We start from the raw sequence: 57,671 nt of genomic DNA, 5'->3' as shown, positions 1-57,671 counted from the left end.
ACAATCGCACCAGGATCCTCAGTGCGAGGGTTATCATCGGTCACTACCAGATGATCCGCCCATTGCTCAGCAATGCCACCCATCAGGGCGCGTTTGCCTTTGTCTCGATCACCACCACAGCCAAACACACACCATAATTGACCTTTGCAATGTAAACGCGCGGCGGCTAATGCTTTTTCTAACGCATCGGGAGTATGTGCATAATCCACTATCACTGTTGGTCTATCTAACGCATTAAATACTTCCATTCGCCCACAAACGGCCTGCAACTGTGATACCGTCGCCACGAGTTTTTTTAATGGGTAATCCAATGCTAATAGCGTCGCTAAAGCCATTAATAAATTACTAACATTAAATGCCCCTAACAAACGGCTCACCAAACGCCCCTCACCCCAGCTTGAATCAAACCTGAGTGTGACACCCTGGGCGTGATAATTGATATTTTTGGTTTCCAGCCAACGACCTTTCCAATCGGCAGGGATCTTCCCTTCCATGCTCACTGCTACTGCATGAGGTAATTGGTGTAGCCAACGACGACCGACCTGATCATCGGCATTAATAATTTTTTCTTTGGCATGATGAGTAGAAAATAACTGCCATTTTGCCGCCTCATAGCGAGCCATATCGCCATGATAATCGAGATGATCGCGACTTAAATTGGTAAACACCGCAGCAGTAAAGGGTAATGCCGTGACCCGATGTTGTACTAAACCGTGAGAAGACACCTCCATCGCCGCAAAATTCGCGCCTTGCATGACAAAATGGTTAAGTGTTTTTTGAACATCAATGGCTGAGCCTGTGGTGTTTTCTGTTGCTATCAGCGATTGTTGTAATAAACCATTACCGAGGGTTCCCATGACTGCACTAATATTGCCTAACGCTTGACTCCATTGTGCCAATAATTGTGTGAGCGTGGTTTTGCCGTTGGTACCCGTGACGCCAACCAGTTTTAATCGCGCCCCGGGCTGATGATAAAATTGTCCAGCGAGTTTAGACAGATGTTGATTTAAATGATTGAGGTAGACTATCGGCACCCCCTGTATTGTCGTGATATACCCTTCGCCTTTGAAGCCGCCGCGTTGTTGTGTGGGTATAGAAGGGGCTGATTGGCCTTGCGCCTCGGCAATAACCGCGGTAGCGCCTTGCGCGATAGCTTGTGAAATATAATGACGTCCATCCGTTTGGTGACCGACAAGCGCGATAAATACATCCCCCTTAGCGACAAGGCGGCTATCTAAAACCATTTCACTCAATGGGAGTGACGGAACATCTTGCTTGTAAGGATCCAATAAATAAGGAGCCAATAAATCGCGTAAGTTACGATCTGCCACCTAATACCTCTTTTCTATTCACGACCAATTGGCTTTCATTCACCGTGGGCAGGGCATCAGGCTCAATGTTCATGGTACGTAATACCCCTCGCATGATGGCGCCAAATACCGGAGCAGAAACCGCCCCGCCGTAATATTTTCCTGCCTGTGGATCATCAATCACCACCAACAACGCGAAACGAGGATTGCTAGCTGGAGCAACGCCAGCGGTAAAAGCAATGTACTTTTTCATATATTTTCCGTCAGGACCCACTTTTTTTGCCGTCCCGGTTTTAATCGCTAGCCGATAACCATTAATCGCGGCTTTTACGCCACCCCCACCAGGTAAAGCGACGCTTTCCATCATATGTACCACGCTGCGAACTAATTTTTCAGGGAAAATACGTTTACCTATCACCGGGGCATTGACCTTAATAATCGACAGTGGACGATAAATCCCCATGCTGCCGATGGTGGCGTAGATTCTGGCTAATTGTAGTGGTGTTACCATCAGTCCATAGCCGTAAGAAAAAGTAGCCTTTTCTAAATCTGACCAACGTTTTCTTTTACTAGGATATAGACCACTACTCTCGCCCACCAATCCTAATTCGGTGGCTTTACCAAAACCAAAAAGAGAGTAAGTATCGACTAATGATGCCGCAGGCATCGCTAATGCCATGCGAGAAACCCCCACATTGCTCGATTTTTGTAAGATCCCTGTTATCGATAGCTTGGTATAACGCCCCACATCTTTAATTTCATGGCCATTAATGTAATACGGCAGGGTATTTAATAAGCTGTCTTCTTCCACCACCCCATTCTGTAAGGCGGCCATTACTACCATTGGTTTCACGGTTGAACCGGGCTCAAAATTATCCGTTATTGCCCGGTTACGCATCGCGGCTTGAGTGGTATGAGTTAAATTATTCGGATTGTAAGAAGGGCTATTGGCCATGGCTAAAACTTCACCTGTATTTACATCAACCAAAACGGCAGAGCCCGAGTCTGCTTTGTTAAAGGCCACTGCATTATTGAGTTCACGATAGACTAACCCTTGTAAACGTTCATCCACACTCAAGGTCAAATTATGGGCTGCCTGGCTTTCAATCGAAGAGATGTCTTCTATCACCCGCCCATAGCGATCTTTACGTACCGTACGCTCGCCAGGACGGCCGGTAAGCCAATCGTTAAAACTTTTTTCTATTCCTTCAATGCCTTGGCCATCAATATTCGTCACGCCAATAATATGTGCCATCACTTGACCGGCAGGGTAATAGCGGCGTGATTCTTCTCGCAAATGGATACCGGGTAATTTTAATTTTTGAATATAATCACTGGTAGTCGGATTGACCTGACGCGCTAAATAAATAAAACGTCCTTTAGGATTAGCATTAATACGTTTAACTAAGTGATCAAAAGGGATGTCTAATGCGTCAGAGAGTGCTTTCCAACGTGGATCTGAAGTGAATCCCCCTGCGTCAAGTAATGCTTTAGGATCGATCCAAATGGCATTAACAGGTACACTCACCGCCAATGGACGTCCTGATCTGTCGCTGATCATGCCGCGGGCAGTGGGGACGGACTGCACGCGCAGCGAACGCATGTCGCCTTCACGTACCAGCTGTTCCGGATTGATCACTTGTAGGTATGCTGTACGGATCATTAATCCGATCATCACCAATAAAATACAGCTACAAAGTAAAGCGAAACGCCAGCTAATAAAGCTGGTTTGTGGCTTTCGATGTTTCAACTTGTTGATTGTTTTAGCTGTTTTCATTAGGTTCCTTGACCTGGGTCAGTTAGGGGCGATAATTTCCAACCCTTCGCCTTTCAAGTTACGGCGGCGTTGGCAGCGATTACTCGTTTCAGTCATGTACCACACTCCTGGGATTCACTTGATTGCCGCCTTACCGTAATTCGAAATTCATTGGGTATATTTATTTCCATATCGATGGAGCAGTGATTGATCAATAACAATTTTTTCTTCTTCTGGAGCAACATATTGCATTTTTAATTTTTTACGGGCGATAGTGGCAATTCGGTGATGAGCACTCAGTGCTTTTTCTTCTAAAATCAAATTACGCCATTCGATGTCTAACGCATTTCTCTCCAAGATGAGCAGTTCACGCTTTGCCGTCAATAAACGAGTCTGGTAAGTCGTCGTTACCACTAAGATTGCAGATAGCAATACCGTAAATAGTAATATCAATGGTATTTTTGCATTACGGACTAAATCTGTTCCTATTAGCTGGATTAAACTGTATTTTTGATAGCTAATCATAGTGCTATCCTTTCCGCAAAACGCAGTACCGCGCTACGCGCTCTAGGATTTTCTGCTACTTCTTCTGCCGATGGCATCATTTTTCCCATCGTTTTTAGATTAGCGCCGCCCATCAGGCGTAATTGTGTTTCAGTCAGTGGCATACCGACTGGAATTTGTGGCCCACGACTCTGTTGACGGATAAAATTTTTGACAATGCGATCTTCGAGCGAATGGAAACTAATGACTGAAATTCTCCCTTTTGGCGCTAAGACACTCAGTGATGCTTCCAATGCTCGCGTAATTTCTTCCAGTTCGCTGTTAATATAGATACGAATAGCTTGAAAACTACGGGTTGCGGGATGTTTATGTTTTTCCCGCATCGGCAGGATATTCACAATCAAATCCGCTAATTCTTGAGTGCGATGCATGGGCTGTTGCTGATTGCGTTCAACGATGGCGCGAGCGAGGCGTTTGGCAAAGCGCTCCTCACCAAAGGTTTTCAACACCCAAGCAATTTCATCCGCGGAGGCTTTCATTAACCATTGTGCTGCTGACAAACCGCGCGAAGGATCCATACGCATATCAAGCGGACCATCGCGCATAAAAGAAAATCCGCGTTGTGGATTATCTAATTGCGGTGATGAGACGCCTAAATCGAACAACACACCATCGATCCGCCCGATAAGATCACTTTCCTGGGCATAACGCGCTAATTCAGAAAAGGGTCCATGGATAATAGAAAAACGTGGATCGGTAATGGATTTCGCCACTTCAACTGCTTGTGGATCACGATCAATAGCAATCAAACGCCCTTGTTGTCCGAGTCGAGAAAGAATCAGACGAGAATGCCCCCCAAGACCAAAAGTACCGTCGACATAAATGCCGTCATCACGGAGGTTGAGGCAGTGCACCGCTTGCTCTAGCAATACGCTTTCATGCTTACATTTTATTAACATGCTTTATTACCACACTATAAAGATAAGTCTTGTAACCGCTCAGATAGCGGGGCTCCTGTGCGGATTGTTCTGCTGCAATATCGTTTTTAACTTGCTGATACCAAAGTTGTTCATTCCAAAGTTCAAATTTATTGAACTGACCGACTAAGATGATCTCTTTTGTCAGTTTGCTATGTTGACGCAATGTGCTGGCGATTAATAATCGGCCGGCGCCATCCATTTGGCATTCACTGGCGTGCCCCAATAATAGACGCTGAATACGGCGCTCAAATGGGTTGATACTTGATAAACGGGACAATTTATGCTCAATAATTTCCCATTCAGTGAGTGGATAAAGCAGTAAACAGGCTTGATGTAAGTCGATAGTACAGACCATCTGGCCTTGCGATTCCTCATTAAGTAAATCCCGATACCGGGTTGGTACGGCAAGCCGTCCTTTACTGTCGAGATTAATCAAGGTTGCCCCACGGAACATAGTCGCACCACCCTTTATACCCTTCGCCTTTGAAGCTGCCGCGTTGTTGGCTGCGGATCCTCGCCCGAATCACGTAGTTTATCTACGCTCATCGGGTCTCACGCCCTGGCCGCCTAGCGGAACTGCAAAGGCGAAGGGTATATGTGATCTTATTTACCACTTTATCCCACAAATCCCCACTAAAGAGTTTACGGAGGGTTTTAAAACCTTGTCAAGGTATCGCCAGTCAGCTTTCAGTTTATTTGTGGGGTTATTTTGTGAAATATCGCGAAAAGTCGGGAGGCTGTGCTAGAAAAAAGCAGGTCAATATCATGATAAAAAAGCTATTTTTTTATTATTTTTTTTTATTATTTTTTTTTATATAGAGATTAATAAATCAGCAATTAATTGTCTTATTAATTCTTACTATTATTTTTATTCGGCATAGGCTCTGGGAGCCTATGCTAAATCTCTTATGCTTGGCTCTAGCCTATCAGTTATAACCAATTTTTACGTTTAAAATAAAGGTAAGGCGCTAGACCTGCGACAATCATTAAAGTAATGGCACCAGGATAGCCAAACGACCAGTTCAGTTCCGGCATAAACTGAAAGTTCATACCGTAGCTTGATGCCACTAATGTAGGGGGGAGGAAGATCACTGAAACTACCGAAAATATTTTGATAATACGGTTTTGTTCAATATTGATAAAACCCATCGCGGCTTGCATTAAGAAATTGACTTTCTGGAAGAGCGATTCGTTATGTGGCAACAAAGACTCAATATCACGCTGTATTTCGCGCGCTTGCTCAAGCTGGCTTGCAGGCAGACGTGCTTTACGTAGTAAAAAATTTAACGCGCGTTGGGTATCCATTAAGCAAAGCCGTACTTTCCAACCGATATCTTCCTGTTCAGCTAAAATGGATAGCGCCGCGTCATATTTATCTCCTTGTTGACCTTCCATGATCACCCTGCTTAACTTTTCTAAATCAGTGTAAATATTTTCTATTTCATCGGCCAGCTGTTCAATTTTAGTCTCAAATAAATCTAACAGCAGCTCATAGGCGTTACCATCGACTAATATTTGCGTACGAGCTCGCATGCGGTAAAGGCGAAAAGCCGGTAATTCACGTTCACGTAACGTATAGAGACGACCATTGCGGATGGTGAATGCTACTGTTGCATTACCAGCATGGTCTTCTGCATCTTTATAGTAAAAAAATGAATGAATGTGCAAACCGTCTTCATCTTCAAAGAAACGAGCAGAAGCCTCTATATCACCCAATTCGAGTCGAGTAACTAAATTTTGGTCTAATTCAACTTGCACACGTTCACGTTCTGTCTTTTCTGGTGCTACCAAATCGACCCACAATGCGCCAGTCAAATTATCCGATGCTTCCAATTCCAAACGGGATAATCGATTGTTGTCCAATTTAAATGCACTTAACATGTACTACCAACTCCCTGACAATTAGAGCGTTTCTAGCCTTCGCCTTTCAAGTTACGGCGGCGTTGGCTGCGGTGTTCGCCCCAATCACGTAGTATGTCTACGCTCATCGGGTCTCACACCCTGGTCGCCTTGCCGTAACTAGAAATTCATTGGTTTTCTAGCCTTGCATAAGCGGCAATCAGCCACTTAGTTCCCTCGTTTGAAAATGCAACCTGTACTCGGCTATGTTCTCCACTGCCTTCTAAATTAACCACCTTACCGTTTCCAAATTTAGGATGGCGTACCGCTTGACCCACAGTAAAACCACTGTCATTTTTATACAGTGGCGTACCAATAAAACGATGGTTAACCGGACGAGACACACTCGCGCGTGACCTTACCTCTTCGATACATTCCAGCGGCAGCTCGCCAATAAAACGAGAGGGGGGATGGTTAACCTCTTTACCGTACAGACGACGACTTTCAGCATAGCTTAATGTCAGTTTTTGCATCGCACGTGTTACACCGACATAAGCCAGCCGTCGCTCTTCTTCCAAACGCCCGTTTTCATTCAACGCCATTTGGCTAGGGAACATGCCTTCTTCCATACCAACAATAAACACTTGCAAAAATTCTAATCCTTTAGCGGAATGAAGCGTCATCAATTGTACGGCGTCTTGATCACCATCCGGCTGTCTTTCTCCTGCCTCTAATGCGGCATAAGAGAGAAATGCGGATAAAGGTAACATAGTTTTATCTTCATGATGGTATTGCTGCGTTGCCGTGATCAGCTCTTCAAGATTTTCGATTCTTGCCTGACCTTTTTCACCTTTTTCTTCTTGATACATTGTCCATAAACCAGAAGCACGTATCACTCGCTCAGTTTGACTTTGTAACGACATCTCCGCTGTTTCGTTGGCTAATGCCTCCACTAGTTCAATAAAACGCTGCAATGAGGCAGCAGCACGATTCGACAGTATTTGATTTTGTAATACAATGAGGGTGGTTTGCCACAATGTTAATTGCTGATCACGCGCGTACTGGCGTATTGTTTCTAAAGTACGATCACCAATCCCGCGTGGGGGGGTGTTGACGACCCGTTCGAATGCAACATCATCATGACGGTTGGCAATTAAACGCAGATATGCCAGCGCGTCTTTTATTTCTTGGCGCTCAAAAAACCGTTGCCCGCCATAAATACGATAGAGCACCCTGGCTTGCAATAGCGCATCTTCCAGTACTCTTGATTGCGCATTGCTTCGATACAAAACGGCACAATCTTTTAACAAGCCTCCTTGGCTCTGCCAGGTTTTGATTTTACTCACGACAAAGCGCGCTTCATCTAATTCATTAATGGCTGAATAGAGGCTAATCGCTTCGCCTGTTGCCCTTTTTGTCCATAGGTTTTTTCCCATCCGCTTAGTATTATGGGCAATTAAGCTATTAGCAGCGGTAAGAATGTGGTGTGTTGAACGATAATTTTGTTCCAAACGAAGGGTTTCTGCGCCGGTGAAATCATTTAAAAACAGTTGAATATTTTCTACCTGGGCGCCACGCCAACCATAAATGGATTGATCATCATCCCCGACTATCATCACAGTAGCCTGATCTCCTGCTAATAGGTGGATCCAGGCGTATTGAATTTTATTAGTATCTTGGAATTCATCCACCAAAATATGGCTAAAACGTTGACGATAATGCTGCAAAATACAGGGATTATTTAGCCATAACTCGTGAGCACGCAATAATAATTCGGCAAAATCGACCGAGCCAGTTCGATGGCAAGCGTCATGGTAGGCTTGATAAATACGTAGCCAAATGTTTTCCACCGGGTTACCGTAATTTTCAATATTTTCTGGACGTAACATCATATCTTTTTTGCCATTGATATAGCTTATGGCTTGACGTGGTGACCATTTTTTTTCATCTAAATCAAGTGATTTTATAATACGTTTGACGAAACGCAGTTGATCATCGCTGTCGAGTACTTGGAAATCCTGTGGCAGATTAGCCGCTAAATGGTGAATGCGTAATAAACGGTGGGCTAGACCATGAAAAGTACCGACCCACATTCCGTTATGCGCTCTCCCTAGGTTTTCAATGCGGTGCCGCATCTCTGCCGCCGATTTATTAGTGAAAGTGACGGCAATAATAGAAAAAGGGGAGATATCTTCCTGTGATAATAACCAAGCGATGCGATGCACCAATACACGGCTTTTACCGCTGCCCGCTCCCGCGAGTACTAACAAATGTTTATAGCGCGTCGCAACCGCTTCTCGCTGTTTTTCGTTCAACCCGTCGAGCAAATTAGACATATTTATAAGTACTCTTTTTTAAGAACCTGTTCGAAATATCCCCTTTGCCTTTGAAGCCGCCGCGTTGTTGGCTGCGGGTGTTCGGCGAATCACGTAGTATGTCTACGCTCATCGGTCTCCCCCCTGGCCGCCTAGCGGCAACTCGAAATTCATTGGGTATATATCTTGTGCTCGCTTTATGTTTTGTCTCTTTTGGCGCGAGGATGCGAAGCATCGTATACAGTGGCTAAATGTTGAAAATCAAGATGCGTGTAAATTTGAGTGGTAGATAGGTTGGCATGGCCAAGTAGTTCTTGCACAGCACGCAAATCGCCGCAAGATTCTAACATATGAGTAGCAAAAGAATGACGTAATTTATGTGGATTAATGTGATTATTGACACCCTGTTTGATTCCCCACTCGGCAAAACGTTTTTGCACATTACGGGGTGAAATACGTTTACCGCTATTGGATAAAAAAACGGCATCATCCTGCGGCATAAAAACATCACGCAAAGCCAACCAGTTTTGTAACCAAGTGACCGCTGTCTTTCCCATTGGGAGTTTACGTTCTTTATTGCCCTTGCCTAATACCCTAACCTCACCGGAGGTCAAATCAATATGTCGGCAATCCATACCAATTAATTCAGCCAGTCGCAGACCTGCCCCGGTACATAACTTCAAGCATTGCCCTATCACGAATAGCTAAAGGATCATCCAGATCAATGTTGAGTAATTGATTAACTTCATCAACATCGATATTTTTTGGCAGATGACGACCTGTAACGGAGGTGGTAACACCTTTGGCAGGATCGGCCTGTATTACGTCTTGTTTTATTAGGTAATCAAGAAAACTACGTAAAGCGGAAAAACGCACGGCTAAACTAGTGCTTTTTAAGCCACCACGTTTACTGCGTACTAATAATGCCCGAACCTGAGCAGCATCTAAGTTTTTCCAGTCACATATCCCCATCGATTTAGCAATATCGATTAACATCATCAGTTGACGGTGATAGCTGGTTACCGTGAGTGAACTCAGTTGACGTTCTACTTTTAAATAACGTAAAAAGGCATCAACTTGATGCTGTAGGGGAGATAAATCCGCTGTCATTTGCGTTTAATCCAGCGTGCTAACAACCCTGGTAAAAATGTGGCGACTTGATGGAGTATCATGCTACCCATTCCTTGCTGATAATGCAGACCATCTGAACTGCTAAATATGATCACACCAAGGTCTACTTTTTTACCTAGCAAAGAGAGGGCGACGGAACCTACCCTGTCAAATTTTGGCAATAACAAACGTAACTCGCTTTCACTTAAGCTACCAAGAAAATGTTGTTTTTCCGCCAAATGTTGTCGGCGTAGAGGCTCAAAATCTGAACGCAACATCGCCAAATGAGGTAAGCCAGGAAATTTCTCAATCTGCCAACGATCACTAAATAGCCGCACCTGGGTGCCTAGCAAGCCGAATGTTTTCGCCCAACATTGTAAACGTTTTAGCATCTCAGGCAGCGTACTCGCGAGCGCCAAATTTGCTTGTAGTTGGAAGAAGCGCTTGCACAGTATTTCATTCAAACCGGCGTACTCCATTAGTAAGGTGATCTCTTCCTGCAACTAGCTAATTTGGCGGCGCTGGCGGTGTAATTGCCATTCGACTAAAGAAATGCTCCCTTGCATGGCTTGAGGGAGGCGCATTTGTTTAATCAAATCAGCATTACGCATAAAAAAATCAGGATTTTTTAGTAAATATTGCCTCACCTCATCATCATTTAATTCGGTGTCACTGATTACCTGTTCCTTATAATTGTTCATAGATTCAGACTCGTTATAAATGAATATATCCGTCGTAAATATGGACTGCTGATCCTGTCATATATAATGGATGACCCTTGCCTTTCCACTGAATGGACAACTTTCCCCCTGGTAGCTTCACATCAACATTTTTATCCAGTAACTGTTGCTCGATACCAATGGCTACCGCCGCGCAAGCGCCACTGCCACAAGCTTGGGTCTCACCGACGCCACGTTCATGCACCCGTAAATTGATATTTTTACGATCAATGATTTGCATAAAACCAACATTAGTGCGTTGTGGAAAACGTTCATGGTACTCCAGCATCGGCCCCAGTAATGCGACATTAGCCGTCGCTACGTCTTCTACTTGTAATACACAGTGCGGATTACCTATCGACACGACACCACATAATGTCGTATGTCCAGCAGTGCGTAAAATATAGGTTTTTTCAGTGGTTGTTGCGCAAAAAGGAATCTGTCTGGGGGTAAACACAGGCTCGCCCATATTAACACAAACCTTTTCATCACCCGTTATCTCTAGGCTCATACGCCCGGTTTGCGTACTAATATGAATGATTTTTTTGCTGGTCAACCCTTTAAGATGTAGAAATCGAGCGAAGCAACGTGCGCCATTGCCACATTGAAAGACTTCGCTGCCATCAGCGTTGAAAATACGGTAGTGAAAATCTAATTTAGGATCATAGGGAGGTTCTACCACCAACATTTGATCAAAACCAACACCCGTATGTCTATTGGCCAATCGACGAATCAGTTCAGGCGAAAAATAAACATTCTGAGTAACATTATCAACAACCATAAAATCGTTGCCAAGGCCATGCATTTTGGAGAACTGCATCTCATGCTCCACCTTGCCTATCTATTGGAGAAATATATATAGTTTATACCCTTCGTTTTTGAAGTCGCCGCGTTGTTGGCTGTGTGGGTACTCGCCGAATCAGGTAATCTATCTACGCTCATCGGTCTCATCTCTGGCCGTCTAACGGCAACTTGGAGGATTCTGGGTATATATCCATATTCACTGTTGTTATTTTTACTTTTTTCTCCGGTGATGCCGGATAGAGTGCTCCTTTGAAACCACAACCGACCAGTCCCAGTGATATTATCGTCACCATTAGCCATTGTATTTTTTTTTTCATTATATTAATGCCTGTTATTTATGCACCTAAGTGGTCTTATACCGTTCGCCTTTGAAGCCGCCGCGTTGTTGGCTGCGTGCCCGCGCCCGAATCAAGTAGCCTGTCTAGGCTCATCGGGTCTCACGCCCTGGCCGCCAGCGGCAACTTCAAAGACAAAGGGTATAGTCTCCTGTATCAACAGGAGACATGAAAATACTTAATCAGACGGACAAACGGATCTAAATTTTAATTCTGCTTTACGGAAGCGATCGGTAATAACTTGACTAGGCGCGGAATCCATTAGGCTGACGACAAAAATCGAAATACTGGCAAATAAAAACCCAGGGATAATCTCATACAAACCTAACCAAGCAAATTGCTTCCAAATTATTACGGTTACCGCCCCCACGATCATACCAACGAGCGCGGCATTACGTGTCATTTTTGACCAAACAACTGAGATCAATATTACCGGCCCGAATGCGGCTCCAAAACCTGCCCACGCATAGCTAACAAGGCTGAGCACTCGGTTATTGGGATCGGCGGCCAAAGCGATAGCAACCAATGATATTATCAATACCATGGAACGGCCAACCCATACCAATTCTTTTTGGCTCGCTTTTTTACGTAAAAAAGCTTTATACAGATCTTCAGTTATCGCACTGGAGCAAACAAGCAACTGACAGCTCAGCGAACTCATCACGGCGGCAAGAATCGCTGACAAGACAACGCCCGCAATCCAGGGATTAAAAATTAATTTGGCTAATTCAATAAAGACTTGTTCCCCATTTTTTGACACTGAACCTGCCAGCTCAGGATTTTCTTCAAAATACGCGATGCCGAAAAAGCCAATCGCGATCGTTCCTGTCAGACAAAGAATCATCCAGGTCATACTAATACGTCGTGCGTTACGGATGGTGTGATGCGAGTCTGCGGCCATAAATCGAGCTAAAATATGCGGTTGACCGAAATAGCCTAAGCCCCATCCTAATAAAGAAATAACGGCGATGAAATCTAATCGGCTAAACATATCAACATTGGCTATATTTTTAGCTTCAATCACCATGATTGAACTATCAATCCCACCGACAGATAAAATGACCATGACGGGTGTTAAAAGCAACGCAAAAATAATTAGCGTAGCCTGTACTGTGTCTGTCCAACTTGCCGCTAAGAACCCCCCGATTAGGGTGTAAATAATGGTGGCAGCTGCCCCTATCCAGAGTGCATTTTGATAACTGATGTCAAATAAACTGTTGAATAATGTTGCACCAGCAACAATGCCGGAAGAAGAATAAATAGTAAAAAAAACTAAGATCACTAACGCTGATATGATGCGCAATAATTTGCTTTTATCTGCAAATCGATGGGTAAAATAATCAGGCAAAGTTAACGCATTGTTGTTTGCCTCGGTATGAACACGTAAACGCCCAGCAACTAATTTCCAATTGAGATAAGCGCCTATTACTAACCCGATAGCGATCCAACTTTCTGAAATGCCGTAGATAAAAACGGCGCCGGGTAATCCCATTAATAACCAACCGCTCATGTCTGAAGCGCCCGCAGATAATGCCGTGACCACACTCCCCAGACTACGGCCACCTAAAATATAATCATCAAAATTATTTGTTGCCCTGTAAGCGATTAACCCAATGAAAATCATTACAAAAATATAAATTGCAAACGTCACCAGCATCGGCGTATTTGTTGTCATTACAACGTCTCCATAAATGCGTCTTTACCCTTCGCCTTTCAAGTTACGGCGGCGTTGGCTGTAGGTGCTGGCCGAATCACGTAGTATGTCTAAGCTCATCGGTCTCACCCCCTGGCCGCCTTGCCGTAACTCGAAATTCATTGGGTATTGTCTATTTTTACATCCCGCGTATTGTCGGCGTTATGCTGATTTTTTGTGCTTGGCCGGAAAAGGGTATTTGACCTCACATAAATTATTAAAATTAATATATATCATTTATTTTGTTTGTTTTAATAATTAAATAGTTAATAAATAATTATTAATTAATCTGTTTTAATTATATGTATCTCCCATGATAGTGTTAATATTTCACCATAGAGTGAGTTTCACTATAGATAAATCGACCATAAACCTTATAGTTTAAAATTATGGTAGGCATGACTATAGTACTAAAATACTATAAATACTGGTTTAATATGTGAAAAATCTGACTTATTTCACAGTTCTCCATTTGTTTTGTGTAAGAGTCTATAGCCAGGGGGTGAGACCGATGAGCTTAGACATACTACGTGATTCGGCCAGCACCCGCAGCCAACAGCTTCAAAGGCGAAGGGTATATAAGTGGTCGTGCGAAATAGCAACAAGCTGGATATTAAAGCCATAAAAAACTATCATTTCCCGATTTCCAGAATAATATAGAGGAGCTGAATGGTATGGGTAGTACAAAAATGGAGGTGAGATTTGATGAAGTCACTCGCGATAAAATTGAAAAGGCAGCACAGAATATTAATCGGACACCACATTGGTTAATTAAACAAGCGATTTCTAATTACCTGACTCGTTTAGAAAATAATACAACAATAATGATGCCTGATGAAGGACTCAATGATTGCCATCCTGACGACGTGCAGGATAGTATGCCTACCGAATTGATCTCTGCCTATCAACCATTTTTGGATTTCTCCGAACAGGTTTTAATACAATCAGATAAACGTGTTGACATTACTGCAGCTTATCGTCGTCCGGAGAGTGAAATCATTCCAATGCTGCTAGAGCAAGCACGCCTACCTGCTGATCTAGCGCAAGCAACCCATAAATTGGCTTATCGTATTGCTGAAAAGTTACGTAACAAAAAAAGCACTAACGGTCGAGCCGGTATTGTACAAAGTTTATTACAAGAGTTTTCACTTTCTTCTGAAGAAGGCGTCGCCTTGATGTGTTTGGCTGAAGCGCTATTACGTATTCCAGATAAACAGACTCGTGATGCATTGATTCGTGACAAAATAGGCAAAGGAAATTGGCAATCCCATCTTGGGCACAGTCCTTCTTTATTTGTTAATGCCGCCACTTGGGGTTTACTGCTCACCGGTCGTGTTGTTTCTATAGATGAAAAAAATCAGCTTTCCAATTTCTTAAATCTTGTCATCAATAAAGGAGGGAAACCACTAATTCGTAAAGCGGTAGACAGGGCTATGCGTTTCATGGGACAGCAATTTGTTACCGGAGAGACAATGGCTGAAGCCTTAGCCAATGCTCGAAAATTAGAAGATAAAGGGTTCCGTTATTCCTATGATATGTTAGGAGAAGCCGCATTAACTGAAGCAGATGCCTCAGCCTATTTTGATTCTTATCAAAAAGCCATTCATGCCATTGGTAAAGCGTCTGATGGCCGTGGTATTTACGAAGGCCCAGGGATTTCGATCAAACTTTCGGCTTTGCATCCACGTTATAGCCGTGCTCAATATGAACGTGTGATGAATGAACTTTATCCACGCTTACTGTCATTAACATTGCAAGCTAAGCAGTATGATATTGGGATTAATATTGATGCCGAAGAAGCCGATCGTTTAGAAATCTCCCTCGATTTGTTGGAAAGACTGTGTTTTGAACCACAATTGGCGTGCTGGAATGGCATTGGTTTCGTCATCCAAGCCTATCAAAAACGCTGTCCGTTTGTTATTGATACCGTGATTGATATGGCGCGCCGTAGCCATCGTCGTTTGATGATCCGTCTGGTTAAAGGTGCTTATTGGGACAGTGAAATTAAACGCGCCCAGATAGACGGTTTAGAAGGTTATCCGGTTTATACCCGTAAGGTTTATACCGATGTTGCTTATCTAGCCTGTGCCCGCAAATTACTGGCTGAACCGAGTTTGATCTATCCTCAATTTGCTACCCATAATGCGCATACGCTGGCGGCTGTTTATCATCTAGCAGGGCAAAATTACTATTCTGGTCAGTATGAATTTCAGTGTTTGCACGGTATGGGCGAACCGCTGTATGAACAAGTGGTTGGGCAAATTGCTGAAGGTAAACTTAATCGCCCTTGTCGGGTGTATGCGCCAGTGGGAACCCATGAAACCTTATTGGCTTATTTGGTGAGACGTTTGTTAGAAAATGGCGCCAATACCTCCTTTGTGAATCGGATTGCTGATACCACACTGCCACTTGACGATCTGATTGCTGATCCGGTTAAAGAGGTAGAAATCATGGCTGCATCAGAAGGTCGATTAGGTTTACCTCATCCTAAAATTCCTTTGCCAAGAAATTTATATGGTCAGGAGCGGCTCAATTCTCGGGGGTTAGATCTGTCAAATGAACAGCGACTGGCTTCGCTTTCCGCTGCCTTATTAATCAGTGGCAGCAAACTATGGCATGTACAACCCATTATTGCCGCTGAACTTGATCAAAACCTCGATCAACGCCTTGAAAAACCGATTATCAATCCTGCAGAGCTGAGCGATGTGATTGGCTATGAACGTCAAGCGAGCGAAGAAGAAGTTAGCCGTGCCTTAGATGCTGCCGCCGGTTCGGGCTCAATTTGGTTCAATACCCCTGCGAGTGAACGTGCCATCATTCTGACCAAAGCGGCTGAATTGATGGAAAATCAAATGCAAAATTTGATAGGCATTTTGGTGCGTGAAGCCGGTAAAACCTTCAATAATGCCATTGCTGAAGTGCGTGAAGCTGTCGATTTTCTGCGTTATTACGCCGACCTGATACGATATGATTTTGATAGCAAAGATGAACAGGGTAATCCAACCTATTGTCCGCTTGGCTCTGTAGTCTGTATCAGCCCGTGGAATTTTCCGCTTGCCATTTTCACCGGACAAATTGCCGCTGCCCTGGCGGCCGGTAATTCGGTACTAGCAAAGCCTGCGGAACCGACACCGCTAATAGCAGCGCAAGCCATCAATATTTTGTTAGAAGCCGGTATTCCACAAAATGCATTGCAGCTATTACCCGGTAAAGGTGAAAAAGTAGGAACATGGCTAATCAATGATCCACGTGTACGGGGTGTGATGTTCACCGGTTCAACCAAAGTGGCCAGCTTGCTTCAACGTAATATCGCCGGTCGTTTAGATTCACAAGGTAGAACAACACCATTAATTGCTGAAACCGGCGGTCTAAATGCGATGATCGTTGACTCTTCGGCATTAACAGAGCAAGTGGTTACTGATGTAATCGAATCTGCATTCGACAGTGCCGGCCAGCGTTGTTCTGCTCTACGCATTTTGTGTATTCAGGAAGAGGTTGCTGAACATACGTTACGGATGTTGCGGGGCGCAATGGCTGAATGTCGAATGGGTAATCCTGAGCGTTTATCAACCGATATTGGTCCTGTCATCACTCGCGAAGCACAAGCGGGGATTGAAGGCTATATCCAGGCTATGCGTGCCAAAGGGCGTAAGGTATATCAGGCAGCACGATCTAATATTTTAGATGAAAAAGAATGGCAGCGAGGGACTTTTATTCAGCCAACACTAATAGAATTGGCGAGTTTTGATGAGCTGCAACAAGAAATTTTTGGCCCCGTATTGCATGTGGTTCGTTTTCAACTGCAAGATCTTGATACATTGGTCGATAAAATTAATGCGACAGGTTATGGGTTAACTTTAGGCGTCCACACTCGAGTTGATGAAACGGTTTCACGAATAACGGAACGTGCTAAAGTCGGTAATATATATGTTAATCGAAATATGGTGGGTGCAGTCGTTGGGGTACAACCATTTGGCGGCGAAGGTTTATCCGGTACTGGGCCGAAAGCCGGCGGGCCACTTTATTTATATCGCTTATTATCTCAACGTCCGGAAAATGCTCTGTTAACAGCCTTAACTCGTCAAAATAACCAGCAAGCACCAGAAGTGAATGGACGCGAATCTTTATTGGCGGCACATAGTGCCTTAATGCAATTTTTGACAACAGAACATGAAGCTTTGCTTAAGCCTGCTCAAGGTTACGCTGAATTAGCGCAGGGGGGCACTGTACATCAGTTAGTAGGGCCAACCGGTGAGCGTAATACCTATACTTTATTGCCTCGTGAGAGAGTGCTTTGCATAGCAGACAACCAAGAAGATATTTTGATTCAACTGTCGGCGGTATTGGCCGTGGGCAGTCAAGTACTATGGCTAGACGGTAGTTTACAAAAAGATCTTTTTCGTAAACTCCCTGCGCTGGTGCAATCTTGTATTCGTTTCAGTGCTGATTGGCAAAGCAGTAACATTCTTTTTGATGCTGTTATTTTTCATGGTGATATTGAAAAATTACGGGCACTCTGTCAGCAAATTTCACAACGCGATGGCCCCATTATTTCTGTACAAGGCTTTGCTCCAGGTGAAACCGCTATCTTTCTGGAACGCTTGTTGATTGAACATACGGTAAGTATTAATACTGCGGCGGCAGGAGGCAATGCAAATTTAATGACCATTGATTAATGGTATTAAATAATAAAGACCCTGATGGGTCTTTATTATTTTTAGTGACATAATATTCAATATACTTAGCAGACTTCCTACCTCAAGCGCGTAAATTTTCAAAAGGCCTATGAGTGATAAAATTTAATCATTGCTATTTAAGTTTTGTTGATCTTAAAATAAATCCTTGTTGGTCATTAATAGACAAAGATAACGTTTTACTTTGAGATGTAACTTATTTGACGATATTTAAAAATAATATCATAGTCTTTTTGAGTGGGAGACGTTATGATAGATGCCGGTTATTTTTTGCGCATTCTAGCGCGGCAGAATGTAAATTTTTATAGTTGTGTTTCTGATCCATTGTTAAATGAATTTTTTTTTACTGCTGCCGATTATTCTAATGAAATAATCTATCAAACTGCTTGTAATGATAAAGCAGCGATAGGAATAGCCATTGGTAGTTATTTAGCAACGGGTTATATACCTGCTGTTTACCTAAAAAATTCAGGACTTTATACTGTTGTCAATCCTTTTTATTCTACGGCTAAACCCGAAGTCTATGGTATACCCCTATTACTGATTGTCGGTTGGCAAAATGAAACTGATATTGAAAAAAGTACGTCTCGTAATAAATATTATCAACATGATGAGCTAAGAATAGGGCCTATTCCGTTGTTACAACAATTACGCATCCCCTATAAAATATTAGGTGAATGCACTGAAGATTGGGAAAAAACCATCGAATCATTATTGACTATTGCTCATAATGAATTTAGACCCGTTGCTTTGGTGGTTAAAAAAATTTCTTTTTCAACCACCAAAGCGACGAGTACGAATCGGAAGGTTATATTTAATGAGTCAGTAGAAAAAATTAAATAAGCAGATAACGAGATTTATTCTAAGAGTCTATTCGCAATCTCTTGTGCTCGCTGATACTTTGCCAAAAAAAGGCTCAATATGCTCACTTGTTTTCTTGTTTTTGTAAAAAAAGTCACTGTGCTTTTTCGCTCATTTTTTTATTAATTGAGCGCAGCTCAAAGAAGATTTCGAGCAGGCTCTCAGGGATCTCGTTGGAGCATTTTTTCAACGTCCGTAAACAACAGCGGTGTTCGCCATTCACTTTTTGCTCATTTCACGAGTCTACTTTTACCACGGCTTTAAGCCCTGCCATTCTATCTTTTACTTCAAGCCAATCCTGTCCTTTTTCTACCGTAAGAACATCATATACAGAGATAAAATAAATCATGATAGAGGCAGGATGGGTATCTGATGATCAGCCATTTTCTGGTAACATCTACTCGGATATGTTTGAGCATATTACTGAGATGGATAGAATCATTAGTGTAAGATAGCGCACATGTCATATTGTGGTTGAATTATTTGATGTCAACCGATCATATTATGAGTCGCTAGCTGTAGCGTTTGGATCCGATGGTGTAATCACATCGTTAACACAATAATTTTCAGTCGATTATCCGTCTGCTATATAGTAACTACCGATGATGGATGGATGCACCGAATCGAGTAGCGTAGCATACAATTATAGGATCATTTTTTAAGGAAGGATTCAGTGTTTTTTGATAATGAAGCGATTAATAATCTTATAAAAAATTATTTAGATAAGAAATTCGAGAGCTATGGAGATATAAAATACGCTTATGCCATAATGAACAAAAAAAATACAACAGAGATGAGAGTGATTTCTAATCGTCCAGATTGGTTTGAAGTTTATGTTAGAGATCGTTATCAACATATTGATCCTGTTATTATTACGGCACTTAATAGGATTACATCCTTTCCTTGGGATGAGAATATCATGATTAACTCAGACCTTAAACTTCCTAAAATTTTCAATATAGTTAGTACAAATTTGCAATTAATCGAGGTATTTAGCATTGCCAAAAAATATAATATAATTAGTGGATATACATTTATTCTCCATGATTGCAATAATAACCTGGCTGTACTATCCATCTTGATGGATGATCAAACAGGAAATATGCTTAAGGAAAAGATTGAAAAAAATAAAGATAAATTACAAATGTTACTTTTGAACACACATGACATACTTATTTCCCTATACAAAGAGACGCATGGAGCTGTCTGTAAAAATAGTGAAAGTAAAAAAGAAAAATTTTCTTCTAGAGAAAATGAGGTTCTTTATTGGTTCAGTATGGGAAAAACTTACTCAGAAATAGCAATTATTTTTGGTATAAAACTAGGTACAGTAAAATTCCATATGGGTAATATTGTGAAAAAATTAGGGGTACTGAATGCAAAACATGCCATAAGGCTGGGAACTGAATCGCAGCTTATCAATTCATTATAATATTAAAAATGTTGCTGTAACCAAGTTAATTATTAATTTAAATTATTATATATTTAGTCTGATTCAGGCAAAGGTTATAAAAGATAAATGATGGCCAACAAGATAAATATTTTCTCTTATTGGTCATCATTTATCTTAAAATATTTAAATTAACGGTGTCAAAACGATGAAAGTTTTAAACGGGCTCAGTGAGTGTAAAAGACAATGGCCACTCCTTATTTTTTAACAAAATTTTCTTTCGATTTATACAATTGATTAGGATGTTTTGATTTTCGGTATCAACAGGCAAGCATAGTAAGTAAACTTTTTCATTTTTTTCTGATAATCCTTTCTCAAGTACAGTGAGATGCCAGCCGGAACGTTTCATTATAATAAACATTGCATGACTTACGATAGTTAATATCCCCTCGTAATCAAATTTTCTTGAATAATTCAACGCAGCCAGAAAAAGCATGGTACTCACCGGATATTGGTTGCAACTCATATTTTGTACTCTTTCTTTGTCAACAAAAAATCTGCTTGATTCAATATAGTTTCCTTCTGGAATATTTATCTGGTTGAAATAACGATAAAACGTTCCGGTGATCATATTGGGATTTTTTATGTTTATGAGCCGCAGACTGCAAATCACAGTATTGTCGTGTACCCCTAATAGATAAGTTGTATTAGGATGGTCATACTCATCGAATTCCATTCCATTAAAACAATTGACAGCCCAATCTAGGCGATCTTTGAAGACACTCTTTCTAAGAGAAAATAATTCCATTGATCTTTTATCGGACAGTTTATTATAGCTAACATCAAATATTTCCATCATTTTATCTCCTTATTAATGATATGGGATTATCTCAATAATTCGTGCAAAAATAAACAATCTGCCAAGTTATTTGATTAGCAAGGATGTAACACCCGTAGTGTGCGAACATAACATAGCGGCAACGGTAAACACTGGGGTTGAAGCGATATAGCCGAATCAGTTTAATTTGATTCAAGGCGGAGGAGTGCAGACAGTACAAATAGTACGGCAAGCGACGACAACACTTAAATCAAATTAAACTGATTTGGTTATAGCTAAATATAGCCAGGGATTATGTCGCATATTTACTGAAAACGAAAGCGTGATAGTTATGTTCAAAGCGCTTTTTACATCATTTATCTTTATTGCAATATATTGTATTCTTATTTAACTTGAAGATATCAGCGTGAGTTTTTTTAAATGCTTATCATTAGATATATTAATAGCATAGATAATGTTCTTATTCTACTTTATCTAATCATATTAAATAAAAATGGGGTATCACCCTGAGCGGTAAAGTGTAGTTTTGTATTATTACTGATACTAATATTTAATTTTTTAGCTATAATTGCTACCTATTATTGTATTTTCCTTCTTTATTATTCCAGAGATGATAAGACAAATAGTTTTTCAAGAAGAATAGATTATATATTTATTTTTCTTAAAACTATGTAAATCTATAAATAAAATTAAGCATTCATACATTATATGAACAAAGGTATAGTGCCAAACTAGACCTTTGTCTAACTATTCTTTTTTTATAGAAAGATATACAGTAGACCTCTTCGGAAACTATCATTTATCTAATTTCCATGTTATAAATTGCAGCAATCAGATTAAATCTTAATCCAAAACGTTTTCGCCTGTTTCGATAACGGTCTGATACAATTTTAAATCTTTTAATCATACCAATGACATGTTCGTTTAATACACGCTGGCTTGATAACGCACGATTGTTGCGTTTATCTTCTTTTGTTAAGGGATTTTTCTTTGTCTTTTTCTTAGGCAACGCCGAGTTTGAATGAATCTTGCCAAGCCCTTGGTAACCTGTATCGGTAACTGTTTTGATGTCAGGATGTATTCGCACACCAGACTCCTTAAACAACCTAAAATCATGGCGCCTCCCATTCGTAAAGCTTGTACAGATGACTGCTTTACTTTTTTTATCAACGAGCACTTGTGTTTTTAAGGTGTGTCGTTTCTTTTTTCCTGAGTAAAACGGCTTTTGTTTTTTTGGGGACGTTCAATCGGCGTTTCTGTGGCATCAATAAGAACCAGCTCATACTCCCTATCCCTTTTTAATACAGCTTTGCGTCCAGGTAGGGCAAAATCAGGATGCTTTATTAGCGTATTCTCTATCCATTTAATCGTTTCATAGCATGTGCTCTCACTCACGCCATAGCTTTGGCTGACATGAAAATAAGTGCGATATTCTCGTATATACTCCAGTGCCATTAATAAGCGCTCTTCTAAACCCCGCTTGGGTTTCCGACCTCCTTTCCCTTGCTTACTCTTATCTGCTTCATTCAATATCTTTATCATCTTTTCAAATGTACTGCGTTTAACACCCGTTAAGCGACGAAATTTTTCCTCTTCCAGTACTTTTATTACTTCATATTTCATGGCGGCTCCTTGTTCAGGAGTGTTTTACCAAAATTCTTATATGAATGCTAGTTTCCGAAGAGGTCTAGTTATTAAAGAGTGAAAAATAATAAAAAAACTCATTTCGTTTTAGATTAAGTTGTCAGTTGCTAACACCAGGGAAATTAATTTGTGATTCAATGCTATTAGCTTATGTCACCGTAGTAAGTTGCTCAAACAAAATTTTTGCGTAGTCGGTTCTGCCGCAAGTTGCATTGTGGCAAGTAGGGTAGACCACGCTCAATCTAAATGGAGTTTATTTATTATGAAGAATGATGTTAAAGCTTCGTTAAAATCTTTCCCACTGGTTTCCATTATGGAACGCAGCGATGATATTATGGGGAATAAAAGATTGTAAATCACGGTTTGTCTATACTAACCGTGCCTTTCGTGATTTTTTAGATATTCCTGCTAAATTTAAAATTGAAGGAAAAAGTGATGATCAGCTTCCCACCCCGGTAGCAAAGTTTGCCTCAGAGCTGCAAAAACAAGATAGGGAAACTATCAAAAGTGGGCAAAGGGTCACTCTTATTAAAACCCATTTTTTTAATCGAGAAAAAAGACTAGAACCTTATCTTTACGAAAAATTTCCGCTGTATGATGAAAAAAATGAGTGCGTTGGAACTGTTTTGTATGGGAGAAAAATGGATTTTATTTCTCTGCCACAGTATGTAGAAGAACTCACCACATCAGAATGCGAATTAAAGTCACCGAAAGCTTTGTTATTAGAGCCGCCAAGTAAATTGTTTACCAAAAAGCAACTTAAAGTTATATTTTATGCATTACAGTCTTTAAGCGCCAAAGAGATAGGAAGAAAATTAGATCGTTCTAACAGAACAATAGAAAATTATCTACAAGCAATATACAGAACAGCGAGGGTAAATTCGTTACCGGAATTTAAGAAATTCTGTAAAGAAGAGGGCTTTGATCGCTATATTCCTGAAGAGCTTATCTCCCCTAAGATACAGTTTATTGAGAATAGGAGAATGTCATCATGAGTAACAGAAAAAGTAAAATGCGAAGACGAAATCTAATTCAATTGGCATTGAAAAAAAAGAAAAATAAAAGCTTTTTTTGCCGGTTAACTGATTGGTTTAAGAAAGAAAAAAAGCTTTCAGCTAAGTTACCATAAGTACATTTTTTTTCATTATTATAGAAAATAATGTGTTTAACACAGGGCTTCTTTTTTACTGCATTAAAATGCAGATTTAATTTGCACAATTTAAATTGAGTTGTTTGTTTTATCCTCAAAATCTATCTAATTTGATATAAATTATAGCTGTTCTCTGTTACAGTGCTGCTTTCATTTTTTTACTTATTAGCATTATGAAAAACATTAATTACTCTCTTAATAGTAATTTGTCTGAACGGCTGTCTTCATCCCGCCCTGATAATCTATTTTCTTTGCCCATTGCTCAATTAGGGGATTGGACATTTGATGAAAAAGTCGCTGAAGTTTTTCCTGATATGATTCAGCGATCAGTCCCCGGTTATTCCAATATCATTACCATGATCGGTATGCTAGCGAAGCGTTTTGTTCAACCTCACAGCCGTATTTACGATCTGGGCTGTTCCTTAGGTGCCGCCAGTCTCTCTGTACGTCGTAATATTCAGGTTCCCGGTTGTAGCATTATCGCTGTTGATAATTCACCGGCGATGGTCGAGCGCTGTCGCCGCCATTTGGATGCTTTTCGCGACGATACATTAGTTGACGACACATTGGTTGAGGTGCTTGAAAAAGATATTTTGGATGTCAGGTTGAAAAAGGCTTCGATGGTAGTGCTTAATCTCACCTTACAGTTTATAAATCCTAAAGATCGCCTATCTTTATTAACTCTTATTTATCAAAGTCTTATTCCTGGTGGTGTTTTAGTTTTATCCGAAAAATTTACTTTTGAAGATCCTCAAGTGAGTGAGCTTTTATTTGATATGCATCATGATTTTAAACGTGCTAATGGGTATAGCGAATTAGAGATTAGTCAAAAACGTAGCATGCTAGAAAATGTTTTGCGGAGTGATTCTATAAAAGATCACAAAACCCGTTTGCATCAAGCAGGATTTGAACATGCTGATGTTTGGTTTCAATGTTTTAATTTTGGTTCATTGATTGCTCTAAAAACAAAAAAAACCAATAGACCTCTTCGGAAACTAGCATTCATATAAGAATTTTGGTAAAACACTCCTGAACAAGGAGCCGCCATGAAATATGAAGTAATAAAAGTACTGGAAGAGGAAAAATTTCGTCGCTTAACGGGTGTTAAACGCAGTACATTTGAAAAGATGATAAAGATATTGAATGAAGCAGATAAGAGTAAGCAAGGGAAAGGAGGTCGGAAACCCAAGCGGGGTTTAGAAGAGCGCTTATTAATGGCACTGGAGTATATACGAGAATATCGCACTTATTTTCATGTCAGCCAAAGCTATGGCGTGAGTGAGAGCACATGCTATGAAACGATTAAATGGATAGAGAATACGCTAATAAAGCATCCTGATTTTGCCCTACCTGGACGCAAAGCTGTATTAAAAAGGGATAGGGAGTATGAGCTGGTTCTTATTGATGCCACAGAAACGCCGATTGAACGTCCCCAAAAAAACAAAAGCCGTTTTACTCAGGAAAAAAGAAACGACACACCTTAAAAACACAAGTGCTCGTTGATAAAAAAAGTAAAGCAGTCATCTGTACAAGCATTACGAATGGGAGGCGCCATGATTTTAGGTTGTTTAAGGAGTCTGGTGTGCGAATACATCCTGACATCAAAACAGTTACCGATACAGGTTACCAAGGGCTTGGCAAGATTCATTCAAACTCGGCGTTGCCTAAGAAAAAGACAAAGAAAAATCCCTTAACAAAAGAAGATAAACGCAACAATCGTGCGTTATCAAGCCAGCGTGTATTAAACGAACATGTCATTGGTATGATTAAAAGATTTAAAATTGTATCAGACCGTTATCGAAACAGGCGAAAACGTTTTGGATTAAGATTTAATCTGATTGCTGCAATTTATAATATGGAAATTAGATAAATGATAGTTTCCGAAGAGGTCTAATAAAAGTTAAGCCACCAATACCAGAACCAATGGCGGCACCAATACGTACGCTATTCTCTTCAGTGACCTTAAGACCACAGTCCTCCATAGCTCGTATGCCAGCAGCAACGCCGTACTGTATAAAGGTATCCATTTTACGGGCATCTTTTTTAGGCAAATCAAAATCTTCAGAATTAAAATCTTTTATTAAACCGGCAAATTTTGTGGTATAGGCACTGGTATCAAAATCCGTAATCAGGGATATGCCGCTCTGACCTGCAAGCACATTTTTCCACGCACATTCAACGGTATTACCGACAGGAGATAACATGCCCAGTCCGGTTACAACCACTCGACGCTTAGACAAGGCTGTCCTCCAAAATTAAGGAAGTTAAAGGTTGATGTTATAAAACTTAGGCGGTCGAATGACCGCCTAGATATGTTCGTTTACAGTTGGTGAGACGTAATATAATCAATCGCAGCTTGCACAGTAGTTATTCTTTCTGCTTGTTCATCTGGAATTTCAGTATCAAACTCTTCTTCCAGAGCCATTACTAATTCGACCGTGTCCAGAGAATCAGCGCCAAGATCGTCCACAAAAGAAGCATTATTTACCACTTCTTCGTCCTTAACACCCAGTTGTTCAACGATGATTTTCTTAACACGTTCTTCAATAGTGCTCATGTTCTTAAATTTCCTATCAAAACTCGCTTATGCGATGGATTTCGTAGTTTATAAAATGTTGAAAAAGATGCAACTAAATCTCGGCTATTCAAACCATTATTCTACCTTATTATGTGAGTTTCATCCCAAATAACGCGAATAATTTTTACCTGATTTAGCTCATGTACATACCGCCATTAACATGTAAGGTTTGACCAGAGATATAACCTGCTTCTTCTGATGCCAAAAATGCAACAGCGCTGGCAACTTCTTCAACTTTCCCAAGCCGACCAGCGGGAATTTGCGCTAAAATGCCTGCACGTTGCTCGGATGTCAATTTTTTGGTCATATCGGTTTCGATAAAACCCGGTGCGACCACGTTAACCGTGATACCACGTGAAGCCACTTCACGTGCTAACGACTTACTGAAACCAATAATACCCGCTTTAGTAGCCGCATAGCTAGCCTGCCCGGCATTACCAGTACAACCCACCACAGAACCAATAGTGATAATACGACCAAAACGTTTTTTCATCATATTATGCAGTACTGCTTTTGATAAGCGAAATACGGAAGTCAAATTAGTTTCTAAAACATTACACCAGTCGTCATCTTTCATGCGCAGCAACAAGCTGTCACAGGTAATACCTGCATTATTCACCAAAATATCAATTGATTTATATTCAGCGATAACCTCTTCCACGAATTTATTGATCGACGCACAATCACTAACATTCAATACAAAACCTTTACCTTTATCGATCAGGTAATCGTAATCATTTATCTTTTTCACCCCCTCTTCACTGGTTGCAGTACCAATCACCGTAGCACCACGTTCAGCCAATAACTCTGCGATGGCGCGACCTATACCACGGCTAGCACCCGTTACCAGGGCAAATTTTCCTTCAAAGCTCATGTCATCCTCTTTCTAATTAATGTTTTAACGCAGATACCAGCGAAGCAACATCATTGACTGATTCTGTCACCAATGTAGTAATGATACGTTTGCTCAAACCACCCAAAACACTACCAGGCCCCATTTCTAGCAAACATTCAACACCTTGTTTTTCAATATATTTAACAGATTCGACCCAACGAACCGGACTATAAATTTGACGTACCAAAGCGTTACGAATAGCCGTCGGCGAGCTTTCTACCCGAACATCTACATTATTTACCACTGAATAATGAGGTGAATTGAAGGTGACTTTCTCAAGCGCAACGGCCATTTTGTCTGCAGCAGGTTTCATTAGTATGCAGTGAGAAGGAACACTAATGGGTAAGGATAACACGCGCTTTGCACCCGCCTGTTTACAGGCAAGCTCTGCTCTCGCTACCGCTGCTTTGTTGCCAGCGATAACCACTTGATTGGCTGAGTTAAAATTAACCGGTGACACTACCTGCCCTTGCGCTGATGCGGCACAAACTTGCTTAACGGTATCATCATCTAAACCAATGATGGCAGACATGGCACCAGTGCCTACAGGTACCGCTTCTTGCATCAATTTACCACGCAGTTCAACCAAGCTGATAGCTTGTTTAAAATCTAACACTCCCGCGCAAACTAAAGCAGAGTATTCACCTAAACTGTGACCCGCCATGATAAGGGGATGATTCGCTTTATGCTGTTCTCGTAGCGCATTCCAAAGCCGCCAAATAGCCACCGAGGCAGCAAGCAAGGCAGGCTGGGTGTGCCAAGTTTTATTTAACTCTTCTATCGACCCTTGTTGCACTAACTGCCACAAATCGTAATCTAATACCGATGAGGCTTCATTAAATGTTTCTTTAACAAGTGGAAATTGAGCCGCTAGCTCCGCTAACATCCCCACTGCCTGAGAGCCTTGTCCTGGAAAGACTATCGCGAATTTTGACATTGCTATTCACCTATTTTATACCCTTCGTCTTTGAAGTTGCCTTCGGCTGCCAGGGCGACCGATCGATGAGCGTAGATAGACTACGTGATTCGGCGAACACCCGCAGCCAACAACGCAGCGGCTTCAAAGGCGAAGGGTATATAAATCAAAAACGAATCAACGCTGAACCCCAGGTAAAACCACCACCAAAGGCTTCCAGTAGTAACAGTTGCCCGCGTTGAATTCTTCCATCACGCACTGCTGCATCTAACGCCGAAGGCACCGACGCGGCAGAAGTGTTACCATGCTGATCTAAGGTGATCACCACTTTTTCCATGTCCATCTTTAATTTTTCAGCCGTTGCTTTAATAATACGTAAATTCGCTTGATGAGGTATCAACCAATCTAGTTGGCTATGACAGATATCATTCGCCTTTAGCGTTTCATCGATAATCTTCGCTAATTCATTAACTGCAATTTTAAACACCTCGCACCCTTTCATAGTGAGATAGGCGGGCTGATCTTGAGAATGCTGATGAGGCAGTGCCAATAGATTCCCAGAGCGACCATCGGCGTGCAAATATGTTGAAAGAATATCGGATGGTAGGGTGCGATCAATATCAGAGCCTGTTGATGCACTCAACACCACCGCTCCAGCACCATCACCAAATAAAATGACTGTGCCACGATCTTGTTCATCAAGCATACGACTAAGGGCATCAGAACCAATCACCAACGCATTTTTTACCGTACCACTTTTGATAAATTTATCAGAAACACTGAGAGCATAAATGAAGCCAGAGCAGGCCGCTGCTAGATCAAAAGAAATAGCATCTTTAATCCCTAGCATTTGCTGTATTTGACAGGCTGAACTTGGAAAAGCGTGACTCGAAGAAGTCGTAGCGACAATAATTAAGCCAATATCATTTTCATCGAATTTTTTAGGTTCTCGTACTTTTTGTGCCATCTCTAATGCTTTTTTGGCAGCATGGCACCCCATGCTAGCCACGGTTTCATGAGCTTTGGCAATCCGCCTTTCCTTTATACCAGTACGAGTCACAATCCAATCGTTGGTGGTATCCACCATCTTTTCTAAGTCCGCATTGCTACGCACTTCTGCGGGCAGATAACTCCCCGTCCCGAGAATCTTAGTGTTCATTTTATTATCGGCCACCCTTTATTAGACCTCTTTCCAAACCTACTAGGTGACGCGGATCCTGCGTTGCCCGGTGCTCGCAATCCTCATGTACTTATGGCAATGAAGGTTGCTGTGCCCTGGGCGCCTTGACTTCGCATAACGAACTACGGTTTGGAAAGAGGTCTATTGTAACACTTTACTATCATAACAAATCGGCAAAGGCATGCTTTATACCCTTCGCCTTTGAAGCCGCTGCGTTGTTGGCTGCGGGTGTTCGCCGAATCACGTAGTCTATCTACGCTCAACGGGTCTCATCCCTGGCCGCCTAGCGGCAACTTGAAGGGCTGTGGGTATAACAGCGATAGGTTTTGCCATTAGCAACAACTTGAGTTGTGAATTAGATAGCTACCCCTGCAAGCAGTCTCATAAAAATAAAAACGCTGACCTTATGCCAACGCTCTATTCTATTCCATTTAATATTTGATTTTTTTAGTCTTCACGATGCGACATCTTTTGCTAGGCACTTTTTCTTCGCTGCATCCACTCTAATTGCTAGCGTTTCAACCGCTGATTTTTTGGTCGACAAATGTACTGTCGGAAAAACAACCTTTTTACCACGGTAATAGCCTTCCTTCGTAATATGATGGCGCAGGTGAATTTCACCGGAGGTTTGATCTTTAGAAAGCGTGCCAACAGTCAGCGCGTCATGTGAACGACGCATACCACGTTTGGAACGAGTGGGTTTGTTTTGTTGTACGGCCATGGTTACTCCTTAATTTTTTTCTTTAAATTTGTTAATACCGCAAATGGATTAGATTGGTTTGTCTCTTCAGGTAATTCACCAAATATCATTTCCGTGGCAGAGATATCACAGTGTTTAGATTCATGCATGCGTATTATCGGCAGTGAAAGAATAATTTCATCTTCAATCATTGCCAATAAATCCACTTCACCCAATTCATTAACATCAATAGGCTCGTACGCCGCCGGTAACGTTGTAATCCATTCATCACTACCCTGCTTCTTATTATTAACAACAGGACTGAGGCAGTAGCTGGTATGAATATGATGATGAAAGGTGCCACCACAACGCTGACATAGCAATGTTACCTCAATCCCAACATTACCCGTAATAACCGCTAACCCTTGATCATCAAGCGCAAACGATAAAGAGACATCAACATGACTATCTAAACTCACCACAGCCTCAGCAACACGAGTTACCTGCTCGGCAAAATAGACGCCAACATAATCTAAACGCTTTTGAGCACTACGAAGTACATTAACTGTCAGAGGTAATTTTACATTTTGCATAAGATCGCCATAGTGACTGCTCCCCGTCCTATTGGACAAGGCTTCCCACTTCACAGACCGTCACTTGTGCATGACAAGTCTAGAGCCTATTCGAAATCTCTTGTTTTGTACAAAAAAGACAACTGCGCTTTTTTCACTCGTTTTTTCCTTGTCTAAGCGCAGCTCAAAGCAGATTTCGAATAAGCTCTTACTCGGCCTCCATGGGCAGAGACGACGAGACCCGCCGCCTGTAATTCAAATATGCTTTGCTGCCTGATATTCAGCGCGGCATTAAGCATGCCCTGCGATACTGATTGCCGTCATAGATATGACGAAGTTTTCGCTGCTAGCCGCGCATTCTAACACCAGGTTAGCTGGAAAACCATGCCTTATATACCCTTCGCCTTTGAAGCCTGTTGGCTACGGGCGCTCGCCTTTATGGTATATCTACGCTCATCGGTCGGTCGCCCTGGCAGCCGCCGTAACTCGAAATTCATTGGGTATAAAAGCCGAGATTTTACGGCATACCGGATAATTTAGCGTCAAAGAAAAGGAGATTTTTTACGTAAAATTTGCAGGCAATGACGTAATTGATCATCCAAAGGTGCTTCGATAGATAAAGTTCCTCCCAACGGATGTTGACAGCATAATGTCGCCGCATGCAAAAATAAGCGATTGAGGCCAGTATCTTGCAGATGACGGTCAAATTCTCGATCACCATAACGGTTATCAAAAGCAATCGGATGACCGCTATGCAAAGTATGTACACGTATCTGATGTGTCCTGCCGGTTATTGGACTCGCTTTCAGCAAAGTGGCATATTCAAAACGCTCTTCAACCTTAAAGTGTGTTTCTGATACTTTACCTTCACTGCTAACTTTCACCACTCGGCCACCATTTTGTAGCACATTTTTCAATAAAGGTGCCTGTACTTTTTTGCAGCTAGATGGCCAATGACCTTTTACCAATGCTAAATAATCTTTTTGTATTTTTTTAAGACGTAATTGTTCGTGTAACGCGCGCAAAGCAGAGCGTTTTTTGGCGATCAACAATACACCTGACGTATCACGATCTAAACGGTGTACCAACTCTAAAAAACGGGCTTCAGGCCGTAGCGCGCGTAATGCTTCTATTACGCCAAAATCCACCCCACTTCCACCATGCACTGCGATTCCAAAAGGTTTATTCAATATCAACAAAGCATCATCTTCAAACAAAATACGGTCGGGAAGTGATGAAATTTTATTCAGTTTCACCGAGAGCGTTCGGGTTTCACGTTCGGCCACTCGCACCGGTGGGATACGTACTCGATCACCATTCTGTAATTTATATTCTGGTTTAATTCTCCCTTTGTTAACGCGCACTTCTCCTTTTCGTACAATGCGATAAATCATACTTTTCGGCACACCTTTTAATCTAGCGAGCAAAAAGTTATCAATCCGTTGATCAACGTCATCGGCAGCAATATCGATTAATTGTACTATAATGGATTATCCGTTTTCATAATTAGTAATCCTAAATATACCAAGTAATTAGCGACACTCCTCTTTCTGTGCTTAACTACTAAATTGTCGATTAAAAATACGTTTATACGCTATTTTTATTTAAGTAGGCCTCTTTCCAAACCGTAGTTCGTTATGCTAAGTCAAGGCACAGGGTGCACAGCAACCGGAGTATACATGAAGTACATGAGGATTGCGCGCACCGGGCAACGCAGGATCCGCGTCACGGAGCAAGTTTAGAAAGAAGTCTAGTTTAACAATTAATGATTACTACTAGTTTAACAATTAATGATTACTAATATACCCAATGAATTTCGAGTTACGGCAAGGCGGCAATCAATCGCATCCAGGTAATGCATGACAAAAGATGAGTGATCGCTGCCAACACAGCCGTAACTTGAAAGGCGAAGGGTATACCCACAGTCCTTCAAGTTTCCGCTAGGCGGCCAGGGCGTGAGACCGATGAGCGTAGATAGACTACATGATTCGACGAGCACCCGCCCGCAGCCAACAACGCGGCGGCTTCAAAGGCGAAGGGTATAGACTGCTTGCAAAACCGCTATTCGTGGTACGAAATCAAGGCGCACGGAGCCCAGCAACCACTGTGATTAAAATGCTGAGCACCGCGTAACCTAGAATTCACACCACGCAGTAGGTTATACAAAAAGTCTAATGAAGTTTGCCTGATCATACAAAAACGCAGCAATGGCGTAAGACGTAATGTGAAATCAAGCGATGAGCGGGCTGCGGGGAACCCCCGATCCGGAAAATCAATTCATTAAGCGGGTTTATACTTAAGACGCTATTTTTCAAAAGGAAAAATAGGTCTATTGAGATAATGTCCCTAAATTCAAGCACTGTCGCTGTCGTCAAGTTAGCAGTGCCGTTAGAAGACCTTGTTTGCTCTGTTTATTCGGCCATGAAAGGTTATTTTCCCGCAGTTTTAATGCTAATGTAAAAAAGAACGAGTAAGTAAGATGAAAAGAATGTTGATTAACGCGACTCAGCAGGAGGAGTTGCGGGTTGCACTTGTAAACGGACAACAGCTTTATGATTTAGACATCGAAAGCACCGGCCATGAACAAAAAAAAGCAAATATTTATAAAGGTAAAATCACCCGAATTGAACCAAGCCTAGAGGCTGCTTTTGTTGATTATGGTGCAGATAGACACGGTTTTTTGCCACTAAAAGAAATCTCTCGCGAGTACTTTTCTCGTGATCATTATTCTAACACACGCCCTAAAATTAAAGATGTTCTGCATGAAGGCCAAGAAGTTATCGTTCAGATAGACAAAGAAGAACGGGGCAATAAAGGCGCTGCATTAACTACTTTTATCAGCTTAGCAGGCTGTTTTTTAGTTCTTATGCCCAATAATCCACGGGCAGGCGGGATTTCTCGTCGTATCGAAGGGGAAGAACGTACAGAACTTAAAGCCACCTTATCAACATTAGAATTACCTGATGGCATGGGGCTTATCGTTCGCACTGCGGGGCTTGGTAAAAATACGAAAGACCTACAATGGGATTTGTCATTCCGCTTACAACATTGGGAGGCTATTAAAAAAGCAGCCGAAGGACGCCCAGCACCATTTTTAATCCATCAGGAAAGTGACGTTATCGTTCGTGCTTTTCGTGATTATCTGCGCCAGGATCTCGGCGAAATACTGATTGATAACCCCAAAACCCTCAAGCTCGCCGAAAAACATATTACTGATCTAGGTCGCCCTGATTTTATCAAAAAAATGAAACTCTATGATGGAGAAACGCCCTTATTTAGTCATTATCAAATTGAATCGCAAATTGAATCAGCCTTTCAGCGTGAAGTACGTTTACCATCGGGTGGCTCTATCGTTGTGGATACCACCGAAGCATTAACTGCTATCGACATTAATTCAGCTCGTGCAACGAAGGGCGGTGATATTGAAGAAACGGCACGGAATACCAATTTAGAGGCTGCCGAGGAAATTGCACGCCAACTTCGTTTGCGCGATCTGGGTGGATTGATCGTCATCGATTTTATTGATATGACGCCAATACGTCATCAGCGTGACGTCGAACAACGCCTACGTGAGGCCGTACATCAAGATCGGGCTCGCATTCAAATTGGTCGTATTTCTCGTTTCGGTTTGCTAGAAATGTCCCGCCAGCGCCTCAATCCATCGCTAGGAGAATCAAGCCATCACGTTTGTCCACGCTGTACTGGTACCGGCAGTATTCGCGACAATGAATCTCTATCACTATCAATTTTACGTTTAATTGAAGAAGAAGCACTAAAAGAAAATACAGTCAAAGTTCATGCCATAGTTCCGGTTCCAATTGCCTCTTATCTTATCAACGAAAAACGTGATTCCATTAACGCAATCGAAAATCGGACTAACGGTGTTCGGGCTATTATCATTCCTACAGAAAATATGCAAACACCAAATTACGCCGTATCACGGATCCGTAAAGGTGAAGAAAATACAACCATTAGTTATATGCTGGCACAACAATATAATGCAGGAACAACAGCAGCGCAGGAAGAAACACCCAACGAACGTAAACAACGAGAGCAACCTGCATTATCCGCCTTACCACTGCCTGAAGCTTCCTCATCCCCTGAAATAACTGCTGTTAAAAAATCGGCAAATACAGCATCAATGGCGCCAAAGCAAAGGCAAATGCGCACTAAATCAGTGGCATCATCACCTTTTGATGACACGTCAATGAATCTCTTACAACGACTATTCCATCATTTAAAAGCCTGGTTTACTCCTTCGCTTCAATCCCAAGAAGCAAAATCGATTCAAAATATCGCTCCTAATACGACCGAAACACGTCATAATGATCGCCGAGATCTAAGGCGTCAAGGCAGTGGACGTAAAGACCGAGGAGAACGTAATGTACGTGAAGAAAATGAAGAAAATGAAGAAAATGAAGAAAATCGAGAACAGCGTCATAACAAGCGGCCAATATCACCCGCTCCTGCAATCGAAACCACAGTAGATACCAATAAAACACAGCGTAAAAATCAACAACCGCGTCGACAACAAAATGATAAACGTAAAGTGTTAACGGCAGAGATTAAAACCCCGCTCCCTACCACGGTACAAACAAATCAACTTGACGAAGAGCCACAACGAACAGTTATGCCTCGTCGTCAACGACGCCCGTTGAGTCAAAAAATACGCTGTCATTCTGTTGATAAAATAGACACTGATAATACCGCTACTCTGCAAAAGAAAGAGAGAGATATCCCTGTTGCCGAGGTTAACCTTATTGAAAACACGTCAATCGATAATCTTAAAAGAGACCTGAAACCGTTACCTACAATGACGGTTTCAACGGTTACAGAGAGTGACGAAATCACCCATGACGGCACTCACAACGAGAATGGCATACCACGCCGCTCGCGTCGTTCGCCTCGTCATCTTCGTGTTAGTGGTCAACGTCGGCGCCGCTATCGTGATGAACGTTATCCTGCTCAATCCTCTATGCCATTAGCAGGTGCTTTCGCATCACCGGAGATGGCTTCTGGTAAAGTGTGGATAAGTTATCCACTAGTAAATCCAAGCGAGCCAACAGAACAACAAGAGCCTATGGTAACTGAATCGCCCCTACTAACAGTAGAAAATACTATCAAATCACAAATCCCAGTCATTGTTATCCCACCTTTGGTGAATGAACCTGAAGTGAGGGTAATCGCCAAACAAGAAAATTTATATCCATCAGGCATGTTATTTATACCCACAGCCCTTGAAGTTGCCGCTAGGCGGCCAGGGTGTGAGACCGATGAGCGTAGACAACTACGTGATTCGGCGAACACTTGCAGCCAACAACGCGGCGGCTTCAAAGGCGAAGGGTATAAACATCATGCTAGCGCACCTATGACTAGGGCACCTACAGCAGACTATGTCCAACCCGCACCAATTCCAATCCAAAGTGATTGGAAAAGAGCTTCATTTGACTTTATTGGTAAAGGCTCTGCCGGTGCTCATGCCGCAGTTAACCAAGCAGGCGCACCAGCAACTAAGCCCGCAGTATCGAAATAACGCCATTATGACAACTCAGCCCTAAAACGTATTCACAACCCCGCATTTTTAAGGCGGGGTTGTTTTTTCATCTATTATTCAACAATGAGCCACTTTAATGACCACAGAACACGAAAAATTAAAAATTCGCCGCCCAGATGACTGGCACCTGCACTTACGTGATGGTGACATACTCAAAACCGTTCTGCCTTACACCAGCCAGGTTTTTGCTCGGGCAATAGTGATGCCAAATTTAGAAGAGCCGATCACAACCGTTGATAAGGCGATAGCTTATAAAAATCGTATTTTGGCCGCGCTCCCTTGCGGACATAAATTCACGCCATTAATGACATGCTATCTAACAAACAGCACACTGCCCGAGGAACTGGAGAAAGGTTTTAAAGAAAACGTTTTTACTGCTGCTAAGCTTTATCCTGCTAACGCCACCACTAATTCTAATCAGGGCGTGACTGATATTCCTGCTCTTTATCCGTTATTTGAAAAAATGCAAGAACTGGGGATGCCCCTGTTGGTTCATGGTGAAGTAACAAACAAAGAAATAGATATTTTTGATCGTGAGGCGCGATTTATCGACGACATATTAGAGCCCATTCGTAAAAAATGTCCCACATTAAAAATCGTATTTGAGCATATCACCACCAACGATGCAGTTGATTATGTCTTAGCTGGAGGCGATTATATTGCCGCGACCATTACCCCACAACATTTGATGTTTAATCGTAATGATATGTTGGTTGGCGGTATTCGTCCTCATCTATATTGTTTGCCGATATTAAAACGCAGTCGCCACCAAAAAGCATTGCGGGCGGCCGTCGCCAGTGGCAGCAATCGCTTTTTTCTTGGTACTGACTCCGCTCCCCATACCAAAGATCGTAAAGAATCAGCCTGTGGCTGTGCAGGAATATTTAATGCCCCTGTCGCATTGCCCATTTACGCCACAGTATTTGAAGAACTAAACGCGCTGAAACATTTAGAAGCATTTTGTTCACTCAATGGCCCTCATTTTTATGGCTTGGATCCAAACGAAGATGTTATTACATTAGTAAAAACACCTTCGCCACTCCAGCCAATGGAAATCAAGACAGGAGAAACCTCTATTATTCCTTTCTTAGCCGGGCAAAAGATGGATTGGTCAATTAATAACAATTAAATTAGCGTAATATATCAATTCAGCATTACCCTCTGCATTTTGCAAAAAATAAGCGCAGTATATTTGACATAGTGCTAAATTTTCAGTAGTAAATTTTATTATTTAGGCTATATTTTTTAGGTCGATTAATTAAATAAACTCAATGATTAATTCAAATTATCCAATTATAAGCGGATTTTAAAATTGCGAGTCAGTATTTGGGAGCATGGATTGATTCCTTTCTGCAATCCATACTTACTCGTAAAGCAAGGATGTTGTGTATGAAAATATTAATTATCGATGAGTGTTATTACACTCGTTGCGGTGTTCATGCTTATTTAAATAATAACCCTGCAGTAAAATTGATGGAGACAGCAACCATCGAACAGGCTTCATTCAGCATACAAGATTTTGATCCAGATATCGTGATAGTTAATTTAACACAATACTGTAGTTATGGTGGCCGCTGTCCTTTGTTAGAAGAATTTATACATTGTTGTGGTAACAAGAAAATGTATATTTATCTTAATACCGCTTACCCATTTAGTGATACACCGGTTCCACTGATGAATACCGTTTCTATCTTAGCCAAAAAACGCTTGCCGGCATTATTAAATCGCATTACACGTCTAAATAGTGCCAAAATGGCTTACTACAATCCATCGAATTTTTGTCTAGTGCCGTTTTTTAGTCCGCAGGAACAAAGCGTAATCTATTATTGGATAACTAAGATGCCTAACTGTTGTATCGCCAAAAAATTAAATATCAGTGATAGTACCGTCTATTGCTATAAGAGACATATAACAGAAAAAATAAAGGTAAGGAATAGACTGGAATTATGCTTTATCTACAATATTTTAAAATATTTATACTGATAAACTATTTTTAAGTTCTAGTATCTCATCAACAATCAACTCAACAAAACGTAACATCAAATAATGATATTAATGGCACTCTATTTTTACTGTTCAAGTTTCGTCGACGATAACATAGGCATATTAGTCTGTAATAATTGCTTAGACTTGTTAAAAATCTTCATGCCGTTTTGGCGCCCAGCACGACGGCGATGTTGTTCCTCAACCGGTAGCGCTAACTCTTCTTGACAAATTTTACTACAACATCCTGCCAATTTTTGCTGACAATGAGAGCACTGGATAAATAACAAATGGCACCCTGCATTTTTACAGTTTGTATGTGTATCACAGCGTTCACCACATTGATGGCAATGCGCGATGATATCATTCGAAATACGTTCCCCCATTCGTTCGTCAAAAACAAAATTTTTACCTTTAAATCTTAAAGCTAAGCCCTGCTCTTTCGCTTTACGAACATATTCAATAATCCCCCCCTCAACATGATAGACATGTTTAAAACCACTATAACGCATATACGCACTGGCCTTTTCACAACGGATCCCACCGGTGCAATACATAACAATATTTTTCTGTTTATCCTTTTGTAGCATATCAACAACCATTGGCAATTGTTCACGAAAAGTATCAGAAGGAACTTCTATCGCATTTTCAAAATGCCCCACTTCGTATTCATAATGATTACGCATATCAACAAAAAGTGTATTAGGATCATCAAGCATCTGATTAACCTGATCGGCTTGGAGATAGTGGCCTGTATTGGCTGGATTGAAATTCTCATCCTCAATGCCATCGGCGACTATACGCTGACGCACTTTCATCCGTAGTACCCAAAATGACTTACCATCATCTTCAAGTGCCACATTTAAACGTATTTGCTCTAATGCCGGATGAGCGTTAAATAACGTATTTTTAAAATCATCATAACGCTCAGTAGGTACACTGATTTGCGCATTTATCCCTTCATTAGCAACATAAACCCGGCCAAACACCCCTAATTTAACAAATTGACGATAGAGATGATCGCGGAATACCTGCGGCTCTGCCAAGGTAAAGTATCGATAAAAAGAAACCGTGGTGCGTGGCTTCGTTTCCAGCAACATGCGCGCTTTAAGTTCCTTATTAGAAATACGATTATGTAACACAGACATAGGGTGATTTCCTGTTTTTTCTGAGATGATTAATATTATTAGACTGCTCCTCTCCCTATTTGAGCGAGGATTTACGGCGAATTTTGCTAAAGTGCTTACGACATTGCTAAAATAGACTTCTTGCAACTCATACCCTTCGTCTTTGAAGCTGTTGGCTGCGGGTGTTCGCCTTAATGGTATGTCCACGCTCATCGGTCGGTCGCTGGCAGCCGAAGGCAACTTCAAAGACAAAGGGTATATACTCACTGTTAATTTATGATACTGAAAACATATGATACAACAACCCCCTCCTTTTAACCGTTCACTACTCCACCCACGCTATTGGCTCACCTGGTTCGGTCTAAGCCTTCTTTACCTGTTAGTACTGCTTCCCTACCCTGTCATTTATCGCTTCGGTACTTTGCTTGGGCGTTTTTCGATGCATTTTCTTAAAAGGAGGCTGTCTATTACACAAAGAAATCTAGCGCTTTGCTTTCCTGATATGTCTAAAACTGATCGTGATCAGCTAGTCAAAAAAAATTTTGAGGCCGCTGGACTCGGTTTATTCGAAACAGGCATGGCATGGTTTTGGCCAGATTGGCGTATTAAACGCTGGAGTTCGATTAGCGGGCTAGAACATCTTCAGCAAGCCAAATTAAAATATCAAAACCAAGGGGTATTACTGGTTGGCCTACATTTTTTCACCTTAGAACTAGGAGCACGTATTATTGGCATAAACATACCTGGCATTGGTGTTTACCGACCCCATAACAATAAAGTGATGGAGTGGATACAAACTTGGGGTAGGCTACGCTCTAATAAGGCAGTAATTGATCGTAAAGATCTCAAAGACATGGTGCGCAATCTAAAACAAGGCGAAATTATTTGGTATGCTCCAGATCATGACTATGGCCCGCGTAACAGCGTGTTTGTTCCTTTATTTGCCGTTGATCAGGCAGCAACCACCACCGGTAGCTATTTATTAATCAGTATGGCTAAAGCGGCAGTCATTCCCTTTACTCCACATCGTTTAGCTAATGGTAAGGGCTATCAGGTTATCATACAACCCGAAGTGGAAAATTTCCCGATAGGCAATAAAATAGAAACAGCAGCTTTTATGAATAAGCTGGTAGAAAAACAGATTATTGGCGCCATCGATCAATATATGTGGTTACACAGACGTTTTAAAACTCGACCAGCAGGGCAACCTTCGATGTATAATTAAAACCCTATTCTGTTCTGGTCAAGATGTATTGATTTAATTATTTAAATTAAATCTTTCTTTAACTTGCATTGACGCGTTTACGTGTATAATCCTATTTCATCCGGTATCAATACAATAGCTTTCATTCATCATTCTACCCATCCAGGAGCTCACCCACTTTGGACGCCATCACTATCAACAACCTTTTCTTGATTGGTGCAGCATTGGTGGGAGCGAGTATCTTACTGAGTTCATTATCGTCCCGCTTAGGCATTCCAATTTTGGTCATCTTCCTCGCTATCGGCATGTTAGCAGGAGGCGACGGCATTGGCGGCATACCCTTCGATAATTATCCTGTTGCTTATCTGGTAAGCAATTTAGCACTGGCGGTAATCTTACTCGACGGTGGTATGCGCACGCGAGCATCGTCGTTTCGGGTTGCATTGTGGCCAGCACTCTCACTGGCGACCATCGGTGTGGTCATTACCGCAGGTTTGACAGGATTGGCCGCCGCTTGGTTATTTAATTTAGATATTATTCAAGGCCTATTAATTGGCGCTATTATTGGTTCCACCGATGCCGCGGCGGTATTTTCTTTATTGGGCGGAAAAGGGCTCAATGAACGAGTCAGCGCGACTTTGGAGATCGAATCTGGCAGCAACGATCCCATGGCGGTTTTTCTGACTATTACCTTAATCGCCATGATTTCAGCCGGAGAAAGCCACTTAAGTTGGATATTTTTAGTTCATTTATTACAGCAATTTGGTTTAGGAATATTGATTGGTCTAGGCGGTGGTTTTCTTTTACTGTCACTCATCAACCGCATGGAACTGGCTAATGGACTTTATCCCCTGCTCGCCGTCAGCGGAGGGATTGCTATATTTGCCTTAACCACCGCAATCAATGGCAGCGGCATTCTAGCGGTATATCTTTGTGGATTAACATTAGGTAACCGACCCATACGTAACCGCTATGGTATCTTGCAAACATTCGATGGACTTGCTTGGCTCAGTCAAATAGGTATGTTTATTGTATTGGGTTTACTCCTTAATCCAAGTGAGTTATTGCTCATCGCTATCCCCGCGTTAATACTTTCCCTATGGATGATTTTATTCGCGCGACCCATTTCAGTTTTCATCGGATTATTGCCGTTTCGCAGTTTTAATCTCCGCGAACGCATCTTTATTTCGTGGGTGGGATTACGCGGCGCGGTGCCTGTCATTCTAGCGGTTTTCCCCATGATGGCAGGATTATCCAACGCACATTTATTTTTTAATGTGGCCTTTTTTGTCGTATTGGTATCTCTGTTACTGCAAGGAACCACTTTATCGTTTGCCGCACGTAAAACGAAACTGGTTGTGCCACCTGCACTCGCACCCGTTTCACGTGTCGGCTTAGACATTGATATTAATAATCAATGGGAACAGTTTGTTTATCAACTCAGCTCCGATAAATGGTGTATCGGAGCCGCGCTTCGTGATTTAGAAATGCCAAAAAAAACACGTATAGCAGCCCTATTTCGTGGCAAAGATCTACTACATCCCACCGGTAAAACTCGCTTAAAAGAAGGTGATATTTTATGTGTTATCGGCCATGAACATGATTTACCTGCCCTAGGTAAACTTTTTAGCAAAACACCGAGCATTCAGCTTGATGAACGATTTTTTGGTGATTTTATTCTAGAAGCCGATGCCAAACTGGAAGCAATCTCCCATATTTATGGCCTAAATTTAGAAGAAGGCGCCGATAACCAACAAACCCTAGGGCAATTTGTTATTCATCTGTTGGGAGGAAAACCGGTTATTGGTGATCAAGTTGAATGGGATGGTTTAATTTGGACCATTGCTGAAATGAACGCTGAGCGCGTTAGTAAAGTGGGTGTTAAAATCATCGCCAGCAAGGCATAGCAAGTGTAGTTTTTCTTTCATTAAGGTAATTCGGTGAATATTCAGGCACTTCTTTCAAATAAAATTAATCAGGCAATGATTGCCGCAGGGGCTTCCCCAGATACAGATGCTCAGGTTCGCCAATCGGCTAAACCGCAATTTGGCGATTATCAAGCTAATGCGGTGATGAGTGTCGCTAAAATGTTGAATATACCGCCTCGTCAATTGGCGGATAAAATCGTTCAACGGTTAGACCTAGCAGGTATCGCGCAAAAAATTGAAATCGCGGGGCCAGGTTTTATCAATATTTTTCTCGATCGGCAATGGTTGGCCACACAAGTTGACCACATATTAAAAGCGCCAAAATTAGGCCTCACCTCCGTCATACCACAAACCATTGTTATCGACTATTCAGCGCCCAATATCGCCAAAGAAATGCACGTCGGTCATCTTCGTTCCACCATCATCGGTGATGCCACGGCTCGCACACTCACATTGCTTGGGCATAATGTCATTCGTGCTAATCATGTCGGTGATTGGGGAACGCAATTTGGGATGTTAATTGCTTATTTAGAAAAAATGCAGCGTGAAAACGCCGATGATATGGCGCTATCCGATCTCGAAAAATTTTACCGGGCGGCAAAAAAAAATTACGACGAAGATAACGAATTTGCGCAACACGCGCGGGCGTATGTGGTGAAATTACAAGCGGGCGACGAACATTGCCGTAGCATGTGGCGCAAACTGGTTGACATCACGATGGAACAAAATCAACTGTCCTATCAACGTTTGCATGTCACACTCACCAAAGAAGACATAATGGGAGAAAGCCTCTATAACCCAATGCTACCGGGTATAATTACAGATCTAAAAACGAAAGGATTAGCGGTAGAGAGTAACGGCGCCACAGTGGTATTCGTCGGTGAATACAAAAACAAAAAAGGCGAGCCGATGGGCGTCATCGTCCAGAAAGAAGACGGTGGTTATCTTTATGCCACCACGGACATTGCCTGCGCCAAATACCGCTACCAAACGCTTGGTGCTGATAGGATCCTTTATTACACGGACTCTCGTCAACATCAGCATCTAACACAAATTTGGCAGATCGCGCGTCAAGCAGGTTATGTTCCCGAATCAATGCCCCTGGAGCATCATATGTTCGGTATGATGTTGGGTAAAGACGGTAAGCCTTTTAAAAGCCGCACAGGCGAGAACATAAAGCTAGCTGATCTCTTGGATGAAGCCATTGAACGCGCCGGTAAGTTGATTCGTGAAAAAAATCCAGACATATCCCCTCAAGAATTAAAACAGATCGCTGATGCTGTTGGTATCGGGGCGTTGAAATACGCCGATTTATCTAAAAATCGTACCACTGATTACATCTTCGATTGGGATAATATGTTAACTTTTGATGGCAACACCGCGCCTTATATTCAATATGCTTATACTCGAATCATTTCAATTTTTAAACGCGCTGCCATCGATGAAGAACATTTGAATTTACCGGTGATCATTACCGAAGATCGTGAGGCCGCATTAACAACGAGTTTATTGCAATTTGAAGAAATCATTACCACAGTTGCACGAGATGGCACGCCTCACGTTATGTGTAGCTATTTATATAATCTCGCCGTTTTATTCTCCAGCTTCTACGAACATTGCCCTATTTTAAATGCAGGCAACGAGCAAACTTGTCAAAGCCGCCTTAAACTTGCGCTGTTAACCGCTAAAACACTAAAACAAGGTTTAGATGTCTTAGGGATCCAAACGGTTGAAAAAATGTGATGAGCCTGTTTGAAATCTTCTTGAGCGGCGCTGATATAGCCGAATCAGTTTAATTTCATTCAAGGCGAAAGAACGCTACTGCGTGGTGTGAATTTGGCGTTACGCGGTGCTCGCAATCTTTTCTTTATTTCACGCGATAGTTCGAGAAAAATCGCGTGTTCTGAATCCTAATAATCCGAGCGCTAAAAAATAAGATCCCGCCCCCACAAACACCACGCCAGACAAACGCAGTAACCGATACAACATCCCATCATTATCCCAAGGGGGCATTAGCGATAAAGTCACGAGCAATACCATACACATTATCAATACGGCTATCAGTAATTTGCCCAAAAACATCCCCCAACCGGGTTGTGGTTGATAAATTTTTTGTTTACGTAATTGCCAATACAATAAACTGGCATTCACACAAGCGCCAAGACCGATAGATAATGACAACCCTGCATGTTGTAGAGGGGCAATCAAAAGTAAATTCATGATCTGTGTCGCAATTAAGCTAACAATAGCAACTCTGACTGGGGTTTTTATATCTTGGCGAGAATAAAACCCGGGAGCCAACACTTTAACCACTATCAAACCCATTAAACCGACGGAATAAGCCACCAGCGCTCGTTGTGTCATCAGTGCATCAAACGCACTAAATTGACCATATTGAAATAAAACGATTATCAGTGGCTTAGCGATAATAGCTAACGCCATAGTACAGGGTAATGCCAGCAAAAAACAAAGGCGTAATCCCCAATCCATTAAACGCGAATAGGCATTATGATCACCGGCGGAAAAACTTTTCGCTAACGAAGGCAATAAGATAGTCCCTAACGCCACGCCTAACACCCCAGCGGGAAATTCCATGAGACGATCCGCATAATACATCCAAGAAACAGAGCCTGAGACCAAAAAAGAAGCAAAAATAGTATTAATGATCAACGAAATCTGGCTAACAGAAACCCCGAAAATAGCAGGTCCCATTTGTCTGATTACCCGCCACACTCCAACATTACGCAAATCTAATCGCGGTAATACCAGCATGCCTATTTTTTTCAAATACGGTAATTGATAACCCAATTGCAGCACACCACCTAATACCACAGCCCAGGCCAATGCTAACACTGGCGGTTGAAAATAGGGGGCAGCAAATAAAGCAAAACCAATCATGCTGATATTTAAAAAAGCCGGGGCAAAAGCCGGAATAGAAAAACGGTTCCAGGTATTGAGGATCGCAGCAACTAATGAAGCGAGTGAGATCAACAAAATATAAGGAAAAGTGATACGTAATAATGCAGACGTCAGCATAAATTGATCGGGAGTATCGACAAAACCGGGAGCTGTGATAAAAATAATCCAAGGTGCCGCCAACATACCCAATACGGTAACCATTGCTAGCACCAATGTTAATAATCCCGCCACATAAGCGACAAAAGTGCGAGCCGCCTCTTCTCCTTGCTGGCTCTTATATTCAGCCAGAATAGGAACAAACGCCTGTGAAAACGCCCCTTCAGCAAAAATACGGCGCAACAAATTGGGCAATTTAAAAGCCACAAAAAAAGCATCGGTAGTCATACCTGCACCGAAGACTCTTGCCAAAACCGCATCACGGATGAAGCCCAATACACGTGAGAACATAGTCATAGAACTCACTGTCGCCAAAGATTTTAGTAGATTCATATTTTCCAATGTAGTGCTAATAGTTCACCGATGCATCTCATCTCAAGGCGATCAGTCTGATTCGGCTATAGAACTTTCTGTGGGCTTTCATATCAGGCATAATGCGCTCACGGCAGTCTATACCCAATGAATTTCGAGTTACGGCAAGGGGGTGAGACCGATGAGCGTAGATAGACTACGTGATTCGGCGAGCGCCCGCAGCCAACGCCGCCGTAACTTGAAAGGCGATGGGTATAATGCCCATTAATCACCCCGCTATTAAAAGCATTTCTTTACATGAGATGATAATGAAAAAATTACTTTATGTTGCGCTGGCGCTGCTTTTTGCCGTAATAATGATAAATTATAAATCGTTGATGCAATATAGCATCAGTGAACAAAAAATTAATCAGGCTTTACAACGTCAGAACAATTATCAAAAACAAATCGGGCTTCCTGGCCTACTTGATGCCCAAATAACCCTTAGTCAATTAAAAAGCCAAATTGGGCACACTGCGCCAAACGAAATACAACTCACCGCTAATGCTAAAGTGGTTATTGGCTCGCTGTTAGGATCACAAAATGCAGACATTACACTTACGTTGAAAACCCAACCATTATTTGATGGTGACAAAGGCGCTATCTTTCTCAAAGAGATCACTTTAACCGATTATGTTGTACAGCCGGAACAAATGGGATCGGCCATAAAAATGCTCATACCCTACCTCAATCAATCATTAAAATTATATTTTAATCAACAGCCTGTTTACGTGCTTAATGCAGATAAAAGCACCGCAGAAGCCATCGCCAAAAAACTGGCTAAAGGGCTAGAAGTCAAACCAGGAGAATTGATCATTTCTTTTGTTAAAAAATAGCCTATTCAAAATCTTCTTTATACCCCATGAATTTCGAGTTACGGCAAGGCGACAATCAATCGAATCGGTACATGACAGAGGATGAGAGATCGCTGCCAACGCCACCGTAACTTGAAAGGCGAAGGGTATAGCGCTAAGAATGTACTGGCATAAATCACACCTTACTTTGGCAGTCGATTGGATGGTAAACTAGCGTCATAACCACCTATTACAGCATTTTGTAGAGAGTCATAATGTCCAAAGAAGATGAGCGGCAAACAGCGCGCATCGATAGCTTGATCACGCCACAACAGCTGACAACGGAATTACCGACTTCTGACGCTATCACCGATAACGTGACAACGTCACGCAATCGGATCAAAAAAATTCTAACAGGAGAAGAGCGGCGTCTATTAGTTGTTATTGGCCCCTGCTCTATTCATGATCCTCAGTCAGCCTTCGACTATGCTACCCGTCTTTCTGTACTACGCAATCAGTATCAAGATCGATTGGAAATCGTGATGCGAACTTATTTCGAAAAACCTCGTACCGTTGTTGGCTGGAAAGGTATGATTTTTGATCCGCAACTGGATGGCAGTTATAACGTTAATCAAGGCCTCCGATCAGCCAGAGATTTATTAATAAAAATAAATGAGCTAGGTTTACCCACCGCGACCGAATTCTTAGATATGTTCACCGGCCAATATATTGTCGATTTGATCAGTTGGGGAGCCATTGGTGCGCGTACAACAGAGAGCCAAACCCACCGAAAAATGGCTTCATCCCTGCCCTGTCCAATTGGTTTTAAAAACGGCACTGACGGTAATGTTGATATCGCCATTGATGCCGTACGGGCTGCACGCAATCGTCATGTATTACTATCGCCCGATCACAGAGGCCAAATGGCAATATACCAAACATCAGGCAACCAGTCGGGTCATATCATTTTACGAGGAGGACAAAAACCAAACTATTACCCAACTGATATTAGTGCCGCTTGTCAGAAATTACGGAAATGTCAATTATCGCCCTATTTGATGGTTGATGTCAGTCACGGCAATTGTGAAAATGACTATTGTAACCAGCTAAAGGTAGCAAAAAACATAGGCCATCAAATCCGCTCGTGCCACTCAGGCCGATCAGCAATAGTCGGTGTAATGGTAGAAAGTTTTATAAAGGAAGGGGCGCAGGAAATCACTGCTGGAAAAACCTTAACATATGGACAATCTATCACTGATCCTTGTTTAAATTGGGAAGATAGCGAGAAATTGCTAGCCGAATTGGCTGACGCAGTTAACACAAATTTTTGAGTATTTTTGTCAAGCAATGCTGGCTATATATGATTCGGGCGAACACCCGCAGCCAACAACACAACGGCTTCAAAGGCAAAGGATATAGAACTATCGGAGTTATAGCCGAATCAGTTTAATTTGATTCAAGGCGGAGGAGTGCAGACAGTACAAATAGTACGGCAAGCGACGACAACGCAGAATCAAATTAAACTGATTTGGCTATATGTTTAACGCTATAAATCGTCCCCTGTCCTAGCAGAGGGAGCACCGGGATCTGGCGACTGGTTGCCTGCTGCGCTGCCGCCTGGCGCAAAAGATGGAGTGCTTTCAGAAGGATTGCTCATTGCCTGAGTTGGCGGTGGGAAACCTTGATCCGAAAGGAAAGCATCAATAGCCCACATGTCATCACTCCCCACACTTCCTTGATTTTTAATCCGAGCATATTTAAAAGCACTAATCAGAAAATGGCAAGCGGCTAATTCTTTCGAACCCTCAGCCGTCTCTAGCAGAAGCTTGGCATCATTATTCTTTACAGAGTGAACTGACAGGGATGAGGCAACATTTTCCTGCGAAGAGGATGTATTTCCATCTGATTGAGCAGATCCGGATTTAGTACTTGCTAATCCGATCCCTGATAATGGTAAAATTTGGCTGCTACCTCAAGGTGTCTAACTTTCGCAGGTGCTGGAATGCACTGCCCAAAAATCTACCGTACAGAAAAAACAAGAAGAAGAAAATACAAAAAGGAATTAATATTATCGCCGAATTTTTTTATTTGGAAAAGATGATATTTACTGGATGTAAGAAGTCATTATAAAAGGAAAATTTATAACCTATTCTGAATTTATTTTACACGATACTATTTTATTGAAAATGCGTTTAAAATATTGTAAGCACGTAAAAAGTAGCACCTCAATTAGCCTAGATATTTTTATTTATTAGCAAAGAAGTAATATAAAAAATATCTTTTTTATATATTGAATTATAGTTAACAAAAATATAGAGAGCCATAGTATGAATATCACGATAAAGAATTCTGTTTTTAATATTAACGATACTTAATTTGCAGATAGTAATATTTCCTCTACACAAAAAAATGCAACTACTCCTGAAAAGATAGGAATATTCAGTTCTCAATTACATGCTCCTCCTCTACGATTAAATCCATTAGCACTGTCTTTTCCTAGGTCAACTCAGCCTTCACCTTACGAGCAAAAAAGGCTAATGAATTTTACAACGGAGTAACTCGATTAGCAGAATCAATGGCGTTAATGCCTGCGAAGAATTCTTCTTTATTGCCCTCGGTGAAGATCCCCCGTTTTATGTATTCACCTTTAGGAATATTGGTTGGAGTCGCGGCGCTAGCTAACATGTGGTAATAATTTAGAGCATGATAATAGACTATCTTGTAAAAACCACTGGAGCGCAAATGCCAGGTTCCGTGGTGCATGATAGCCGAATCAATCTAATTTTATTCAAAGCGGAGCGGAGCACAGACAGTACAAATAGTACAGCAAGCGATGACAACACAGAATCAAGTTAAAATGATTTAGCTATAACTAATCCTGCTACTATTTAGTCTGTATTTGATATTCGCTGATGGTTATCTGACTCAATTGTATTATTTGGATATTGTGCTGTAGCAATCCAGGCGCTACAAAACAAAGTCAAGCGTGCAAAAAAATAGAAAAATGCCATTAGCCCAAGTATTGGGCCAAAAACTGCGCCAGAAGGAGAACTGGTAAGATAAGGTAACATCATCGTCATAACAAACTTAATGATCTCAAAGCCGAGTGCGGCAATAAGAGTACCTCGTAATAAAGCTTTTTTTTGAGGATGATGACGAGGCAGTATCCATAAAATCCAAATAAACAATAAACAGTTGGCTGTAATAGAAATAGCTAAAGTGACTAAGGTCATAAGTGGTCGTAACCATTCAATTCCATTTAAACCCAGCGTATTTATAATCATCACTTGCGCTGAACCGGCAATCGAAGTCAGTGAGAGTGTAATGATTAAGGCTATCAGCAAACCAATAAGCGAGATAAAATCTTTGATATAACGGAAATAAAACTTTTCTTTATCATCACTGCTCCGTTCCCAGACATCACGCGATTGAGCACGGATAGCTTCACGTAATAAACTACCTATCCAACTGATTCCAGAATAAAGAGCAATAGACAGACCGGTTAAGCCAACAGTGGTACGTTGTTTCACCGCAGTATTGACGATATTCTTCAGCGTAGTTGCCAGCGTGGGATCACTCACGCTATTAACGATTTTTTCAATTAATTCGGTCAATAAGAAAGGATTGGAAGCTAAAAAAAAACCTGTAACAGCAAAAGATAGCATTAACATTGGAATTAAAGATAAAACCGAAAAATAAGTGATGGCAGCCCCGAATTGGCTACCCAGCCGATCGTTAAAACGATCGACAGCACGTATAATATGCGCCACAGGCGGATAAGTTTTTATATACTGATTGAGTTGGACAAAGACCACTTGTTTATTTTTTAGCATACGAGGGTTTAACCCGTTTGGATATCGATGATAATTGGTGATTTATCCCCTTTGCCTTTAAAGCCGCCGTGTTGTTAGCGGCGGCGGCTCGCCGAATCACGTAATGTCTAGCTCATCGGTCTCACATTCTGGCCGCCTAGCGGCAACTTCAAAGACGAAGGATATACACTCCTGGGATTCGACTGATTGCCACCTTGCCGTAACTCGAAATTCATTAGACCTCTTCGGAAACCTACTGCGTGACGCGGATCCTGCGTTGCCCGGTGCGCGCAATCCTCATGTACTCTGTGTTAACGAAGGTTGCTGTGCGCCGGACGCCTTGACTCCGCATAACGAACTACGGTTTCCAAAGAGGTCTATTGGGATACGCTCATCGGTCTCACGCCCTAACCGCCTAGCGGCAATTTGAAGGACTGCGGATATAAGTAGAGATCAAACCTATGATTTTTAGTGAGAATCCTTGCTTGTGCACAGATCCCAGCTAAAGGAGGTGCATAAGCAGGGCGTTTAACCACTACCCGCTTGAGTGCTAAGGCACAAGCAGGCGCTAATAAATTATCCGCATCTTCATCGGCGCCTACTAATGACTGGAAAATACGCATTTCTTTTTTTACCAATGCACTTTTGGCACGGGGAGGATACATAGGGTCAAGATACACCACATCCGGCCGGGAGACTGTGTTAGCTAGATCTGTCAAAAGACTAGTAAAACTGGATGCATGCAGTAAGGTCATTCTTTCACGTAACCACAAACCAATTTCGGCATCTTGATAGCCACGTTGCAAACCATCGTCTAGCAGTGCAGCAACAACTGGATGCCGTTCCAGCATTTTGACATTACAACCCAATGAAGCTAACACAAAAGCATCTCGTCCGAGTCCTGCCGTTGCGTCTACTACCGTTGGCCGATAATTTTTTTTGATACCTACAGCTTTAGCTACCGCTTCACTCCGCCCTCCGCCGAAACAACGCCGGTGCGCCATAGTCCCAGAAACAAAATCCACATAAATGCCATGTAGCTTTTTTTCATCTCTTTTACGTAGTTCAAGTCTATCAGGCGTTAGCACCAATGCCATAATAGCCTTATCGTCGGAAGTGATCCCCCAACGCTCAGCTAACGTTGATAAGGCTTTGGGATCAACATCTGGCTCGCATAATAAACAAATATTCATCTTACTCATGTCGATTCTACAGCACTCGCTTGGGCTGATATACCCTTCGCCTTTCAAGTTACGGCGGCGTTGGCTGCGGGTGCTCGCCGAATCACGTAGTATGTCTACTCTCATCGGTCTCACACCCTTGCCGTAACTCGAAATTCATTGGGTATACACGCAGCTCTTATCCGCTAAACACAAACGGCGGAAGACACAATTGTTAAATAACGTTATTTTGGATAGCGCTATTTTTTACATCATCATATTGAATACCGTAATCACGCAGCATTGCATCTAACCGCGGCTCACGTCCCCGAAAGCGCTTGAATAAAATCATAGGCTCTTCCGAACCACCAAGCGATAAAATATTCTCGAGAAAAGATTGCCCGGTAACAGAATTAAAAATCCCTTCTTCTTTAAAACGGGAAAAAGCATCGGCTGATAAAACTTCCGCCCATAAATAGCTGTAATAACCAGCCGCATATCCCCCGGAAAAAATATGATTGAAAGAGTGTGGAAAACGTCCCCAGGTTGGCGCCGGAGTGATTGCTACTTTTTTTCTCACTTCATTCAAAATGGGTAGAATTTGCGCCCCTTTCACCGGATCATATTCATAATGCATACGGAAATCGAATAGACCTAATTCTAATTGACGCAAAATAAATAGTCCCGCGTGATAATTTTTCACGGCCAATAATTTGTCGAGCATCTCTTGAGGCAAAGGTTCCTGTGTTTGATAATGACCAGAAATAAATGCTAATGCTTGCGGTTCCCAGCACCAATTTTCCATAAATTGGCTAGGTAATTCCACTGCATCCCAAGGCACTCCATTGATACCAGATACACCAGAAATATCAATTTTAGTGAGCATATGATGCAGGCCATGACCAAATTCATGAAAGAGGGTGACCACTTCATCATGGGTAAATAAGGCTGGCGTATCACCTACAGGGCCATTAAAATTACAGGTCAAATAGGCCACTGGTTTTTGCCATTCACCATTGGATAAACGAAAGCTATCGACACAACTATCCATCCAGGCTCCATTTCGTTTATTTTCGCGGGCGTAAAGATCTAAATAAAAACTGCCGCACAATGCTCCATTAGCATCGAACAAATCGAAGAAGCGGACATCTGGATGCCACACATCGACACCTTGCCGCTCTTTAGTATCAGTACCATAAATTCGTTTGACTACTTCAAAGAGGCCTTTCAGTACGCCCTCTACAGGAAAATATGGGCGCAGTTGTTCATCGTTGATTGAGAATAAATATTGTTTTTGTTTTTCCGCATAATAGGTGATATCCCAAGCTGCCAGTTCGCTAACATCATCCTGTTGCTTAGCGAACACACGTAACTGTGCTAGCTCCTTTTCCGCTTGTGGACGAGCGCGTTTTGCCAAATCGGTTAAAAAACGCAGTACTTCCTGTGGATTATCCGCCATCTTGGTTGCCAGTGATTTATCCGCATAGCTGGCAAACCCTAGCAATTGCGCCAGTTCGTGACGCAACCCCAGCATCTCCTCCATGATTTCATTGTTATCCCATTTACCGGCATTTGGCCCTTGATCCGAGGCACGGGTAGTAAATGCAGAATACATTTCTTTCCGTAGTTCTGAATTATCAGCATAAGTCAAAACTGGCAAATAACTTGGCATATCTAGCGTGAATAACCAACCTTCCTGCTGTTTAGCTTCTGCCATCATCTTTGCTGCGGCTAAGGCGCTTTCTGGCAGGCCTTTTAATTGATTAATATCGGTAATTAATTTGCTCCAACCCATAGTTGCATCGAGTACATTATTACTATAGGTAGAAGCAAGTTCAGATAAACGAGCGGCGATTTTTCCGTAACGTTCTTGTTGCTCAGGTGCGAGGTCAATACCTGATAATTTGAAATCCCGTAGCATGTTTTCAACGACTTTACGCTGTGCTGCATTCAGATCAGAAAAGGTTGGCCCTGTTTGCAAGCTAAGATAGGCTTGATATAGTTTTTTGTGCTGCCCTAGCCATGTACTGAATTCAGATAACAATGGTAAACATTGTTCGTAGGCCTCTCGTAACGCTACATTATTTTTTACCGCATTCAGATGACTAACGGGAGACCAAAGGCATGAAAGTCGATTATCAAGCTCAGCAAGTGGTTGACAGAGATTGTCCCAAACAAAAGGATCTGGATGCGCGACTATATTGTCGACTGCTTGGCGGCACTCTTCCAACACGGCCTGTACCCTGGATACAATGTTTTCTGGATGAATGGCTGAAAACTGTGGCAAAGGTGAAGTTAACGACAAATTTGTCATGAAACGATCCTAGTAATTTTTACAGGTAAAAAAATAAACGTTGTTAGAGATTTCTTCCACTCTGACCTTTGTCAAGAAAGGTTAACAATACGTATTTACTTTATGTAGAAGGTGCCTTTTTATCGATTTTTTGTCTTGGAGCCTGTTCGAAATCTCTTATGCTCGCTGATACTTTAGATTACTTGCATAACCTACTGCGTGGTGTAAATTCTGTGTTGCGCCGTGCGCCTTGACTTCACTCCCTTCACTACGGTTTTGCATAGAAAAACTGCATTTTTTTGCTTATGGATCCTCGTCTTAACACCGGTTCAAAGAAGATTTCAAACTGGCTCTTAGCATCGGCGATTACTCCCCGCCCGCATTCGGCAAAGGGTTACGCGAATGTTGCTAAAGAATATTTCGTATTAAGCCGCTAGAATGGAATTTCATCATCAAATGTGGCTATAGGCTCTTGAGGGCGCTTCGGTTTTATATCCGAATCCAAACGTGAAGGCTTGTTATCGCTAAACGATTGGCCACTATCGAATGTGGGTGCCGTTGCATTTTCTCCATGACTTATTGAAGAGGTTGATTCAGAAGAAGAAACTCCTCCTCCTTGACGTCCGCCTAGCATTTGCATGGTACCACCAACATTAACCACTACTTCGGTGGTATAACGATCCTGGCCGCTCTGATCTTGCCATTTACGTGTTTGCAAAGTACCTTCAATGTAGACTTGTGAACCTTTCCGTAAGTATTCGCCTGCAACTTCTGCCAATTTACCGAACAGAACGACCCGATGCCACTCTGTTTTTTCTTTTTGCTCACCCGTTGCTTTATCACGCCAACTTTCGGAAGTGGCTAAGGTGATGTTGGTAACTGCATTACCATTCGGCATGTAACGAACTTCTGGATCTTGACCCAAATTTCCGACCAAAATTACTTTGTTGACGCCTCTACTGGCCATGTTCGCTCTCCGGATGAAGTATATTTTTTAGTATAAGTGACTCAGTTTAACATGTGAAAGCCTAAAAAACATAAGTGTTCATAATTGCGAAGCGGGTAGCAATTCGATATGTAAACTCGAGTCTACTATAATCAATAAACGATAATGCCCCCAACTTGTATTAAGATATACATCCGCATTTTAAGAGAGGATAGTCATGGCGTTAATAGAGATGGCTTGTTGATTTTGCTCACAAATGAAGTCGGTTCATCAACATGGAAAGGATGATACATGCAATCCACGTTACACCCTTCTCCTAGAGGTGACTTGAATAACTGTGGGTATATCACCACCCTGAGAGTAGGTTTCCGAAGAGGTCTATTTTAAAAATAAATCAGCAAGGAACGACTGGAATATCAATACCTGTTATCAAAATAAAAATTTACCCACACTGCCTAGGTAAATGTCCATTGGGAAAAATATGAAAAAAATTATTTTTATCACTTTATCTTTAGCATTAGCTGGCTGCACATCCCAAAATATGCCAGTCAATAAAATATTTCCTTTGGATAGATACGATCAAAATGTTGATTCGTGGATACCTCCTAATAAGAAAATTATAATATCCCTATATTGACTGAAACATCACAACATTCTGCGTTTTTATCTCTTAAATCCCGTTATTTCGGGGTTTCAGCAAACGATGAATCACCCTGGAATCCGATTTTTATTAAGAAAAAATTAGCGGCGACAGGCGAAAATTTTAGAGAAAGATCTTATTTTTGGAAAACAGAGCTGAAAAAAAATACAACGATTGATATTTATGAACAATTTAATGCTGACAATAGAGCGATCATGATTACTGAGTCCTCAGTAAGAATGCTCCCAACAACCACCCCAGCATTTTATGATTTCAAAAAGGCAGGGGAAGGTTATCCATTTGATATATTACAGGATTCATCCATCCGCCCTGGTACGCCTGTCTATATCTTCGGGGAAAGTAAAGATAAAGCCTGGAAGTTGATTATTTCTCCCGCAGTGATGGGATGGGTAAAAAGTGATGATTTAGCTAAAACAAATGAAACATTTATTTCACAGTGGATAGCCTATGCCGAACAAAACTTGGGCGCCTTTACCAAAGAGCCTGTATCGGTTATTGATTCTAAAGGAAACAGTTGTCGTAACAAACGTAACGTATGCTGTTGATGATGCAAATCCAGTGCAGAAGTGGGTTCATCAAGAAATAAACAACAGGGGGTGGGACGAGGATGCCAAAGTTGAGCTAATGCTCTTGCTAGCTGTACTCGTTGTTGCTCTCCAACCGACAATTTTCGATAGTCACGACTGGCCAGCGTTTTACAATCGGTTTGCTCCATCACCTGTTGTATTATTTTTTGCTGCTCGATCTTTGTTTGTTCACCGTGGGGCGCTCGCCCCATAGGCCACCACCTGTTCAACAGTAAATGGGAATTCTAGCGCGCTAGACTGAGGCATTAGAGCACGAATTTTAGCTAATAGAGGGAGCGACCAATGATGCGAAGGTTTATCAAAAAGGTAACAAGTTCCACTATCAGCAGATAAATAACCACTCAATAAACGCAGCAAGGTAGATTTCCCTGCGCCATTTAGTCCAATAATGGCAACTATTTCACCGCTATTGATATGCAGAGAGACATTTTTAATTAGATTACATTTACCAACATGATAATAAAGATGTTGTGCTTGGATTAACACCGGATTATCCAAAAACCTATTCTCTAATAAGTTTGCGATCAAAGAATTATCCACTAAGCGGTTCCTGTTGGCGTAATATTAGCCATAAAAAATAGGGGCCGCCTATCAAACTGGTAATCAACCCAACTGGCATTTCTGACGGTGCGACTAAAGTTCGCGCTAAAGTATCGGCACTGAGGAGTAAGCAAGCCCCGCCTAAAGCGGCACCAGGCAATAACCAACGGTGATCGGCACCTAAATGCATTCGGATCAAATGTGGAATAACTAAGCCAATAAAACCAATAATACCACTCAACGCGACAGCAGTACTGACCAATAAAGTGCTGAGTAAGAGAAATCGGCTTTTCGTTTGCTGGGTATTAATACCAAGATAATGAGCTTCCTCATCACCAAGTTGCAATAAATTGAGTTTATGCGCTTGTAATAGTGTGATTACCATGGTTGGAATAATAAATGCGGCGGCGAGTCCTAACATAGGCCACTGAACTTGACTCAGGCTGCCCATCATCCATAAAGAAAATTGGCGCAGTTGCTGATCATTACTAAAATAGCTCAAAATACCAACAGCAGCACCACAGAGCGCATTAGACCTCTTCGGAAACTATCATTTATCTAATTTCCATATTATAAATTGCAGCAATCAGATTAAATCTTAATCCAAAACGTTTTCGCCTGTTTCGATAACGGTCTGATACAATTTTAAATCTTTTAATCATACCAATGACATGTTCGTTTAATACACGCTGGCTTGATAACGCACGATTGTTGCGTTTATCTTCTTTTGTTAAGGGATTTTTCTTTGTCTTTTTCTTAGGCAACGCCGAGTTTGAATGAATCTTGCCAAGCCCTTGGTAACCTGTATCGGTAACTGTTTTGATGTCAGGATGTATTCGCACACCAGACTCCTTAAACAACCTAAAATCATGGCGCCTCCCATTCGTAAAGCTT

43 protein-coding genes and 10 pseudogenes (1 of these 53 running past the window's edge) are annotated in these 57,671 nt (G+C 41.8%); 18 read left to right on the top strand and 35 right to left on the bottom strand.

Features of this window, described 5'->3' with window-relative positions; genetic code table 11:
- From murE to putP, 13 genes and pseudogenes are all read right to left on the bottom strand, one after another.
- On the bottom strand, window positions 1–1,331 hold the 5' portion of the coding sequence (gene murE, locus REG_RS03825) for a UDP-N-acetylmuramoyl-L-alanyl-D-glutamate--2,6-diaminopimelate ligase (protein WP_006704538.1). Its footprint begins 214 nt before the window's first position; 1,331 of the gene's 1,545 nt are visible here — the first part of the coding sequence; the start codon lies at window positions 1,329–1,331; the stop codon falls past the left edge of the window.
- Window positions 1,318–3,087, bottom strand: coding sequence for a peptidoglycan glycosyltransferase FtsI (gene ftsI, locus REG_RS03820; protein WP_006704537.1), 1,770 nt, complete (start codon window positions 3,085–3,087; stop codon window positions 1,318–1,320). Before ftsI ends, murE begins: the two co-directional genes overlap by 14 nt.
- A gap of 147 nt (window positions 3,088–3,234) precedes the next feature.
- Window positions 3,235–3,591: a cell division protein FtsL gene (gene ftsL, locus REG_RS03815; RefSeq protein ID WP_006704536.1), complete on the bottom strand. Its 357-nt coding sequence runs from the start codon at window positions 3,589–3,591 to the stop codon at window positions 3,235–3,237.
- Window positions 3,588–4,529, bottom strand: a complete 942-nt coding sequence (rsmH, locus tag REG_RS03810) for a 16S rRNA (cytosine(1402)-N(4))-methyltransferase RsmH (RefSeq protein WP_006704535.1) — start codon at window positions 4,527–4,529, stop codon at window positions 3,588–3,590. Before rsmH ends, ftsL begins: the two co-directional genes overlap by 4 nt.
- Window positions 4,530–4,543: 14 nt before the next feature.
- Window positions 4,544–5,004: pseudogene (gene mraZ / locus REG_RS03805) on the bottom strand (division/cell wall cluster transcriptional repressor MraZ).
- Window positions 5,005–5,480: 476 nt separating this feature from the next.
- Window positions 5,481–6,431, bottom strand: coding sequence for a magnesium/cobalt transporter CorA (gene corA / locus REG_RS03795; RefSeq protein WP_006704533.1), 951 nt, complete (start codon window positions 6,429–6,431; stop codon window positions 5,481–5,483).
- A 146-nt stretch (window positions 6,432–6,577) separates the two neighbouring features.
- The gene (gene uvrD / locus REG_RS03790; protein ID WP_039907227.1) at window positions 6,578–8,731 is read right to left on the bottom strand and encodes a DNA helicase II; all 2,154 of its coding nucleotides are present in this window, start codon (window positions 8,729–8,731) and stop codon (window positions 6,578–6,580) included.
- Window positions 8,718–8,939 (bottom strand): hypothetical protein, encoded by a 222-nt coding sequence (locus tag REG_RS12615; RefSeq protein ID WP_071985166.1) that lies wholly within the window; start codon window positions 8,937–8,939, stop codon window positions 8,718–8,720. Before REG_RS12615 ends, uvrD begins: the two co-directional genes overlap by 14 nt.
- Window positions 8,902–9,814: pseudogene (gene xerC, locus REG_RS03785) on the bottom strand (tyrosine recombinase XerC). The gene REG_RS12615 and the pseudogene xerC overlap by 38 nt, the downstream one beginning before the upstream one ends.
- Window positions 9,811–10,515 (bottom strand): annotated as a pseudogene (locus REG_RS03780) (DUF484 family protein). The pseudogenes xerC and REG_RS03780 overlap by 4 nt, the downstream one beginning before the upstream one ends.
- A gap of 13 nt (window positions 10,516–10,528) precedes the next feature.
- On the bottom strand, window positions 10,529–11,353 hold the full coding sequence (gene dapF / locus REG_RS03775) for a diaminopimelate epimerase (RefSeq protein WP_039907225.1): 825 nt from the start codon (window positions 11,351–11,353) through the stop codon (window positions 10,529–10,531).
- 127 nt (window positions 11,354–11,480) lie between these two features.
- Window positions 11,481–11,654: an LPS translocon maturation chaperone LptM gene (gene lptM, locus REG_RS13120; protein ID WP_176603416.1), complete on the bottom strand. Its 174-nt coding sequence runs from the start codon at window positions 11,652–11,654 to the stop codon at window positions 11,481–11,483.
- Between the two features lie 196 nt (window positions 11,655–11,850).
- The gene (gene putP / locus REG_RS03770; protein WP_006704530.1) at window positions 11,851–13,347 is read right to left on the bottom strand and encodes a sodium/proline symporter PutP; all 1,497 of its coding nucleotides are present in this window, start codon (window positions 13,345–13,347) and stop codon (window positions 11,851–11,853) included.
- A gap of 457 nt (window positions 13,348–13,804) precedes the next feature.
- On the opposite strand from putP, the gene REG_RS13115 reads away from it, so the two are divergent.
- From REG_RS13115 to REG_RS03750, 4 genes are all read left to right on the top strand, one after another.
- Window positions 13,805–13,990 (top strand): hypothetical protein, encoded by a 186-nt coding sequence (locus REG_RS13115; RefSeq protein ID WP_176603414.1) that lies wholly within the window; start codon window positions 13,805–13,807, stop codon window positions 13,988–13,990.
- 49 nt (window positions 13,991–14,039) lie between these two features.
- Window positions 14,040–18,041: a trifunctional transcriptional regulator/proline dehydrogenase/L-glutamate gamma-semialdehyde dehydrogenase gene (putA, locus tag REG_RS03760; RefSeq protein WP_006704529.1), complete on the top strand. Its 4,002-nt coding sequence runs from the start codon at window positions 14,040–14,042 to the stop codon at window positions 18,039–18,041.
- 267 nt (window positions 18,042–18,308) lie between these two features.
- Window positions 18,309–18,902, top strand: coding sequence for a thiamine pyrophosphate-binding protein (locus REG_RS03755; protein ID WP_050749312.1), 594 nt, complete (start codon window positions 18,309–18,311; stop codon window positions 18,900–18,902).
- Between the two features lie 691 nt (window positions 18,903–19,593).
- Complete coding sequence (locus REG_RS03750; RefSeq protein WP_006704527.1) at window positions 19,594–20,352, top strand: helix-turn-helix transcriptional regulator; 759 nt, start codon at window positions 19,594–19,596, stop codon at window positions 20,350–20,352.
- Window positions 20,353–20,527: 175 nt separating this feature from the next.
- Here REG_RS03750 and REG_RS03745 read toward each other — a convergent pair whose 3' ends face one another.
- Both REG_RS03745 and REG_RS11895 read right to left on the bottom strand, forming a co-directional pair.
- Window positions 20,528–21,169 (bottom strand): acyl-homoserine-lactone synthase, encoded by a 642-nt coding sequence (locus REG_RS03745; RefSeq protein WP_006704526.1) that lies wholly within the window; start codon window positions 21,167–21,169, stop codon window positions 20,528–20,530.
- A gap of 778 nt (window positions 21,170–21,947) precedes the next feature.
- Window positions 21,948–22,771 (bottom strand): IS5-like element ISRein1 family transposase gene (locus REG_RS11895; RefSeq protein WP_260200023.1). Its coding sequence is split into 2 segments (ribosomal slippage): window positions 21,948–22,384 and window positions 22,384–22,771, totalling 825 coding nucleotides; the frame shifts between segments, so codons are not numbered across the junction.
- A gap of 347 nt (window positions 22,772–23,118) precedes the next feature.
- Between REG_RS11895 and REG_RS03730 the strand changes: the two genes are divergently transcribed.
- The 3 genes from REG_RS03730 (at window position 23,119) to REG_RS11890 (ending at window position 25,812) form a co-directional block, all read left to right on the top strand.
- Window positions 23,119–23,787, top strand: a complete 669-nt coding sequence (locus REG_RS03730; RefSeq protein WP_006704525.1) for a helix-turn-helix transcriptional regulator — start codon at window positions 23,119–23,121, stop codon at window positions 23,785–23,787.
- A 328-nt stretch (window positions 23,788–24,115) separates the two neighbouring features.
- On the top strand, window positions 24,116–24,952 hold the full coding sequence (gene cmoA, locus REG_RS03725; protein WP_006704524.1) for a carboxy-S-adenosyl-L-methionine synthase CmoA: 837 nt from the start codon (window positions 24,116–24,118) through the stop codon (window positions 24,950–24,952).
- Between the two features lie 36 nt (window positions 24,953–24,988).
- Window positions 24,989–25,812, top strand: a protein-coding gene (locus REG_RS11890; protein ID WP_260200188.1) for an IS5-like element ISRein1 family transposase whose coding sequence is annotated in 2 segments (ribosomal slippage) — window positions 24,989–25,376 and window positions 25,376–25,812 — 825 coding nt in all. Because the reading frame shifts where the segments join, the coding sequence is not laid out codon by codon here.
- Between the two features lie 22 nt (window positions 25,813–25,834).
- Here the strand turns inward: REG_RS11890 and REG_RS03710 are convergent.
- The 4 genes and pseudogenes from REG_RS03710 to fabD all read right to left on the bottom strand — a co-directional run.
- A pseudogene (locus tag REG_RS03710) lies at window positions 25,835–26,182 on the bottom strand (beta-ketoacyl synthase N-terminal-like domain-containing protein); the annotation flags it as partial.
- An 80-nt stretch (window positions 26,183–26,262) separates the two neighbouring features.
- Entirely contained in the window at window positions 26,263–26,499 is a 237-nt protein-coding gene (acpP, locus tag REG_RS03705; RefSeq protein WP_006704522.1) for an acyl carrier protein, read from the bottom strand.
- A gap of 154 nt (window positions 26,500–26,653) precedes the next feature.
- Window positions 26,654–27,394 (bottom strand): 3-oxoacyl-ACP reductase FabG, encoded by a 741-nt coding sequence (gene fabG, locus REG_RS03700; RefSeq protein WP_006704521.1) that lies wholly within the window; start codon window positions 27,392–27,394, stop codon window positions 26,654–26,656.
- A gap of 16 nt (window positions 27,395–27,410) precedes the next feature.
- Window positions 27,411–28,352 (bottom strand): ACP S-malonyltransferase, encoded by a 942-nt coding sequence (fabD, locus tag REG_RS03695; protein WP_006704520.1) that lies wholly within the window; start codon window positions 28,350–28,352, stop codon window positions 27,411–27,413.
- Between fabD and REG_RS14065 the strand changes: the two genes are divergently transcribed.
- On the top strand, window positions 28,346–28,573 hold the full coding sequence (locus tag REG_RS14065; protein ID WP_141553610.1) for a hypothetical protein: 228 nt from the start codon (window positions 28,346–28,348) through the stop codon (window positions 28,571–28,573). The two genes, fabD and REG_RS14065, sit on opposite strands and share 7 nt — an antisense overlap.
- Here the strand turns inward: REG_RS14065 and REG_RS03690 are convergent.
- The 6 genes and pseudogenes from REG_RS03690 to rluC all read right to left on the bottom strand — a co-directional run bounded on the left by REG_RS03690 (window position 28,498) and on the right by rluC (window position 32,266).
- Window positions 28,498–29,490: a beta-ketoacyl-ACP synthase III gene (locus REG_RS03690; RefSeq protein ID WP_039907324.1), complete on the bottom strand. Its 993-nt coding sequence runs from the start codon at window positions 29,488–29,490 to the stop codon at window positions 28,498–28,500. The two genes, REG_RS14065 and REG_RS03690, sit on opposite strands and share 76 nt — an antisense overlap.
- A 143-nt stretch (window positions 29,491–29,633) precedes the next feature.
- Window positions 29,634–29,774, bottom strand: a complete 141-nt coding sequence (locus REG_RS13110; protein WP_176603412.1) for a hypothetical protein — start codon at window positions 29,772–29,774, stop codon at window positions 29,634–29,636.
- Window positions 29,775–30,070: 296 nt separating this feature from the next.
- Window positions 30,071–30,232: pseudogene (gene rpmF, locus REG_RS14060) on the bottom strand (50S ribosomal protein L32); the annotation flags it as partial.
- 2 nt (window positions 30,233–30,234) lie between these two features.
- Complete coding sequence (gene yceD / locus REG_RS03680; protein ID WP_039907220.1) at window positions 30,235–30,783, bottom strand: 23S rRNA accumulation protein YceD; 549 nt, start codon at window positions 30,781–30,783, stop codon at window positions 30,235–30,237.
- Between the two features lie 152 nt (window positions 30,784–30,935).
- A pseudogene (locus REG_RS14570) lies at window positions 30,936–31,058 on the bottom strand (RNA-guided endonuclease InsQ/TnpB family protein); the annotation flags it as partial.
- Window positions 31,059–31,304: 246 nt separating this feature from the next.
- Window positions 31,305–32,266 (bottom strand): annotated as a pseudogene (gene rluC / locus REG_RS03675) (23S rRNA pseudouridine(955/2504/2580) synthase RluC).
- Window positions 32,267–32,745: 479 nt separating this feature from the next.
- Between rluC and REG_RS13105 the strand changes: the two are divergent.
- The 4 genes from REG_RS13105 to REG_RS03660 all read left to right on the top strand — a co-directional run bounded on the left by REG_RS13105 (window position 32,746) and on the right by REG_RS03660 (window position 38,299).
- The gene (locus REG_RS13105) at window positions 32,746–32,895 is read left to right on the top strand and encodes a hypothetical protein (protein WP_176603411.1); all 150 of its coding nucleotides are present in this window, start codon (window positions 32,746–32,748) and stop codon (window positions 32,893–32,895) included.
- 346 nt (window positions 32,896–33,241) lie between these two features.
- Window positions 33,242–36,295, top strand: a complete 3,054-nt coding sequence (gene rne / locus REG_RS03670) for a ribonuclease E (protein WP_006704515.1) — start codon at window positions 33,242–33,244, stop codon at window positions 36,293–36,295.
- A 97-nt stretch (window positions 36,296–36,392) separates the two neighbouring features.
- A complete protein-coding gene (gene pyrC / locus REG_RS03665) occupies window positions 36,393–37,445 on the top strand; it encodes a dihydroorotase (protein WP_006704514.1) in 1,053 nt (350 codons plus the stop codon).
- A gap of 260 nt (window positions 37,446–37,705) precedes the next feature.
- The gene (locus tag REG_RS03660) at window positions 37,706–38,299 is read left to right on the top strand and encodes a response regulator transcription factor (protein ID WP_039907216.1); all 594 of its coding nucleotides are present in this window, start codon (window positions 37,706–37,708) and stop codon (window positions 38,297–38,299) included.
- Window positions 38,300–38,385: 86 nt separating this feature from the next.
- On the opposite strand, the gene trhO is transcribed toward REG_RS03660, so the two are convergent.
- The gene (gene trhO / locus REG_RS03655) at window positions 38,386–39,447 is read right to left on the bottom strand and encodes an oxygen-dependent tRNA uridine(34) hydroxylase TrhO (protein ID WP_039907214.1); all 1,062 of its coding nucleotides are present in this window, start codon (window positions 39,445–39,447) and stop codon (window positions 38,386–38,388) included.
- Window positions 39,448–39,718: 271 nt separating this feature from the next.
- Here trhO and lpxL point away from each other — a divergent pair, with 271 nt between their 5' ends.
- The 3 genes from lpxL to argS all read left to right on the top strand — a co-directional run bounded on the left by lpxL (window position 39,719) and on the right by argS (window position 44,301).
- Window positions 39,719–40,651 carry an LpxL/LpxP family Kdo(2)-lipid IV(A) lauroyl/palmitoleoyl acyltransferase gene (lpxL, locus tag REG_RS03650; protein ID WP_006704511.1) on the top strand — a complete coding sequence of 311 codons (933 nt, stop codon included), beginning with the start codon at window positions 39,719–39,721 and terminating at the stop codon, window positions 40,649–40,651.
- A gap of 158 nt (window positions 40,652–40,809) precedes the next feature.
- On the top strand, window positions 40,810–42,537 hold the full coding sequence (locus tag REG_RS03645; protein ID WP_006704510.1) for a potassium/proton antiporter: 1,728 nt from the start codon (window positions 40,810–40,812) through the stop codon (window positions 42,535–42,537).
- 33 nt (window positions 42,538–42,570) lie between these two features.
- Window positions 42,571–44,301 carry an arginine--tRNA ligase gene (gene argS / locus REG_RS03640; RefSeq protein WP_006704509.1) on the top strand — a complete coding sequence of 577 codons (1,731 nt, stop codon included), beginning with the start codon at window positions 42,571–42,573 and terminating at the stop codon, window positions 44,299–44,301.
- Between the two features lie 129 nt (window positions 44,302–44,430).
- Here the strand turns inward: argS and murJ are convergent, their stop codons facing one another.
- Window positions 44,431–45,966 (bottom strand): murein biosynthesis integral membrane protein MurJ, encoded by a 1,536-nt coding sequence (murJ, locus tag REG_RS03635; RefSeq protein ID WP_039907212.1) that lies wholly within the window; start codon window positions 45,964–45,966, stop codon window positions 44,431–44,433.
- A 287-nt stretch (window positions 45,967–46,253) separates the two neighbouring features.
- On the opposite strand from murJ, the gene REG_RS03630 reads away from it, so the two are divergent.
- On the top strand, window positions 46,254–46,820 hold the full coding sequence (locus REG_RS03630; RefSeq protein WP_039907322.1) for a lipoprotein: 567 nt from the start codon (window positions 46,254–46,256) through the stop codon (window positions 46,818–46,820).
- Window positions 46,821–47,053: 233 nt separating this feature from the next.
- Entirely contained in the window at window positions 47,054–48,109 is a 1,056-nt protein-coding gene (locus tag REG_RS03625; RefSeq protein ID WP_006704506.1) for a 3-deoxy-7-phosphoheptulonate synthase, read from the top strand.
- A gap of 1,213 nt (window positions 48,110–49,322) precedes the next feature.
- Here REG_RS03625 and REG_RS13685 read toward each other — a convergent pair.
- The 5 genes from REG_RS13685 to REG_RS03605 form a co-directional block, all read right to left on the bottom strand.
- Window positions 49,323–49,541 (bottom strand): hypothetical protein, encoded by a 219-nt coding sequence (locus REG_RS13685; protein WP_141553609.1) that lies wholly within the window; start codon window positions 49,539–49,541, stop codon window positions 49,323–49,325.
- Between the two features lie 125 nt (window positions 49,542–49,666).
- Window positions 49,667–50,611, bottom strand: coding sequence for an inner membrane protein YhjD (gene yhjD, locus REG_RS03620; protein WP_006704505.1), 945 nt, complete (start codon window positions 50,609–50,611; stop codon window positions 49,667–49,669).
- A gap of 386 nt (window positions 50,612–50,997) precedes the next feature.
- Window positions 50,998–51,792, bottom strand: coding sequence for a 16S rRNA (guanine(1516)-N(2))-methyltransferase RsmJ (rsmJ, locus tag REG_RS03615; protein ID WP_039907320.1), 795 nt, complete (start codon window positions 51,790–51,792; stop codon window positions 50,998–51,000).
- Window positions 51,793–51,985: 193 nt separating this feature from the next.
- Window positions 51,986–54,064, bottom strand: coding sequence for an oligopeptidase A (gene prlC, locus REG_RS03610; RefSeq protein ID WP_006704503.1), 2,079 nt, complete (start codon window positions 54,062–54,064; stop codon window positions 51,986–51,988).
- 412 nt (window positions 54,065–54,476) lie between these two features.
- The gene (locus tag REG_RS03605; RefSeq protein WP_006704502.1) at window positions 54,477–55,010 is read right to left on the bottom strand and encodes a single-stranded DNA-binding protein; all 534 of its coding nucleotides are present in this window, start codon (window positions 55,008–55,010) and stop codon (window positions 54,477–54,479) included.
- Window positions 55,011–55,844: 834 nt separating this feature from the next.
- On the opposite strand from REG_RS03605, the gene REG_RS14055 reads away from it, so the two are divergent.
- Window positions 55,845–56,195: an SH3 domain-containing protein gene (locus tag REG_RS14055; protein ID WP_311317245.1), complete on the top strand. Its 351-nt coding sequence runs from the start codon at window positions 55,845–55,847 to the stop codon at window positions 56,193–56,195.
- Here the strand turns inward: REG_RS14055 and REG_RS11885 are convergent.
- The 3 pseudogenes from REG_RS11885 to REG_RS03585 form a co-directional block, all read right to left on the bottom strand.
- A pseudogene (locus tag REG_RS11885) lies at window positions 56,162–56,735 on the bottom strand (ATP-binding cassette domain-containing protein); the annotation flags it as partial. The gene REG_RS14055 and the pseudogene REG_RS11885 overlap by 34 nt on opposite strands.
- Before the next feature lie 34 nt (window positions 56,736–56,769).
- Window positions 56,770–57,309 (bottom strand): annotated as a pseudogene (locus tag REG_RS03590) (FecCD family ABC transporter permease); the annotation flags it as partial.
- 22 nt (window positions 57,310–57,331) lie between these two features.
- A pseudogene (locus REG_RS03585) lies at window positions 57,332–57,671 on the bottom strand (IS5-like element ISRein1 family transposase); the annotation flags it as partial.

This window comes from Candidatus Regiella insecticola LSR1, from assembly GCF_000143625.1.
Classification (GTDB): Bacteria; Pseudomonadota; Gammaproteobacteria; order Enterobacterales; family Enterobacteriaceae; genus Regiella; species Regiella insecticola.
The sequence above is the reverse complement of the archived record's forward strand: the minus strand, read 5'-3'. Positions and strand labels throughout refer to the sequence as shown.

Coding starts and splice junctions, on each gene's coding strand:
- ftsI (WP_006704537.1), bottom strand. CDS start 3,087: ATGAAAACAGCTAAAACAATCAACAAGTTGAAACATCGAAAGCCACAA.
- ftsL (WP_006704536.1), bottom strand. CDS start 3,591: ATGATTAGCTATCAAAAATACAGTTTAATCCAGCTAATAGGAACAGAT.
- rsmH (WP_006704535.1), bottom strand. CDS start 4,529: ATGTTAATAAAATGTAAGCATGAAAGCGTATTGCTAGAGCAAGCGGTG.
- corA (WP_006704533.1), bottom strand. CDS start 6,431: ATGTTAAGTGCATTTAAATTGGACAACAATCGATTATCCCGTTTGGAA.
- REG_RS12615 (WP_071985166.1), bottom strand. CDS start 8,939: ATGCTTCGCATCCTCGCGCCAAAAGAGACAAAACATAAAGCGAGCACA.
- dapF (WP_039907225.1), bottom strand. CDS start 11,353: ATGCAGTTCTCCAAAATGCATGGCCTTGGCAACGATTTTATGGTTGTT.
- lptM (WP_176603416.1), bottom strand. CDS start 11,654: ATGAAAAAAAAAATACAATGGCTAATGGTGACGATAATATCACTGGGA.
- putP (WP_006704530.1), bottom strand. CDS start 13,347: ATGACAACAAATACGCCGATGCTGGTGACGTTTGCAATTTATATTTTT.
- putA (WP_006704529.1), top strand. CDS start 14,040: ATGGGTAGTACAAAAATGGAGGTGAGATTTGATGAAGTCACTCGCGAT.
- REG_RS03755 (WP_050749312.1), top strand. CDS start 18,309: ATGATAGATGCCGGTTATTTTTTGCGCATTCTAGCGCGGCAGAATGTA.
- REG_RS03745 (WP_006704526.1), bottom strand. CDS start 21,169: ATGATGGAAATATTTGATGTTAGCTATAATAAACTGTCCGATAAAAGA.
- REG_RS03730 (WP_006704525.1), top strand. CDS start 23,119: ATGATATTATGGGGAATAAAAGATTGTAAATCACGGTTTGTCTATACT.
- cmoA (WP_006704524.1), top strand. CDS start 24,116: ATGAAAAACATTAATTACTCTCTTAATAGTAATTTGTCTGAACGGCTG.
- acpP (WP_006704522.1), bottom strand. CDS start 26,499: ATGAGCACTATTGAAGAACGTGTTAAGAAAATCATCGTTGAACAACTG.
- fabG (WP_006704521.1), bottom strand. CDS start 27,394: ATGAGCTTTGAAGGAAAATTTGCCCTGGTAACGGGTGCTAGCCGTGGT.
- fabD (WP_006704520.1), bottom strand. CDS start 28,352: ATGTCAAAATTCGCGATAGTCTTTCCAGGACAAGGCTCTCAGGCAGTG.
- REG_RS03690 (WP_039907324.1), bottom strand. CDS start 29,490: ATGAACACTAAGATTCTCGGGACGGGGAGTTATCTGCCCGCAGAAGTG.
- yceD (WP_039907220.1), bottom strand. CDS start 30,783: ATGCAAAATGTAAAATTACCTCTGACAGTTAATGTACTTCGTAGTGCT.
- REG_RS13105 (WP_176603411.1), top strand. CDS start 32,746: ATGATTCGACGAGCACCCGCCCGCAGCCAACAACGCGGCGGCTTCAAA.
- rne (WP_006704515.1), top strand. CDS start 33,242: ATGAAAAGAATGTTGATTAACGCGACTCAGCAGGAGGAGTTGCGGGTT.
- pyrC (WP_006704514.1), top strand. CDS start 36,393: ATGACCACAGAACACGAAAAATTAAAAATTCGCCGCCCAGATGACTGG.
- REG_RS03660 (WP_039907216.1), top strand. CDS start 37,706: ATGAAAATATTAATTATCGATGAGTGTTATTACACTCGTTGCGGTGTT.
- trhO (WP_039907214.1), bottom strand. CDS start 39,447: ATGTCTGTGTTACATAATCGTATTTCTAATAAGGAACTTAAAGCGCGC.
- lpxL (WP_006704511.1), top strand. CDS start 39,719: ATGATACAACAACCCCCTCCTTTTAACCGTTCACTACTCCACCCACGC.
- murJ (WP_039907212.1), bottom strand. CDS start 45,966: ATGAATCTACTAAAATCTTTGGCGACAGTGAGTTCTATGACTATGTTC.
- REG_RS03630 (WP_039907322.1), top strand. CDS start 46,254: ATGAAAAAATTACTTTATGTTGCGCTGGCGCTGCTTTTTGCCGTAATA.
- REG_RS03625 (WP_006704506.1), top strand. CDS start 47,054: ATGTCCAAAGAAGATGAGCGGCAAACAGCGCGCATCGATAGCTTGATC.
- REG_RS13685 (WP_141553609.1), bottom strand. CDS start 49,541: ATGCACCACGGAACCTGGCATTTGCGCTCCAGTGGTTTTTACAAGATA.
- yhjD (WP_006704505.1), bottom strand. CDS start 50,611: ATGCTAAAAAATAAACAAGTGGTCTTTGTCCAACTCAATCAGTATATA.
- rsmJ (WP_039907320.1), bottom strand. CDS start 51,792: ATGAGTAAGATGAATATTTGTTTATTATGCGAGCCAGATGTTGATCCC.
- prlC (WP_006704503.1), bottom strand. CDS start 54,064: ATGACAAATTTGTCGTTAACTTCACCTTTGCCACAGTTTTCAGCCATT.
- REG_RS03605 (WP_006704502.1), bottom strand. CDS start 55,010: ATGGCCAGTAGAGGCGTCAACAAAGTAATTTTGGTCGGAAATTTGGGT.
- REG_RS14055 (WP_311317245.1), top strand. CDS start 55,845: ATGATTACTGAGTCCTCAGTAAGAATGCTCCCAACAACCACCCCAGCA.